Source organism: Pseudomonas sp. 1176_21, from assembly GCF_052850635.1.
In genome coordinates this window covers 1-56,085 of record NZ_VXCV01000007.1, presented here as the reverse complement: position 1 = coordinate 56,085, position 56,085 = coordinate 1, and the positions used below count along the sequence as shown (strand labels likewise).

The window sequence follows — 56,085 nt, the reverse complement described above, 5'->3', positions numbered from 1 at the left end:
TTCACCCCGGGCAAGAGGACCGCTTCATGCCGATCAAGACGGCCGCACACGGACGTGAGCGTTGGCAATTCGACGAACCCAGCCCGGGCCGCGAGTGCCTGGTGGTCGAAACGTTCGACGGCTACAGCCAGGAAGGTCGCCTGCTGATCCCCGATATCGAGCACGCGCCGCCGCTGTTCATGCTCGGCGGCGCACGCAGCGACTTCACCCACCTCAACCCGCTGCTGTACCGCCTGCAGGCCCTGGGCATCGGCTCGCTGACCGGCAACCTGTCGGGGCACAGCCTGGCCAGCCTGCCGGGGGCCCGGTCGCCCTCGCTGCACACCAACCTGGCCGAGGCGCTGCGCTTCTTTCGCCACGTCGAGCATCGCTGCAACACCGTGATCGGCCACAGCCTGGGCGCAGCGCTGGCGCTGAAAGTGGCAGCGCACCATGCACGCCAGGTGAACAAGCTGGTGCTGCTGTGCCCGGCGGTCTATGCCGACAGCGCCTACGATGCACCGTTCGGCCCGGCCTTCACCCGCGCCATCAGCACCCCGCACGGGTTTCTCGACAGCGACAGCTACAAATTCCTGCGCAGCTATCGCGGCCAGGTGCTGCTGGTGCTGGGCCAGTACGATGGCCTGCTGGCCGCCCACCATGGGCGAACCCCGGGCACGTCGGCAGGCCATGTGGAAATCGACGGCATGCTGCGCTACAGCCCGATCCCGGCCGAAGTCATCCAGGCGCTGAGCGACACCCTACCCCCCGGGCATTTCGAACAGCTGACCCTGCCCGACTGCGACCACGGCATCGCCGCACACCTGCGCGCCCATCCGCCACAGGCCGGGGCCCTGGCGCAGCAGGTGGCGGCATTCATTCGCCGCTGAGCACGGCACCCTTCACTCGATCTCGAACAGGCCGTTGCGAATCGGCCCGACGTTGAGCCGTGCGCGCACATCGTCATCGATGCGCGGGTCATCCGGGCGGTACAGCCGGACCTGGCGGTAGGCATTGATGCGGTTGATTTCCGGGCCCAGGTATTCCCACACCACGCGGGTACACGCCGGAGTGCGCCGGTCACCGCTGGAGACGCCGGTCTTGAGGCCGTTGAGCCGGGTGATGCGGCTCTTGAAGCTGGGAATCAGGATGGTCTGGCTCATCTCGTTGACCGTCAGCGATTCGTAGTCGATCAGAAACACCCGGTCCTGCAACTGAAAGGCCGCGCCCAGGTAGCGGCAGCGCACCCAGTCTTCGGCCTGCACGTCGGTGCTGCTGGAGCGCTCCTGGCGCTCCTGGCGCTCGAACAGGAACGTGCCGCGTTCTTCGCGCAGGTGCACCAGCGACAGCAGGATGCTGCCCGGCACCGACATGCAGTTGGAATATTCGAAGTAGTAGCCGCAGTAGCGCGACAGATTGCCCTCGTGCTCGCGCAGCGGGCGCAGCAGTTCCAGCAACGGGTCGGCCTGGGCCGGGCTGGCAAGCGCCGAGCTGCGCGCACCGATCAGGCGCGCGAACTGTTCTGGCGGCAGGCCCAGTTCGTAGTCCTCGACGCCGAAGAAGTCGCCGATGCGCTTGAGGTTGTACGCCGTCGGCTGGCTCTGCCCGCTCAGGTACTTGTTGAACTGCGCCCGGTTGATCGACAGCTGCCGGCAAACCTCGGAAATAGAGCGGTAATGGCTGCACGCCAGCTTGAGGTTGGGGCCCAGGTGTTGACTCATTGATCAGGTACCGATTGGTGCGATAGGCGCCAGTTTAGCATCAGGTCGCATCAACTCAGAGCAACCCGCGAAATTGTAACGACGTTTGTCATGACCAACCATGCGCCCCCAGGCAAACGGCGCATGCCGTCAGCCACTGTCATTCAGAACAAGAACCGAGGTCACGCCATGCTCGAAGTGCTCAACGATTTCCTTTCGGGGAAGCTCCTTATCGTGCTTATCGTCGGACTGGGAAGCTATTTCACCCTGCGCTCGCGATTTGTGCAGTTTCGCCATTTCATCCATATGTTCGGCGTATTCAAGGAATCGTTGCGCGGCCAGGCGGGCCAGTTGAGTTCGTTCCAGGCACTGATGCTGAGCCTGGCCGGGCGCGTGGGTGCCGGCAACATCGCCGGCGTCGGTATCGCCGTGACCCTGGGCGGCCCGGGCGCGGTGTTCTGGATGTGGGTGACGGCGCTGGTGGGCATGTCCAGCAGTTTCTTCGAATGCACCCTGGCGCAGGTCTACAAGCGCGCCGACGGTGACGGCCTGTACCGCGGCGGCCCGGCCTACTACATCCTGCACGGCCTCAACCTGCGCACCATGGCAGTGGTGTTCTCGGTGTTGCTGCTGGTGACCTACGGCTTCGCCTTCAACGGCCTGCAGTCGTACACCGTGACCCACTCGCTGCAGAACGCCTTCGGCTTCGCCCCGGAGCACACCGGGATTGCCCTGGCCGTGCTGCTGGCCATCGTGTTCCTGGGCGGGATCAAGCGCATCGCCTCGGTGTCCGACCTGCTGGTGCCGGTCAAGACCCTGGCCTACATCGGCGTTACCCTGTACGTGATCGGCAGCCAGATCGAACACGTGCCGGCCATGCTCGAAACCATCTTCAAGAGCGCCTTCGGCCTGGACCCTGCCTTCGGCGGCCTGCTGGGCAGTGCCATCGTGATGGGCGTCAAGCGTGGCGTGTTCGCCAACGAAGCGGGCCTTGGCAGTGCGCCCAACGTGGCCGCCGTGGCGGCAGTGAAACACCCGGGCGCCCAGGGCGTGGTGCAGGCATTCAGCGTGTTCCTCGATACCTTCGTGATCTGCACCTGCACCGCGCTGCTGATTCTGCTGTCGGGCTTCTACACCCCGGGCTTCGAAGGTGACGGCATCGTGCTGACCCAGAACTCGCTGGCTGCCGTGGTCGGTGACTGGGGTCGCCTGTTCGTCAGCGTGGCGCTGTCGCTGTTCGTGTTCACCTGCATCCTCTACAACTACTACCTGGGCGAAAACAGCCTGCAGTTTCTGACCCGCAACCGTGCGGTGCTGATGGTCTACCGTGCCCTGGTGCTGGCGCTGATCGTGTGGGGCTCGGTGCAGAACCTGTCGACCGTGTTCGCCTTCGCCGACATCACCATGACGTGCCTGGCCTTCGTCAACCTGATCGCCCTGGCGCTGCTGTTCAAGATCGGCCTGCGCGTGATGCGCGACTACGACGACCAGCGCAAGGCAGGCATCAAGCAGCCGGTATTCGACTCGGCCAGGTTCCCCGACCTGGACCTGGACACCCAGGCCTGGCCTGCTGTCCAGCCCGCTGAAAGCGCACGCCCTGCCAGCGTGGGCGAAGCTCAAGCTCAAGCGCAACGCTGAGCAACCCTGTGCCGCCGCCCCGTTCGCGGGCGGCAGCCGATTCGCGATGCCCCTTTTCTCACCTGCCTGGAATGCTCACCATGCGCGCGGTCAAGAACCTTCTCGTCCTCTACACCGGCGGCACCATCGGCATGCTGCAAACGCCCCATGGCCTGGCGCCGGCCGGTGGCTTCGAGGCACGCATGCGCGCCTGGCTGGACACGCATCCGACGCCACCCCGGGTGCACTGGCGCCTGCAGGAGATGTCACCGCTGCTCGACAGCGCCAACATGCAGCAGGCCAACTGGCTGGCCATGCAGGCGGCCATCGTCACGGCGGTGACGCGTGATGGCCACGACGGCATCCTGCTGCTGCACGGCACCGACACCCTGGCCTACAGCGCAGCAGCGTTGTCGTTCCTGCTGCTGGGGCTGGATGTGCCGGTAGTGCTCACCGGCTCGATGCTGCCGGCCGGCGCACCGCACAGCGACGCCTGGGACAACCTGCACGGCGCCCTGGCCCTGTTCGAAAGCGGCCTGCAAAGCGGCGTGCAGCTGTATTTCGCAGGCCAGCTGCTGCACGGCGCACGGGCCAGCAAACTGCGCAGCGAGGCCTTCGATGCGTTTGCCGCGCCGGCGCGCCACCGCGAAGGCAGCCGCGCCAGCGCGTTGCCCGCGGTACTCGGCTATGCCCAACCGCGGGTGCCGGTGAAACTGGCGGTGCTGCCGGTGTACCCCGGCTTGCAGGCCGAGCAGGTGCAGGCACTGGTGGTGAGCGGCGTGCGCGGCCTGCTGCTTGAATGCTATGGCAGCGGCACCGGCCCATCGGAAGATGCAGCACTGATGCAGGCGTTGCAGAAGGCGCGCCAGGGTGGCGTGCTGATTGCCGCCATCAGCCAGTGCATCGAGGGCAGTGTGCTGTTCGATACCTACGCCGCCGGCAGCCGCCTGCGCGAGACCGGCCTGGTATCGGGCGGCGGCATGACCCGCGAGGCGGCGCTCGGCAAGCTGTTCGCCCTGCTGGGCGCGGGGCTGGACAACGACACCGCCGAGCACTGGTTCGCCCTGGACCTGTGCGGTGAACGGGTGGCCTGAGGCCCCGCGAAAAATGGCGGAAGGCAGCCGGAGTCGAACCTGCCCGGGAACGGCTGCCGTCCCCAACCGGGTTTGAAGCCCGGCCGCGCCACCGGGCGCGATTGCCTTCCTTGAATTCAGTTGTCGCCCGGTTGAGCCAGGGCATTGTCGCGGCGAATGCGACGCTGGTCGCCCAGGCGCCGGGTCAGGCCGATGCGATCGAAGTATTCCAGCACCTGGATGCTGCGCTTGCGCCCGATACCCAGCGCATCACGAAAAACCGTCACCTGCACCTCATCACCCGCCATGCGCAACAGCATAGCCGCCATTTGCCGCACTGTGGCCTCGGGATAGAACAGATCGCGCACCACCTGGTGCACCTGGCCCAGACGCGCCATCTTGCGCAGTAGTAGCCGTACCTCGGCTTCTTCGCTGCCGGTGGCGCGCGCAAGATCGCGCACCCAGGGCGGATCGAAACGCGCCGCCAGCAGCAACGGTTGCACCTGTTGCCACAGCGCCGTGTCGGCCTCGTTCAGGCGCGCCTGGTGCGTGGGCAGGTGCAGCCACGGGCCGCTGCTGGCAATCGCCTGCTCGCCCAGCAACTCGTCCACCAGGCTGATGAACGCCGGCCGCTCCAGTGCCAGGCTGGCGAAACGGCGCAGGCGGTCGCGGTCAGGGCCGAGCTGGTCGGGTTCGAGCTCGTGAAAGCGCGCCAGTTGCGCCAGTACCCGGGCCTTGAGCGCCTGCCATTGCGTCGTGTCGAACAGCAGCGGCCCCTGCCGCGTGGCCACCACCTGCACCTGCGCATCCAGCCGCCAGTGGCTGCGCAAGCGATTGAACTGGCGCTCCAGGCGCTGCGGGTCGAGCCCGCCCGTGCCTTGCGCAAGCAGCGCCGGCAAGGCCTGTTCCAGGCTGTCGGCCGCCGCCAGTGCCTGCAGCTGCGCCAGCCGCTGCGGGCTGCGGCGCTGGCGGGCCGGGGCGAATGGATCGAGTACGCGCCCGCCGCCAAGGGTGCGCTGGGCACTCTGGTCGCGCAGCACCACGGGGTCGCCATGCACCGCCTGCACCGGCGCGTTGACCAGCAACTGCGCGAACATGCGCGCCCCGGGCGCCAGCCGCTCGCCCTCCAGCAATGCCACGCGGGCGGTGACATCCTGGGTGCCCAGGTGCAGGTGCACCGGGCTGAAATGCTCGAGTGCACGGGCTTCCCCGGCCAGCAGGTGCAGTTCGACATCCAGCCGCTGAGTGGGCGCATGCAGCCACTCGGCCAGCAGCCAGTCACCGCGGTGGATATGCTCCAGCGCCAGCCGCTCGGCGCTGATGTTCAGGGCCACTCGCTGCCCGGCGAAGGCCTGGGTCGCGACCTGGTTCTGCGCGTGCAGGCCGCGCACCCGCACCGGTTTGCCCGCCTTGCCCAGCAACAGGCTATCGCCCACCTGAACCTGCCCGGACAACGCGGTGCCCGTGACCACGATACCGGCCCCGGCCACGCTGAAGGCCCGGTCGATGGCCAGGCGAAAAGCGCCACCCTGGCTACGCGGCTGCAGGGCGTGCTGCGCGGCGAGCAATGCCTGACGCAGTGCCTCGATACCCTGGCCGCTGACACTCGACACCGCGAACTGCGCCGCCCCGGCATACGGTCCCGGCGCAAGCAGCCCGCGCACCTGGGCCTGCACCGCCTGCACCCGCGCCGGCTCGACCCGGTCGCATTTGGTGATGGCCACCAGCGCCTGCGCGATGCCCAGCAGTTCGACGATGGCCAGGTGCTCGCGGGTCTGGGGCATCACCCCGTCGTCGGCCGCCACCACCAGCAGCACCAGGTCGATACCCTGGGCGCCGGCCAGCATGTTGTGGATAAACCGCTCGTGGCCCGGCACGTCGACAAAGCCGGTCAACGGCGCATCCGCCGCCAGCGCTGCATAACGGTAGCCAAGGTCGATGGTGATGCCGCGTTCGCGCTCTTCGCGCCGATGATCGCCAGCCTGGCCGGTGAGGGCTTCGAGCAGCGCGGTCTTGCCATGGTCGATGTGCCCGGCGGTGCCGACGATCACGTGGGCAGTACCGCCAGTTGCGCCAGCTGCGCCAGCCACGCGGGTTCGTCATCCAGCTGGCGCAGGTCGAGCCACAGCGCGTCGTCGTCCAGGCGCCCGAGCACCGGGATGGGCAACGCGCGCAAGGCCGCTTCCAGCGCCAGCAGGCTGCGCCCGCGCAGGCGCTTGGACACCTGTGGGCGCATGCACAGCGCAGCACTGGGCAGGCGTGCCACCGGCTGGCTGCCGCTGCCGATCATGCCCAGTGCAGGCAGCGCGGCAACGCTCCACGACGCGCCCAACGCCTGTGCCATGCGCGGCGCCAGGCGTTCGGCCTGGGCCAGGATCTCGGCTTGCGGCCGGGTCAGCAGGCGCAGGCTGGGCAGGCGCTCGGCCAGGCGGTCGGGGTCGCGGTACAGGCCCAGCACCGCTTCCAGCGCGGCGAGGGTCAGCTTGTCGACCCGCAGGGCACGCTTGAGCGGGTTCTTCTTGATGCGCGCGATCAGCGCCTTGCTGCCCACGATGATCCCGGCCTGCGGACCGCCGAGCAGCTTGTCGCCGCTGAAGGTGACGATATCGGCGCCATCGGCCAGGGCCTGGCGCACCGTGGGTTCGGCGGGCAGGCCCCAGCGTGTAAGGTCGAGCAGGCTGCCGCTGCCCAGGTCTTCGAGCAGCGGCAGGCCGTGCTGGTGGGCCAGTTGCGCCAGCTCGGCGGTGGGCACATGGCTGGTGAAGCCTTCAATGCTGTAGTTGCTGCAATGCACGCGCATCAGCAGGCCGCTGCGCGGGTTGATTGCCGCTTCGTAGTCGCGGGCGTGGGTGCGATTGGTGGTGCCCACCTCGTGCAGCCTGACCCCGGCGCGGGCCATGATGTCGGGGATGCGGAACGCACCACCGATCTCGATCAGTTCGCCGCGCGAAATGATGCCCTCCTTGCGCGCGCCCAGGCTGTTGAGTGCCAGCAGCACGGCGGCGGCATTGTTGTTGACCACGGTCACGGCCTCGGCGCCGGTGAGCTCGCGGATCAGGCCTTCGATCAGGTCGTCACGGTCGCCGCGCTTGCCGCTGTCCAGGTCGAACTCGAGGTTGAGGGGGTGGCGCGCGGCAAGCTGGACGGCCTCGATGGCGGCTTCGGGCAGCAGCGCGCGGCCCAGGTTGGTGTGCAGCACGGTGCCGGTGAGGTTGAACACCCGGCGGATATGGCTGCGGTGCCGGGCGGCGAGGCGTTCGTTGGTGCGGCCGGCGAGCACCTCGGGGGCCAGTTCGGCAGCGCCGAGCTGGCCGTGGCGGGTGGGCTCGCGCAGGTCATCGAGCAGTTGGCGCAAGGTGGCGAGCACGGCGTCGCGGCCGTAGCGGTCCACCAGGGGAACGCAGGCAGGGCTGCGCAGGAGGGTGTCGATGGAGGGTAGACGGTGGGTGCACTGAGTGACGTTGGAGGACATGCAAAAACGCTCCGGTCTATGTAGGAGCCGGCCTTGCCGGCGAATGGAACACCGCGCAGGGTCGGATCCCACAGTGTAGTGCGCCCTTCGCGCAAGGCCGGCCCTACAGGCCCGGGGCCAGCAACAGGTTCGGCGCCAGCCGCTGGTAGCCCTCCTGATCCAGGCGCATGTCCAGTGCCAGGCTGGCCAGGTCCGCCGACAGGGCCTCCGATTGCGCATCGCTTTCAAGGTAGACCAGCTTCAGGTAACTGTGGCATTCGAGGCAGCATTCGGCCCGCAACGGCGCCTGCCCGGCGACATGGCGGTCATCCTCCAGGCTGAAGTACTGCAAGCCCTTGCTTTGCTCGCAATACACGCACTTGACCCGCACCGCATGCCATTCACAGGCACACAACGCACACACCAGGTAGCGCAGGCCGTTGTACTTGCCGCGGTGGCGGATTACCCCGGCCATCGCCGGCGAACCACATGCCGGGCACTGCCCCAGGCTGTCGCCGGGCTTGAGTTCGACGCCGGGCATGGCCAGCAGCCAATGGCTCCACGCCGCCTGCAGCGCGGCCCCCAGAAACGGCACCAGCGCCGCCGGCACCGCGCTGTACTGCCCGCCCAGCAGTGCCAGCGCCCACACCATGCGCTGCCCTGCCCCGGCCTCGCGCAATTGCGTCTGGGCCTGATGCGCCAGCGGCGAAGACGCCTCGTAGCGTTGCAACAGGGCATCCAGCCAGCCCTGCCAGGCGCCCTCGCGCACCAGGCTGTCGGCGGCCAGTGGCGCCAGGCCGTGGGTCACGCACAGCTGCAGGCGCTGCGGGTCGGGCATGGCCGCTGCCGGCGGGTTGTCCAGCAACCCCTGCTGCACGCGGCACAACCCGGCCACGAAGCGCAGGTAGTCGCCCAGCGCATGCCCCTCGGCCAGCAGGTCGAGGCGTTCGGCACGCAGCGCAAACAGCTGGGGCGGTGGCGGGTGCAGAAACGGCGGCGAACTGGCCGACGCCTGGATCTGATCGGGTTCCATCACGGTACTCAAGGCTTGGCTCCTTTGTGCGTGTCGGGCCGCTCGTCCCGAGTGACCTCCCGGTACCATAGCGCATGGTGCTTGCGCGCCCACGCGCGGCTGACCCAGCCATGCAGCATGGCGCTGACCGAGCCCTTGATCCAGATGCCGGCATAGATGTGCACGATGATGCTCAGCACCAGCACGAAGCCGGCCAGGGCATGCAGCAGGGTGGCCAGGCGAATGGTGTCGATACCGAAGTACGCGCTGAAGTAGGCACGCCAGATCACCACGCCACTCACCAGCAGCACCAGCATGCACGCCAGCAGGGTCCAGAACAGCAGCTTCTGCCCGGCGTTGTACTTGCCCACCGGTGGTACGCCCTCCTCCTCGTTGCGGATCACCCGGTCGACCCGGCGCAGCCACTGCCGGTCGGTGGCGGTGATGAAGTTGGCCCGCCAGAAGCGCAGCACCAGCCCCAGGAACAGCACGAACATCAGCACGCCCATGAACGGGTGCAGGATGCGTGTCCACGGCCCGCCGCCGAACAGGTGGCTGAGCCAGAACAGCGCCGGGTGAAACAGCGCCAGCCCCGACAGTGCCGCCATGAAGAACAGGATCGCCACCAGCCAGTGGTTGGTGCGCTCGTTGGCGGTGTAACGCAGTATCGGCTTGTGCTTCATGGCCGTTGCTCCCCTGGTGCGGTGGGCTTGCCCGGGTCATACACATGCACCGACGGGTCGACCTGATGCACGCTGGTGTCAGGATGCTCGTCATCCTCTTCCTCGACCCGCTGCGGGCCGATGCGTACGTAGTGGAAGAACCCGGCCAGCACCGCCGCACCCATGGCCAGCAGCGCCAGCGGTTTGCTCACGCCCTTCCATAGCCCGACCAGCGGGCTGATCACCGGGTTGTCGGGCAGCCCCGCGTACACGCGCGGCGTGTCGGCGTGGTGCAGCACGTACATCACATGGGTGCCACCCACGCCGTCCGGGTCGTACAGACCGGCATGCTCGAAGCCCCGCGACTTGAGGTCGACGATGCGTTCGGCGGCGTGCTCCTGCATGTCGGTCTTGCTGCCGAACACGATGGCGCCGGTGGGACAGGTCTTCACGCAGGCCGGCTCCAGCCCCACGGCCACGCGGTCGGAACACAGGGTGCACTTGTAGGCCTTGTGGTCCTTCTGCGAGATGCGCGGGATGTTGAACGGGCAGCCGGTGATGCAGTAGCCGCAGCCGATGCAGTGGTCCTGGTTGAAGTCGACGATGCCGTTGGCGTGCTTGATGATCGCCCCCGGGCTGGGACAGGCCTTGAGGCAGCCGGGGTCGGCGCAGTGCATGCAGCCGTCCTTGCGGATCAGCCACTCCAGGTTGCCGTCGGCGGTCTCGTGCTCGGTGAAGCGCATCAGCGTCCAGCTTTCAGCACTGAGGTCCTGCGGGTTGTCATAGGTGCCGTGGTTGTGACCCACCTCGTCGCGCAGCTCGTTCCATTCCGAACACGCCACCTGGCAGGCCTTGCAGCCGATGCACTTGGTGGTGTCGATCAGCTTGGCGACCTGCTCCTGCTGGCGCACCGAGGGGGGCAGCGTGGTGGTGGCCGAACGGGCAATGATGTCTTGGCTGGCCATCAGATTTTCTCCACGTTGACCAGGAACGACTTCGATTCCGGGGTCTGTGTATTGCCATCGCCGAGGAACGGCACCAGGGTGTTGGTCAGGTAGCCATGCCGCGTCAGCCCGGTGAAGCCCCAGTGCAGCGGGATACCGACCTGGTGCACGGTCTGGTTGTTGACCTGCAGCGGACGAATCCGCTTGGTGACGACCGCCACCGCCTCGATATGCCCACGCTTGCAACTCACCCGCACCCGGTCGCCGGCCTGGATACCCTTCTGCTGCGCCAGCACTTCACCGATCTCGACGAACTGCTCGGGCTGGGCGATGGCGTTCAGGCGCGCATGCTTGCTCCAGAAGTGAAAGTGCTCGGTCAGCCGGTAGGTGGTGGCCGCGTAGGGGTAGTCCTTGGCCTGGCCGAGGGTGTCCCACACCGAGTCGAAGATGCGTCCGGCCGGGTTGCTGGTGGCCTTCTTGTTGGTGGGGTGCAGCGGGTTGATCCCGATCGGCGTCTCGAAGGGTTCGTAGTGCTCGGGGAACGGGCCTTCGGCCATCTTGTCGACGGCGAAGAACCGGGCCACCCCTTCGGGGTTCATGATGAACGGGTTCATGCCCGCCTCGGGGGGCACGTCGGCCTTGTAGTCCGGGGTGTCGGTGCCGGTCCAGGCCTTGCCGTTCCACCATACCAGGCGTTTTTTCGGGTCCCAGGGCTGGCCTTGCGGGGTGGCCGAGGCACGGTTGTAGAGGATTCGCCGGTTCATCGGCCAGGCCCAGGCCCAGCCCAGGTTCTGCTTCATGCCATACGGGTCGCTGTTGTCGCGCCGAGCCATCTGGTTGCCCTGCTCGGTCCAGCTGCCGCAGAAGATCCAGCAGCCGGACGCGGTACTGCCATCGTCCTTGAGCTGGGCGAACCCCGACAGTTGCTGGCCGCCCTTGAGCGCGGCGCCGGTTGCATCGACCTGATCGGTCACGGCCATGCCGTTGAGCTCCCTGGCCAGCTCCTCGGGGGAGGGTTCATCGGCGACCTTGTACGGCCAGCTGAGGTTGAGCAGCGGTTCGGCAAACGCGCCACCCTCGGCGCGGTAGCGTTCACGCAGGCGCAGGAACAGGTCGCTCATGATGCGCACGTCGGTACGGGTTTCGCCCGGGCCGTCTGCGCCCTTCCAGTGCCACTGCAGCCAGCGGCTGCTGTTGACCAGCGAACCGTCCTCCTCGGCGAAGCAGGTGGTGGGCAGGCGGATGACCTCGGTGGCGATGTCGGCCGTGCTGACTTCGTTGTACGGCCCTGCGTTGCGCCAGAACTCCGAGGTTTCGGTGGCCAGCGGGTCCATCACCACCAGCCACTTGAGCTTGCTGAGCGCGGCAGTGACGCGGTTCTTGTCGGGCAGCGCAGCAATCGGGTTGAAGCCCTGGCACATGTAGCCGTGCACCTCGCCCCTGCCCATCATGTCGAACATCTTGAGCACGTCGTAGCCTGGGATGTCGAGCTTGGGCAGCCAGTCGTAGCCCCAGTGGTTCTCGGCAGTGGCGTTGGCGCCATACCAGGCCTTCATCAGACTGACGTGGAACTTGCCGTAGTTCTGCCAGTACGACAGCTGCCCTGGGCGCAGCGGCTTGAGGGCGCGTTTGGCGATGTAGCCGTCGTAGTCCTGCTCGGCATCACCGGGCAGGGTCAGGTAGCCCGGCAAGGAGTTGGACAGCAGGCCCAGGTCGGTCAGGCCCTGGATGTTGGAGTGCCCGCGCAGGGCGTTGACCCCGCCACCCGGCATGCCGACGTTGCCCAGCAGCAGTTGCACCATCGCCGCGCTGCGGATGATCTGCGCGCCGATCGAATGCTGGGTCCAGCCCAGGGCATAGAGGATGGTCATGGTCTTGCCGGGTGTGGAGCAGGTGGCGATCTCTTCCCAGATCTTCTGCATGCTGGCCTGGGGCATGCCGCAGGTCATGCTGGCGAGCTCCGGGGTGTAGCGGCTGTAGTGCTGCTTCATCAGCTGGTAGACGCAGCGCGGGTCCTGCAGGGTCGGGTCGACCTTGGCGAAACCGTCTTCACCCAGTTCGTAGCCCCAACCGGACTTGTCGGCATAGGTACGCTTGGCCGCATCGTAGCCACTGAACAGCCCGTCCTCGAAGCCGAAGCCGGCTTTGACGATGAACGACACGTCGGTGTAGTTGCGCACGTACTCGTGCTGGATCTGGTCAGTGCTGAGCAGATAGTTGATCAGGCCGCCCATGAAGGCGATGTCGCTGCCGGTGCGAATCGGCGCGTAGTAATCGGCCACCGAGGCGGTACGGGTAAACCGTGGGTCGACCACGATCAGCCGCGCCTGGTTGTGCGCCTTGGCTTCGGTCACCCATTTGAAACCGCACGGGTGCGCTTCTGCTGCGTTGCCGCCCATCACCAGAATCAGGTTCGCGTTGGCGATATCGGTCCAGTGATTGGTCATGGCACCACGGCCGTACGTCGGGGCAAGACTTGCCACCGTCGGGCCGTGTCAGACACGCGCCTGGTTGTCGAACCCCAGCATGCCCAAACTGCGAATGACCTTGTGGGTCAGGTAGCCGGCTTCGCTGGAAGCCGCCGAGGCCGCGAGGAACCCGGTGCTGAGCCAGCGGTTGACGGTCTGGCCCTGGGCGTTCTTCTCGATGAAGTTGGCGTCGCGGTCGGCCTTGACCAGCTCGGCCACGCGGTCCATGGCCTCATCCCAGCTGACGCGCGTCCACTCGTTGCTGCCCGGCTTGCGTACCTGCGGGTACTGCAGGCGGCTGGGGCTGTGGATGAAGTCCAGCAGGCCTGCACCTTTGGGGCACAGGGTGCCGCGGTTGACCGGGTGATCGGCGTCGCCTTCGACGTGGATGATGCTCTGCGCCACGTTCTTGCCCGCATCGCCCTGGCTGTACAGGATCAGGCCGCAGCCGACCGAGCAGTAGGGGCAGGTGTTGCGGGTTTCCTTGGTGCGGGCCAGCTTGAAGTGGCGTATCTGTTCGGCGAAGGCCGGCGTGGGGGCCATGCCCAGCGCCGCCAGGCTCGAACCTCCAAGGCCGATGGCGGCGACCTTGAAAAATTGCCGACGGTTGAGATCCATCGTGCACTCCTGATCAGGTGGTGGACGCGCGGAGCATTGCCGGCGTCTCGTGAACAGTCACGGTGGCGGCCACTGGGTGGTCGTCAATATTCACTCTAGCCAAGATCGGGCCAAGCACCATTAAAACGGATTATCGATGCGTGCAACGGGTGCATAATCGCCAGCCTGACCACCATCGCCAAGGGACTGCATGATGCAATTGGACAAGAACGGGTTGCCGCTGCTGGAGCAGTTTGGCGAAGAAGGTTTTGTGGACTGCGTGTTTCAGGTGCAGCACCTGATGCAGGATGACGTGCACTACCACTTTGACCTGCGTGCCGCGTTCGCCGGGCACTCGGTGGGTGTGCGGGCGCGGCTGCGGCGCGACGTGCAGCCGGGGTTCGATGGCGAGATGAACGTGATACAGGCGCACTTCTACAGCGACGGGCTCGAGATCTCGTCGCTGGGCCTGGAGACCGAGCGGTTCATCGAGGCGCTGGCACAGCTGTATGAAATCGAGCTGGTCGATGGCCCCGGGGCGGTCGGCGAGCGCTTCAGCGTGATTGCGCTGCACCAGGCGGACACCGGGCTTGAAGCGGGTGCGGTGCGCCTGAAGGTGTTCGGCAACGACCGTTCGGATTCGGCGCCAGGCAGCTACTACGAAAGCTTCTTCAATGTCGACCTGCCGGCCGGTCATGTGTACTGGAACGAGAAGGACGTGGAGTATCGCGCACCGATGCTCAATGCACTGGCGGGGCTGGTGGGCCAAGGCGTGGCCGCGGCGTGAGTGCTCACGGGCCGCTTCACCTCCTGGCGGCCCGCTAGAGGTACCGCGAGGCCCGCACGTGCGCTGAACATCGCAAGCGTGTCAGGGCCACCGCCCACCGAGGTTTCCCCAGAACGCAAAACGCCCGATGCAGCGCATCGGGCGTTTGTCTTGAAGCGCGGCGTTGGCCAGGGCTCAGAACGGGATGTCGTCATCGAAGCTGTCGAAGTCGGCAGCCGGCTGCGGCGCAGGCTGTTGCGGCGCAGGGCGCTGCTGAGGGGCCTGCTGCGGACGCTGCTGAGGCGCCTGCTGACGTGGGGCCTGGTTGTAGTTGTTGCCACCCTGCTGCGAACCGTCCTGGTTCTGCGGACGACCACCCAGCAGCTGCATGGTGCCCTGCATGTCGACGATGATCTCGGTGGTGTAACGCTTGATGCCGTCCTTTTCCCACTCGCGGGTCTGCAGCTTGCCCTCGATGTACACCTGCGAACCCTTGCGCAGGTACTCGCCGGCAATCTCGGCAACCTTGCCGAACATCGACACACGGTGCCACTCGGTACGCTCGACCTTCTGGCCGGTCTGCTTGTCGGTCCACTGCTCGCTGGTGGCCAGGCTGAGGTTGGTCACCGCGTTGCCGTTGGGCAGGTGGCGAACTTCAGGGTCCTGGCCGCAAGTGCCGACCAAAATGACTTTGTTAACCCCACGGGCCATAACGTTCTCCTAGGCTTGGCACGCCGCGGGCGCCGGGTTTACCAGCAGCTCCAGGGCCGTACGATCCAAAATTTGTGTATCCAGTTTGATATAGATGGCGGCTTCCTCTGCCACCACCACTGCGTCGGTCACACCCGGCACGGCCTTGAGGCGCTCGGTCAAGCCCGCTTCGCGCATCGCTTCTGGCGACAACGGCAAGCGCAGGCTCGTCACGTAAGGTGGTTCGCGCATAGTAACAGCTATGGCCAACCAAAGGGCACAGAGGCCTGCGCACCCCAGGAAAACCACGCTCAAGCCGCCATGCTGGAACAACCAGCCACCCATGATCCCGCCCAGCGCCGCCCCCAGGAACTGGCTGGTGGAATACACCCCCATCGCCGTGCCCTTGCCACCGGCCGGCGACACCTTGCTGATCAGCGAAGGCAACGAGGCTTCGAGCAGGTTGAAGGCGGTGAAGAAGATCACCGTGCCGATCACCAGTGACTGCAGGCTGTTGCCCAGCTCCCAGAAAAACAGCTCTGTGAGCATGAGCACACTGACCGCGCCGAGCAGGACACGTTTCATCTTGCGCTTTTTTTCACCGTAGATGATGAACGGAATCATTGCGAAGAATGAAACCAGCAAGGCGGTGAGGTAGACCCACCAGTGCTCCTCTTTCGGCAACCCGCCACGCTCCACGAACGCCAGCGGCAAGGCGACGAAGCTGGCCATGAGGATGGCGTGCAGCACGAAGATGCCGACGTCCAGGCGCAGCAGGTCGGGGTGACGCAGGGTCGGCCCCAGGGCCTGCTTGGCCACGCCCGACTCGCGGTGCGCCAGCGGGCCGTTGGAGGCCGGCACCACGAAGGCGATCAGGCCGATGCCCACCACCGCCATCGCCGCGGTGGCCAGGAACAACCCCGACAGGCCGAAGGCCCGCGTTACCAGTGGCCCCACGACCATCGCCACGGCGAACGACAGGCCGATGCTCATGCCGATCATGGCCATGGCCTTGGTGCGGTGCTGTTCGCGGGTGAGGTCCGAGAGCAACGCCATGACCGCGGCGGAGATGGCGCCCGCACCCTGCAGGATGCGCCCGGCGATCACGCCCCAGATCGAGTCGGCCTGCGCTGCCAGCACGCTGCCCAGGGCAAAGATCACCAGCCCCAGGTAGATCACCGGCCGACGGCCGATGCGGTCGGAAATGACCCCGAACGGAATCTGCAATACGGCCTGGGTCAGGCCATAGGCACCGATGGCCAGGCCGATGAGCGCCGGCGTGGCGCCCGCCAGGTCCATGCCATAGGTGGCCAGTACCGGCAGCACCATGAACATGCCCAGCATACGGAAGGCGAACACCAGGGCCAGGCCGCCTGCGGCGCGGGTCTCGCTGCCGCTCATGCGTTCGCTGTGGGGATCGTGCATGGATAAACCTCGTGTGAACCGGCGGCGATTCTACCAGTCGGATCGGTTAACGGCATATACGCGACGCTTTGCCGCGTGGTGGCAGCGCGCCGTATACTCCTCCGTTTATGCCCGCCAAGCGAGGCCGCAGTGGACAAGATCCTGATACGTGGGGCACGTACCCACAACCTTAAGAACATCGACCTGACCCTGCCCCGGGACAAACTGATCGTCATCACCGGTCTGTCCGGGTCCGGCAAGTCATCGCTGGCGTTCGACACCCTGTATGCCGAAGGCCAGCGTCGCTACGTGGAATCGCTGTCGGCGTATGCCCGCCAGTTCCTGTCGATGATGGAAAAGCCAGACGTCGACACCATCGAGGGGCTGTCGCCGGCCATCTCGATCGAGCAGAAGTCGACCTCGCACAACCCGCGCTCGACCGTGGGCACCATCACCGAGATCTACGATTACCTGCGCCTGCTGTATGCCCGTGTGGGCACCCCACGCTGCCCCGACCACGACATCCCGCTCGAAGCCCAGACTGTCAGCCAGATGGTCGACCTGGTGCTGGCCCAGCCCGAGGGCAGCAAGCTGATGCTGCTGGCTCCGGTGATTCGCGAGCGCAAGGGCGAGCACCTGGCGGTGTTCGAAGAGCTGCGTGCCCAGGGCTTCGTGCGCGCACGGGTCAACGGCAAGCTGTACGAGCTGGACGAGTTGCCCAAGCTCGACAAGCAGAAGAAGCACAGCATCGATGTGGTGGTCGACCGCTTCAAGGTGCGCGACGACCTGCAGCAGCGCCTGGCCGAATCGTTCGAGACGGCCCTTAAGCTGGCCGATGGCATCGCCCTGGTGGCGCCGATGGACGACGAGCCGGGTGAAGAGATGATCTTCTCGGCGCGCTTCGCCTGCCCGATCTGCGGCCACGCGATCAGCGAGCTGGAGCCCAAGCTGTTCTCCTTCAACAACCCGGCCGGCGCTTGCCCGACCTGCGACGGCCTGGGCGTGAAGCAGTTCTTCGACATCAAGCGCCTGGTCAACGGCGAGCTGACCCTGGCCGAGGGCGCGATTCGCGGCTGGGACCGGCGCAATGTGTATTACTTCCAGATGCTCGGCTCGCTGGCCGCGCATTACGGGTTCAGCCTGGAGGTGCCGTTCAACGAGCTGCCGGCCGACCAGCAGAAGGTGATCCTGAACGGCAGTGGCAAGCACAACGTCGACTTCAAGTACCTCAACGACCGGGGCGATATCGTCAAGCGCTCGCACCCCTTCGAGGGCATCGTGCCGAACCTGGAGCGGCGCTACCGCGAGACCGAATCGGCCACCGTGCGTGAAGAGCTGGCCAAGTTCCTCAGCACCCAGCCCTGCCCCGACTGCCGCGGCACCCGCCTGCGCCGCGAGGCGCGCCATGTGTGGGTGGGCGAGAAGACCCTGCCGGCGGTTACCAACCTTCCGATCGGCGATGCCAGCGACTACTTCGGCGGCCTCAAGCTGACCGGGCGCCGTGGCGAGATCGCCGACAAGATCCTCAAGGAAATCTGCGAACGCCTGCAGTTTCTGGTGAACGTGGGCCTGGACTACCTGACGCTGGATCGCAGCGCCGATACCCTGTCGGGCGGCGAGGCCCAGCGTATCCGCCTGGCCAGCCAGATCGGCGCCGGCCTGGTGGGGGTGATGTACATTCTCGACGAGCCATCCATCGGCCTGCACCAGCGCGACAACGATCGCCTGCTGGGCACCCTCAACCACCTGCGCGACATCGGCAACACGGTGATCGTGGTGGAGCACGACGAGGACGCCATCCGCATGGCCGACTACGTGGTGGATATCGGCCCGGGCGCGGGCGTGCATGGCGGCCAGATCGTGGCCGAGGGCACCCCGGCCGAGGTGATGGCGCACCCGGACTCGCTGACCGGCAAGTACCTGTCGGGCCGCGTGAAGATCGCCGTGCCGGCCAAGCGCACCCCGCGCAACAAGAAGCTGTCGCTCAAGCTCAAGGGCGCACGCGGCAACAACCTGCAGAACGTCGACCTGGAGATCCCGATCGGCCTGCTGACCTGCGTGACCGGCGTGTCCGGTTCGGGCAAGTCGACGCTGATCAACAACACCCTGTTCCCGCTGGCGGCTACCGCGCTCAACGGTGCCAGCACGCTGGAAGCTGCGGCCCACGACAGCTGCGATGGCCTGCAGCACCTGGACAAGGTGGTGGATATCGACCAGAGCCCGATCGGGCGTACACCGCGCTCCAACCCGGCGACCTACACCGGGCTGTTCACGCCGATCCGCGAGCTGTTCAGCGGCGTGCCGGAGTCGCGCTCGCGCGGCTACGGGCCGGGGCGTTTCTCGTTCAACGTCAAGGGCGGGCGCTGCGAGGCGTGCCAGGGCGATGGCCTGATCAAGGTCGAGATGCACTTCCTGCCCGACATCTACGTGCCGTGCGACGTGTGCAAGAGCAAGCGCTACAACCGCGAAACGCTGGAGATCAAGTACAAGGGCAAGAACATCCACGAGGTGCTGGAAATGACCATCGAGGAAGCCCGCGAGTTCTTCGATGCGGTGCCGGCACTGGCGCGCAAACTGCAGACGCTGATGGACGTGGGCCTGTCGTACATCAAGCTGGGCCAGTCGGCGACCACGCTGTCCGGTGGTGAGGCGCAGCGGGTCAAGCTGTCACGCGAGCTGTCCAAGCGCGATACCGGCAAGACGCTGTACATCCTCGATGAGCCGACCACTGGCCTGCACTTTGCCGATATCCAGCAACTGCTGGACGTGCTGCATCGCCTGCGTGACCACGGCAACACCGTGGTGGTGATCGAGCACAACCTGGACGTGATCAAGACTGCCGACTGGCTGGTGGACCTTGGGCCGGAAGGCGGCTCCAAGGGCGGACAGATCATCGCCTGCGGCACGCCGGAGGAGCTGGCCCAGATGAAGCAGTCGCACACGGGGTATTACCTCAAGCCGCTGCTGGCGCGCGACCGGGCCTGAACTGCAGGAGCCGGCCAGGCCGGCTCCTGCACAGCGGCATGCGGGCACAAAAAAAGGCCATCGGGTACGCCCCGATGGCCTTGTTCGTTGCGCGGTGGATTACATCTGCGATTGCAGGTAGTTCTCCAGGCCCAGCGACTTGATCAGACCCTGCTGCTTCTCCAGCCAGTAGGTGTGATCTTCTTCGGTGTCGGCCAACTGCACGCGCAGGATGTCACGGCTGACGTAGTCCTTGTGCAGCTCGCACAGCTCGATGCCTTTGCACAGCGCAGCGCGCACCTTGTACTCAAGGCGCAGGTCGGCAGCGATCATCTCGGGCACGGTGGTGCCGATGTCCAGGTCGTCCGGGCGCATGCGCGGGGTGCCTTCGAGCATGAGAATGCGGCGCATCAGGGCGTCGGCGTGTTGTGCCTCTTCTTCCATCTCGTGGTTGATACGCTCGTAGAGCTTGCTGAAGCCCCAGTCTTCGTACATGCGCGAGTGGATGAAGTATTGGTCACGTGCCGCCAGTTCGCCCGTCAGCAACGTGTTGAGATAATCGATTACGTCCGGGTGACCTTGCATTGCCCTGACTCTCCCTGTGTGAAAGCCATAGTTTGAACCAGGATGACTGTAAGGTCACTGCAAATTGCGCTAAAACCGCTAAAAAAGTGGGTAAACAGTAGTCAATTGCATTGAAAAACCGCCCAGATGAGGGCGGTTCTTCTTATCACTTCGACTTAGGCCAGATTGAGACCCAATGCCTTTGCGATTCCCCCTCCGTAGGCCGGATCGGCCTTGAAGAAGTGCTGCAGCTGACGCTCCACCACATCGCGCGAGACGCTGGCCATGGTGCCGGCGATGTTGGCGATCAGCAGGGCCTTCTGCTCATCGTTCATCAGGCGGAACAGCGCACCGGCATGGCTGTAGTAGTCGGTGTCTTCACGATGATCGTAACGGTCTGCTGCACCACCGAGGGCCAGTGCAGGCTCAGCGTACTGCGGGGCCTGCTTGGGTGCGTCGGCGTAGCTGTTGGGCTCGTAGTTGGGCGCCGCGCCGCCGTTGCTGCCAAAGGCCATCGAACCATCGCGCTGGTAGCTGTTCACCGGGCTGCGTGGGGCGTTTACCGGCAGTTGCTGGTGGTTGGTACCCACACGGTAACGGTGAGCGTCTGCGTAGGCGAATACGCGGCCCTGCAGCATGCGGTCTGGCGACAGCCCCACACCGGGGATCATGTTGCTGGGGCCGAACGCGGCCTGCTCGACTTCGGTAAAGTAGTTGAGCGGGTTGCGGTTGAGCTCCAGTTCGCCCACCTCGATCAGCGGATAGTCCTTCTGCGACCAGGTCTTGGTCACGTCGAACGGGTTCTCGGCACGGCTGGCGGCCTCGGCTTCGCTCATTACCTGGATGCACACGCTCCATTTCGGGAAGTCACCGCGCTCGATTGCTTCGAACAGGTCGCGCTGGGCGTAATCCGGGTCGGTACCGGCCAGGCGGGCCGCCTCGGCAGGCGCCAGGTTCTTGATGCCCTGCTTGGTCTTGAAGTGCCACTTGACCCAGGTACGCTGGCCCTGTGCGTTGATCAGGCTGTAGGTGTGGCTGCCAAAACCGTGCATGTGACGGTAGCCGTCCGGGATGCCGCGGTCGGAGAACAGGATGGTGACCTGGTGCAGCGATTCGGGCGAATGCGACCAGAAGTCCCACATCATCTGCGGGCTTTTCAGGTTGCTTTGAGGCAGGCGCTTCTGGGTGTGGATGAAGTCCGGGAACTTCAATGGATCACGGATGAAGAACACCGGCGTGTTGTTGCCCACGATGTCCCAGTTGCCTTCCTCGGTGTAGAACTTGAGTGCAAAACCCCGAGGGTCACGCTCGGTATCGGCCGAACCCCGCTCGCCACCCACTGTGGAGAAACGCAGGAAGGTCTCGGTCTGCTTGCCGACGCTGCTGAACAGCTTGGCGCAGGTGTACTGGGTGATATCGCGGCTGACGGTAAACGTGCCATAGGCACCCGACCCCTTGGCGTGTACACGGCGCTCAGGGATGTTCTCGCGGTTGAAGTGCGCAAGCTTTTCAATCAGGTGGAAGTCTTCCAGCAACAACGGACCCCGCGGGCCTGCCGAACGCGAGTTCTGGTTGTCGGCGACCGGCGCGCCACTGGCGGTGGTCAGCGTTTTGTTCTGGCTCATGCACTCTCTCCTTAATCAGACTTTTGCGGCCGGCTAATCGGCGTAGGCAGAAGTATCGACCAGGAACATGACACCATCAAATTCATTACATGACTGAGATCAATAGATTATTTCAATTCACGCAGAAACAAAAAACCGGGCACTGGGCCCGGTTCCTTGTTACAGACTGTTCGCCTTACTCAGCAGCTTCAACCGAGCCACCAACAGGACGATCAACCAGCTCGACGTACGCCATAGGTGCGTTATCGCCAGCGCGGAAACCGCACTTGAGGATACGCAGGTAGCCGCCCTGACGGGTGGCATAGCGCTTGCCCAGATCGTTGAACAGCTTACCGACGATTTCTTTCGAACGGGTACGGTCGAAAGCCAGACGACGGTTAGCAACGCTGTCTTCCTTGGCCAGGGTGATCAGCGGCTCGGCAACGCGGCGCAGTTCCTTGGCTTTTGGCAGAGTAGTTTTGATCAGCTCGTGCTCGAACAGCGACACCGCCATGTTCTGGAACATGGCCTTACGGTGAGAGCTGGTACGGCTCAGGTGACGTCCACTTTTACGATGACGCATGGGTTCATTCCTTACCAAACACTACGTTCGGTGATTACGACGATCAGGCAGTCGCCTTGTCGTCCTTCTTAAGACTTGCAGGCGGCCAGTTGTCGAGGCGCATGCCGAGGGACAGACCACGGGAGGCCAGAACGTCCTTGATTTCGGTCAAGGATTTCTTGCCCAGGTTCGGAGTCTTCAACAGTTCTACTTCGGTACGCTGAATCAGGTCGCCGATGTAGTAAATGTTCTCCGCCTTAAGGCAGTTGGCCGAACGCACGGTCAATTCCAGATCGTCAACCGGACGAAGCAGGATCGGATCGATCTCGTCTTCCTGTTCGACTACCACTGGTTCGCTGTCACCCTTGAGGTCGACGAATGCAGCCAACTGCTGTTGCAGGATGGTTGCAGCACGACGGATTGCCTCTTCAGGATCCAGAGTACCGTTGGTTTCCAGATCAATAACCAGCTTGTCCAGGTTAGTACGCTGCTCGACACGGGCGTTTTCCACCACGTATGCGATACGGCGAACCGGGCTGAACGAAGAGTCGAGCTGCAAGCGACCAATGCTGCGGCTTTCGTCTTCATCGCTCTGACGCGAATCGGCCGGTTCATAACCACGACCACGAGCTACGGTGAGCTTCATGTTCAAGGCGCCATTGGACGCCAGGTTAGCGATTACGTGATCGGGGTTAACGATCTCGACATCATGATCCAGCTGAATATCGGCAGCGGTAACCACCCCCGAACCCTTCTTCGACAAGGTCAGCGTAACTTCGTCACGACCGTGCAGTTTGATAGCCAGGCCTTTCAGGTTCAACAGGATTTCAATGACGTCTTCCTGAACACCTTCGATGGCGGAGTACTCGTGGAGTACACCGTCGATCTCGGCCTCGACTACTGCACAGCCAGGCATGGAGGACAACAGGATGCGGCGCAGCGCGTTGCCCAGGGTATGGCCAAAACCACGCTCGAGAGGCTCGAGAGTGATTTTAGCGCGGGTTGGACTGACGACCTGCACATCGATGTGGCGGGGCGTCAGGAACTCATTTACCGAAATCTGCATGGATGCACCTATTTTCTAGCCCTTACTTGGAGTAGAGCTCGACAATCAGGCTTTCGTTGATGTCGGCAGACAGATCACTGCGAGCAGGAACGTTCTTGAAAACGCCCGACTTCTTCGCGGTGTCTACATCTACCCACTCAACGCGGCCACGCTGGGCGCACAGTTCAAGGGCTTGAACAATGCGCAGCTGGTTCAGCGACTTCTCGCGAACCGCGACCACGTCACCCGGACGAACTTGGTAGGACGGAACGTTTACAGTCTTGCCGTTAACGCTGATCGCTTTGTGCGAAACCAGCTGACGGGATTCGGCACGAGTAGCGCCAAAGCCCATACGATAAACGACGTTATCCAGACGGCATTCGAGCAGTTGCAGCAGGTTCTCACCAGTAGCGCCCTTCGAGGAGGCCGCTTGCTTGTAGTAACCGCTGAACTGACGCTCGAGCACGCCGTAGATACGACGGACTTTTTGCTTTTCACGCAGCTGGGTGCCGTAGTCGGACTGACGACCGCGGCGCTGACCGTGAATACCTGGGGCTGCTTCGATGTTGCACTTCGATTCCAGAGCGCGAACGCCGCTCTTCAGGAACAGATCGGTGCCTTCACGACGAGACAGTTTGCATTTTGGACCAATGTAACGTGCCATTTATCTGTCTCCTGATTACACGCGGCGCTTCTTCGGCGGACGGCACCCGTTATGCGGGATTGGCGTCACGTCGGTGATGCTGGCGATCTTGTAGCCACAGCCGTTCAGAGCACGAACAGCGGACTCACGACCTGGACCTGGACCCTTGACGTTGACGTCGAGGTTCTTCAGACCATATTCCAGCGCAGCTTGACCAGCACGCTCAGCAGCTACTTGAGCAGCGAACGGGGTGGACTTGCGGGAACCGCGGAAACCCGAACCGCCGGAGGTAGCCCAGGACAGGGCGTTACCTTGACGATCGGTAATGGTCACGATGGTGTTGTTAAAGGACGCATGGATGTGGGCGATGCCATCAACCACTGTCTTTTTAACTTTTTTACGAGGACGAGCAGCAGGTTTTGCCATGTCTATATTCCTGTCGATTCGCTGGTGCGATTACTTGCGGATCGGCTTACGCGGACCTTTACGGGTACGCGCGTTGGTCTTGGTACGCTGACCGCGTACTGGCAGACCCCGACGATGACGCAGGCCGCGATAGCAACCCAGGTCCATCAACCGCTTGATTTTCATGTTGATGTCGCGACGCAGGTCACCTTCAGTGGTGAACTTCGCAACTTCGCTACGCAGCTGTTCAATCTGCTCGTCGCTCAGATCTTTGATCTTCACGGCTGGGTTGACCCCAGTGTCTGCACAGATTTTCTGTGCAGTTGTGCGACCGACACCATAGATGTAGGTCAGCGAGATAACAGTGTGCTTGTTATCTGGAATGTTAACGCCTGCAATACGGGCCATTCAGTGGGACTCCAATTGACAGCTACCTACGCCCCGGAAGCCAAGAAATAGGGCGCGAGATAATATCGCTGTAGAAACAAATAATCAACCCAGCAGCGCACTAGCTGCTGGGTTTGAAGCACAGATCACACTCAGCCTTGGCGCTGCTTGTGACGTGGTTCCGCGCTGCAAATCACTCGCACAACACCTTCGCGGCGAATAATTTTGCAGTTACGGCACAGCTTTTTCACCGATGCACGAACTTTCATCACCAACTCCTCGAACCTTAAGGGTCTCTCAGCGCAGCATTCCGCTGCCACCGTAGCCTTTCAGGTTGGCTTTCTTCATCAGGGATTCGTACTGGTGCGAAACGAGGTGCGATTGTACTTGGGACATGAAGTCCATCACAACCACTACCACAATCAGCAACGAGGTCCCGCCAAGGTAGAACGGAACGTTTGCCGCTACCACCAGGAACTGGGGCAACAGACACACGGCCGTCATATAAAGAGCACCGAACATGGTCAAGCGGGTCAGAACGCCATCAATGTAGCGCGCCGACTGCTCGCCTGGACGGATGCCCGGAATAAAGGCACCGGACTTCTTCAGGTTTTCCGCTACGTCTTTCGGATTGAACATCAACGCCGTATAGAAGAAGCAGAAGAAAATAATCCCTGCACTAAACAGCAGAATATTCAACGGCTGACCAGGAGCGATCGACTGCGAGATGTCCTGCAGCCAGCCCATACCTTCAGACTGACCAAACCAGGCACCCAGCGAAGCCGGGAACAGCAAAATGCTGCTTGCGAAGATGGCTGGGATGACCCCGGCCATGTTCACCTTCAGCGGCAAGTGGCTAGTCTGCGCAGCGAAGACCTTGCGGCCCTGCTGACGCTTGGCGTAGTGAACGGCGATTCGACGCTGACCACGCTCAATGAACACCACAAAACCGATAATCGCTACTGCCAGCAAACCGATAGCGACCAGAGCGAAAATGTTGATATCGCCCGTACGTGCAGACTCGAAAGACTGCCCGATTGCTCTCGGAAGACCGGCGACGATACCTGCGAAAATCAACATCGAGATACCGTTGCCTACACCGCGCTCCGTGATTTGCTCACCCAGCCACATCATGAACATCGCACCTGCCACAAACGTGGAGACAGCGACGAAATGGAAGCCAAAGTCAGCAGAAAACGCTACACCCTGACCGGCCAGGCCGATGGACATGCCAACAGCCTGGACCAGCGCCAGGATAACGGTGCCGTAGCGGGTGTACTGGCTGATCTTGCGACGGCCAGCTTCACCTTCCTTCTTCAACTGCTCCAGCTGCGGGCTGACGGCGGTCATCAGCTGCATGATGATCGATGCCGAAATGTACGGCATGATCCCCAGTGCAAAGATGCTCATCCGTTCCAGCGCGCCGCCGGAAAACATGTTGAACAAGCTAAGAATGGTCCCCTCATTCTGTCGAAACAGTTCCGCCAGCCGGTCCGGGTTGATGCCTGGAACTGGGATGTGTGCGCCTATCCGATAGACGATGATCGCCAGAAACAGAAAACGCAGACGAGCCCAAAGTTCAGACATCCCGCCTTTACCGAGCGAAGAGAGAGCACCTTGCTTAGCCATTTATTCCTCGAACTTGCCGCCAGCTGCTTCGATAGCCGCACGCGCACCTTTGGTGGCTGCGATACCCTTGATGGTGACCGCGCGAGTAACTTCGCCGGACAGCATGATTTTCACACGCTGTACGTTTTGGTTAATCACGTTGGCATCCTTCAAGGATTGCACGGTGACAACGTCGCCTTCCACTTTGGCCAGCTCGGACAGACGCACTTCTGCGCGGTCCATGGCTTTCAGGGAAACGAAGCCGAATTTCGGCAGACGACGGTGCAGCGGCTGTTGACCGCCTTCAAAGCCTGGAGCGATGGTGCCACCGGAGCGGGAGGTCTGACCTTTGTGGCCGCGGCCACCGGTCTTGCCCAAACCACTACCGATACCACGACCCGGACGATGCTTCTCGCGACGGGAACCCGGCGCTGGACTCAGATCATTGAGTTTCATCGATTAACCCTCGACGCGCAGCATGTAGTAAGCCTTGTTGATCATCCCGCGATTCTCGGGAGTATCCAGGACTTCTACAGTGTGACCGATGCGGCGCAGACCCAGACCCTTAACACACAGTTTGTGGTTAGGGAGACGGCCGGCGGTGCTTTTGATCAGCGTTACTTTGACGGTAGCCATGATCAGCGGATCTCCTCGACGCTCTTGCCGCGCTTGGCAGCAATGGATTCAGGAGATTGCATAGCCTTCAGACCCTTGAAAGTGGCATGAACCACGTTCACTGGGTTGGTCGAGCCGTAGCACTTGGCCAGGACGTTCTGAACGCCAGCAACTTCCAGGACAGCACGCATCGCGCCACCGGCGATGATACCGGTACCGTCGGAAGCAGGCTGCATGTACACCTTCGAAGCGCCGTGGGCGGACTTGGTGGCGTACTGCAGAGTGGTGCCGTTCAGGTCTACCTGAATCATGTTGCGACGGGCAGCTTCCATGGCTTTCTGGATCGCAGCAGGTACTTCGCGCGATTTGCCACGGCCGAAACCAACGCGACCCTTGCCATCACCTACCACGGTCAACGCGGTGAAGGTGAAGATACGGCCGCCTTTTACGGTTTTGGCTACGCGGTTAACTTGAACCAGCTTCTCGATGTAGCCTTCGTCGCGCTTTTGATCGTTATTTGACATAACTTAGAACTCCAGTCCGCCTTCACGAGCACCATCTGCCAGCGCTTTAACGCGGCCGTGGTACTTGAAGCCAGAACGGTCAAAGGCAACTTGAGATACACCGGCGGCTTTCGCGCGCTCAGCTACCAGCTTGCCAACCTTAGTGGCCGCGTCGATGTTGCCAGTGGCGCCATCACGCAGGTCTTTGTCCAAAGTCGAGGCGCTGGCCAGGACTTTGCTGCCGTCGGCCGAAATGACCTGGGCATAGATGTGCTGCGAGGAGCGGAACACGCAGAGACGCACGACTTCGAGTTCGTGCATTTTCAGGCGTGCTTTGCGAGCGCGACGCAGTCGAGTAACTTTTTTGTCGGTCATTTGCTATGCCCTACTTCTTCTTGGCTTCTTTACGACGGACGACTTCGTCCGCGTAACGCACACCCTTGCCTTTGTACGGCTCTGGTGGACGGAAGTCGCGGATTTCAGCGGCCACCTGACCTACCAGCTGCTTGTCGATACCCTTGATCAGGATGTCGGTCTGGCTAGGGGTCTCAGCGGTGATGCCCTCAGGCAGTTCATAATCCACTGGGTGCGAGAAGCCGAGCGCCAGGTTCAGCACGGTGCCCTTGGCTTGCGCCTTGTAACCAACACCGACCAGCTGGAGCTTGCGCTCGAAGCCTTGGCTTACGCCCTGGACCATGTTGTTCACGAGTGCACGGGTAGTGCCGGCCATTGCGCGAGTTTGTTGGTCGCCGTTGCGAGCAGCGAAACGCAGCTCACCAGCTTCTTCAACAACTTCAACGGACGAGTGAACGTTCAGTTCGAGAGTGCCCTTGGCACCCTTCACCGAAAGCTGTTGGCCGACGAATTTGACTTCGACACCGGCTGGCAGCTTAACGGGGTTCTTAGCGACGCGAGACATGCTTATCCCCCCTTAGAACACTGTGCAGAGTACTTCGCCGCCGACACCGGCAGCGCGCGCAGCACGATCAGTCATCACACCTTTGTTGGTGGAGACGATAGACACGCCCAGACCGCCACGTACTTTCGGCAGCTCTTCGACGGACTTGTACTGACGCAGGCCTGGACGACTTACGCGCTTGACTTCCTCGATGACCGGACGGCCTTCGAAGTATTTCAGCTCGATGGACAGCGAAGGTTTGACTTCACTGCTGACCTGATAACCCGCGATGTAACCTTCGTCTTTCAGAACTTTGGCTACAGCCACCTTCAGGGTCGAGGACGGCATGCTTACGACGGACTTTTCAGCCATCTGGGCATTACGGATTCGAGTTAGCATGTCCGCTAACGGGTCCTGCATACTCATGGGCTAGACGCTCCTGATACAAGAAAAATTAGCCTTTCGGCTACTACAGTCACCTGATCGCAACGGGCAAAAAACCCGGGCTCAGGTGAGCCGGTCATTCTAGACACATCCCAGAAACGAAACAAGCCCCATAAGGGGCTTGTTTCGTTGCAAGATCACCGGCGGTCGGAAGATCACTCCCCCGCCGCCAGGGCCCTGCCGGTACGTCTTACCAGCTGGCTTTGACCAGACCTGGAACGTCACCGCGCATTGCTGCTTCACGCAGCTTGTTACGGCCGAGGCCGAACTTGCGGTAAACGCCGTGCGGACGACCGGTGATGCGGCAGCGGTTACGCATGCGCGAGGCGCTTGCGTCACGTGGCTGCTTCTGCAGAGCGATCGAGGCTGCCCAACGTTCTTCTGGAGTTGCATTCAGATTAACGATGGTAGCTTTGAGCTCAGCACGCTTCTTGGCGTATTTAGCAACCGTGAGCTGACGCTTCAGCTCGCGGTTTTTCATGCTCTTCTTGGCCATTTTCCTACTCCAATCAGTTGCGGAACGGGAATTTGAAAGCGCGCAGCAGAGCGCGACCTTCGTCATCCGTACGAGCAGTGGTGGTCAGGGTAATGTCCAGACCGCGCAGAGCATCGATCTTGTCGTAGTCGATTTCCGGGAAGATGATCTGCTCTTTCACGCCCATGCTGTAGTTGCCACGACCGTCGAAGGACTTGGCATTCAGGCCGCGGAAGTCGCGAACCCGAGGCAGGGAGATCGCCAGCAGGCGGTCCAGGAATTCGTACATACGATCACGGCGCAGAGTGACTTTGACGCCGATCGGCCAGCCCTCACGGACTTTGAAGCCCGCGATGGATTTCCGAGCGAAAGTCACAACGGCTTTTTGACCGGTGATCTTCTCGAGGTCAGCTACAGCGTGCTCGATGACTTTCTTGTCGCCGACAGCTTCGCCCAGACCCATGTTCAGGGTGATCTTGGTAACGCGCGGAACTTCCATCACGTTCGCCAGCTTAAGTTCTTCCTTAAGCTTGGGAGCAATTTCCTTCCGGTAAATCTCTTTCAGTCGTGCCATGGTCTTCTACCTAGCAGTGTTCAAGCATCAACCGCTTTTTGGGTCGACTTGAAGACACGAATTTTTTTGCCTTCTTCTACTTTGAAACCAACGCGGTCAGCCTTGTTGGTTTCGCCGTTGAAGATGGCGACGTTGGAAGCGTGCAGTGGCGCTTCTTTCTCGACGATACCGCCTTGTACGCCCGACATAGGGTTAGGCTTGGTATGACGCTTCACCAGGTTGATCCCACCAACGACCAGACGGTCGTCAGCGAGAACCTTGAGCACCTTACCGCGCTTACCTTTGTCTTTGCCGGCGATCACGATGATCTCGTCGTCACGACGAATCTTTTGCATGTCGGATCTCCTTACAGCACTTCTGGGGCGAGCGAGACGATCTTCATGAACTTCTCAGTACGAAGTTCACGGGTCACTGGCCCAAAGATACGGGTGCCGATCGGCTCTTGCTTGTTGTTCAGCAGAACAGCAGCATTGCCATCAAAGCGGATGATGGAGCCGTCAGCACGACGGACACCGTGGCGAGTGCGGACTACAACAGCAGTCATCACCTGGCCTTTCTTTACTTTACCGCGAGGAATTGCTTCCTTGACGGTTACCTTGATGATGTCACCGATACCGGCGTAGCGACGGTGCGAACCGCCGAGCACCTTGATGCACATGACGCGACGAGCGCCGCTGTTATCGGCCACATCGAGCATGGATTGAGTCTGAATCATAAAATTTCTCCGACCCCTAGCCCTTAGACTTCAACAGCGCGTTCGAGAACTTCAACCAGTGCCCAGGACTTGGTCTTGGCCAGCGGACGAGTCTCGCGGATGGAGACCTTGTCGCCGATGTGGCACTGGTTGGTTTCGTCGTGCGCGTGCAGCTTAGTCGAACGCTTAACGTATTTACCGTAGATCGGGTGCTTTACGCGACGCTCGATCAGTACGGTGATGGTTTTGTCCATCTTGTCGCTGACGACACGGCCAGTCAGCGTACGGACGGTTTTTTCAGCTTCAGCCATGATCACTTACCTGCCTGCTGGTTGAGCACAGTTTTCACGCGAGCGATGTCACGCTTAACTTGCGAGAGCAGGTGCGACTGCCCCAACTGGCCAGTTGCCTTCTGCATACGCAGATTGAACTGGTCGCGCAGCAAGCCGAGCAGTTGCTCGTTCAGCTGCTGTGCTGATTTTTCACGAAGTTCATTCGCTTTCATCACATCACCGTCCGCTTAACAAAGGAGGTGGCGAGAGGCAGCTTTGCAGCCGCCAAGGCGAATGCCTCACGCGCCAGCTCTTCAGAAACACCCTCGATCTCGTACAGGACCTTGCCTGGCTGGATCTGGGCAACCCAGTACTCCACGGAACCCTTACCTTTACCCATCCGCACTTCGAGAGGCTTCTTGGAGATCGGCTTGTCCGGGAATACACGGATCCAGATCTTGCCGCCACGTTTTACGTGACGGGTCAGGGCACGACGTGCCGATTCGATCTGGCGAGCGGTGAGACGACCGCGAGCAACAGCTTTCAGAGCAAACTCGCCGAAGCTGACTTTGCTACCGCGCAGTGCCAGACCACGGTTGTGGCCAGTCATCTGCTTGCGGAATTTTGTACGCTTTGGTTGCAACATTTGGCGTACCCCTTACTTAGCAGCTTTTTTACGAGGCGCTGGTGCTTGTGGTTTCAGTTCTTCTTGGCGACCACCAATAACTTCGCCTTTGAAAATCCAAACCTTCACACCGATCACACCGTAAGTGGTGTGAGCTTCGTAAGTGGCATAGTCGATGTCGGCACGCAGGGTGTGCAGTGGCACACGACCTTCGCGATACCATTCAGTACGTGCGATTTCAGCACCGCCGAGACGACCGCTCACCTGGATCTTGATGCCCTTGGCACCAATACGCATGGCGTTCTGTACGGCGCGCTTCATGGCGCGACGGAACATCACACGACGCTCCAGCTGCTGAGCTACGCTCTGAGCTACCAGCATACCGTCGAGTTCCGGCTTGCGGATCTCTTCGATATTGATGTGCACAGGCACACCCATTTGCTTGGTCAGGTCCTGACGCAGTTTCTCAACATCTTCACCTTTCTTCCCGATAACGATACCTGGACGAGCGGTGTGGATGGTGATGCGTGCAGTTTGAGCCGGACGATGGATATCGATACGGCTAACGGACGCGCTTTTTAGTTTGTCTTGGAGGTACTCACGCACATTCAGATCTGCGAGCAAATAGTCCGCATAAGTCCGACCGTCTGCGTACCAGACGGAGGTGTGCTCCTTGACGATTCCCAGGCGAATGCCAGTGGGATGTACTTTCTGACCCATCTGATCGACTCCGTTACTTGTCCGCAACCTTGACAGTGATATGGCAAGACCGCTTGACGATGCGATCAGCGCGGCCTTTGGCACGCGGCATGATGCGCTTCAGCGAACGCCCTTCGTTGACGAAAACGGTGGAGACCTTCAGGTCATCAACGTCTGCGCCTTCGTTATGCTCGGCGTTGGCTACGGCCGACTCGAGGACTTTCTTCATGATTTCAGCGGCTTTTTTGCTGCTGAAGGCCAACAGGTTGAGCGCTTCGCCCACCTTCTTCCCGCGGATCTGGTCGGCGACCAAGCGGGCTTTCTGGGCGGAGATGCGAGCGCCCGACAACTTAGCGGCTACTTCCATTTCCTTACCCCTTAACGCTTGGCTTTCTTGTCAGCCACGTGCCCGCGGTAGGTGCGGGTACCGGCGAACTCGCCCAGTTTATGGCCGACCATGTCTTCGTTCACGAGAACTGGGACGTGTTGGCGACCGTTGTGTACCGCGATGGTCAGACCGACCATTTGTGGCAGGATCATCGAACGGCGCGACCAGGTCTTAACTGGTTTGCGATCGTTCTTTTCCGCCGCCACTTCGATCTTCTTCAGTAGGTGAAGATCGATAAAAGGACCTTTTTTCAGAGAACGTGGCACTGTCGTATCCCTCTATTTACTTGCGACGACGGACGATCATTTTGTCGGTACGCTTATTACCACGAGTCTTCGCGCCCTTAGTCGGGAAGCCCCATGGCGATACCGGATGACGACCACCGGAGGTACGACCTTCACCACCACCATGTGGGTGGTCAACCGGGTTCATGGCAACACCACGAACGGTTGGGCGAACGCCACGCCAGCGTTTGGCACCAGCTTTACCCAGCGAACGCAGGCTGTGCTCGGAGTTCGAGACTTCGCCCAGGGTCGCACGGCACTCAGCCAGGACTTTACGCATTTCACCAGAGCGCAGACGCAGGGTCACATAGACACCTTCGCGAGCGATCAGCTGAGCCGAAGCACCAGCGGAACGAGCGATCTGTGCACCTTTGCCCGGCTTCAGTTCGATGCCGTGAATGGTGCTACCCACTGGAATGTTGCGCAGTTGCAGGGAGTTGCCTGGCTTGATTGGAGCCAGAGCACCTGCGATCAGCTGGTCGCCAGCACTCACGCCTTTAGGGGCGATGATGTAGCGGCGCTCGCCGTCTGCGTAGCAGAGCAGTGCGATGTGAGCAGTACGGTTCGGGTCGTATTCGATACGCTCGACAGTGGCGACGATGCCGTCCTTGTCGTTGCGACGGAAGTCGACCATACGGTAATGCTGCTTATGACCACCACCTACGTGACGCGTAGTGATGCGGCCATTGTTGTTACGACCACCAGACTTCGATTTCTTCTCGAGCAGCGGTGCGTGAGGAGCGCCTTTATGCAGCTCCTTGTTGACCACCTTGACCACGAAACGGCGGCCAGGGGAAGTCGGTTTGCATTTAACGATTGCCATGATGCACCCCTTCCTTACTCAGCACTGCTGCTGAAATCGAGATCTTGGCCGGGTTGAAGGGAGATGATCGCCTTCTTCCAGTCATTACGCTTGCCCAGACCGCGAGCGGTACGCTTGGTCTTACCCAGAACGTTCAGGGTAGTCACGCTTTCCACTTTCACGCTGAACAGGCTTTCGACGGCCTTCTTGATTTCCAGCTTGGTTGCGTCGGTAGCAACCTTGAAAACGAACTGGCCTTTCTTGTCAGCCAGAACCGTGGCCTTCTCGGAAACGTGCGGGCCAAGTAGAACTTTAAATACGCGTTCCTGGTTCATCCCAGCAGCTCCTCGAATTTCTTCACGGCCGACACGGTGATCAACACCTTGTCGTATGCGATCAGACTGACCGGATCGGAACCCTGTACGTCACGTACGTCGACGTGCGGCAGGTTGCGAGCAGCCAGGTACAGATTCTGATCAACAGCATCAGAAACGATCAGTACGTCGCTCAGACCCATGCCGTTCAGTTTGTTCAGCAGGTCTTTGGTTTTCGGTGCTTCAACAGCGAAGTCCTGAACCACGACCAGACGGTCGGTACGCACCAGCTCGGCGAGGATGGAACGCATTGCTGCGCGGTACATCTTCTTGTTGAGCTTCTGCGAGTGGTCTTGAGGACGAGCTGCGAAAGTGGTACCGCCGCCACGCCAGATTGGGCTACGGATAGTACCGGCACGAGCGCGGCCAGTGCCTTTCTGACGCCATGGGCGCTTGCCGCCACCAGCAACGTCGGAACGGGTTTTCTGCTGCTTGGTGCCCTGACGGCCGCCGGCCATGTAGGCCACGACTGCTTGGTGTACCAGCGTCTCGTTGAATTCGCCGCCGAAAGTCAGTTCGGAAACTTCGATCGCTTGAGCGTCATTTACATTTAGTTGCATGTCAGCTTCCCCTTAACCGCGAGCCTTGGCAGCCGGACGCACAACCAGATTGCCGCCAGTAGCGCCAGGAACGGCACCCTTGACCAGCAACAGATTGCGTTCAGCGTCGACGCGCACTACTTCGAGGGACTGAACGGTCACGCGCTCGGCGCCCATGTGACCGGACATTTTTTTGCCCTTGAATACACGACCAGGAGTCTGGCACTGGCCGATAGAGCCCGGGACGCGGTGGGAAACGGAGTTACCGTGGGTATTGTCTTGACCGCGGAAATTCCAACGCTTGATGGTACCGGCAAAGCCTTTACCTTTCGACTGACCGGTAACGTCTACCATTTGGCCAGCAGCGAAGATTTCTGCATTGATCAAGTCGCCAGCCTGGTACTCGCCTTCTTCAAGACGGAATTCCCAGACACCGCGACCAGCGGCAACGTTCGCTTTAGCGAAGTGACCTGCTTGAGCAGCAGTCACACGCGAAGCGCGACGCTCGCCAACAGTGACTTGCACTGCGCGATAGCCATCAGTTTCTTCGGTTTTGAACTGGGTGACGCGATTCGGCTCGATCTCAATGACCGTGACCGGAATGGAGACACCTTCTTCGGTGAAAATACGGGTCATACCGCATTTACGACCGACTACACCAATAGTCATGTTGTAAACCTCATGAGTGTACGGGGCTTTCACCCGCTATGGCCGCCCATTTCAGAGCGTTACACGACTAAGACCCGAGTCTTAGCCGAGGCTGATCTGCACTTCCACGCCTGCCGCAAGATCGAGCTTCATAAGAGCATCAACGGTTTTATCCGTTGGCTGGACGATGTCCAGTACGCGCTTATGAGTACGGATCTCGTACTGGTCACGCGCGTCTTTGTTGACGTGCGGGGAGACCAGAACGGTGAACCGCTCTTTACGGGTAGGCAGTGGAATTGGACCACGCACTTGAGCACCAGTACGTTTCGCGGTTTCCACGATTTCCTGGGTGGATTGGTCGATCAGGCGATGGTCAAAAGCCTTCAACCTGATACGGATTTGCTGATTTTGCATTGGATTTCAGACTCCAGGCTGCTATTCCCACCGGGCGCACTACGCCCGTTAAAAGGAGGCGTGATTCTATAGACACCCCCACTGAGTGTCAACCCAATAAAAAAGCCCCCGCAAAAGCGGGGGCCTTTCTAAACGATCAACGATTACTCGATGATTTTGGCTACGACGCCGGCGCCGACGGTACGACCGCCTTCACGGATAGCGAAGCGCAGACCATCTTCCATCGCGATGGTCTTGATCAGAGTGACAGTCATCTGGATGTTGTCACCTGGCATTACCATTTCAACGCCTTCTGGCAGCTCGCAGTTACCAGTCACGTCAGTAGTACGGAAGTAGAACTGTGGACGGTAGCCTTTGAAGAACGGAGTGTGACGGCCGCCTTCTTCCTTGCTCAGAACATAGACTTCTGCGGTGAACTTGGTGTGCGGCTTGACCGAACCTGGCTTGACCAGAACCTGGCCACGCTCAACGTCGTCACGCTTGGTGCCGCGCAGCAGCACGCCGCAGTTCTCGCCAGCACGACCTTCGTCCAGCAGCTTGCGGAACATCTCAACACCGGTGCAGGTGGTGGTGGTGGTGTCACGCAGACCAACGATTTCCAGGGCGTCTTGAACGCGGACGATGCCACGCTCGATACGACCGGTAACAACGGTACCACGACCCGAGATCGAGAATACGTCTTCGATTGGCATCAGGAACGGCTTGTCGATAGCGCGCTCAGGCTCTGGGATGTAGGTATCCAGAGTCTCAACCAGCTTCTTGACAGCGGTGGTGCCCATTTCGTTGTCGTCTTTGCCTTCCAGCGCCATACGAGCCGAACCGATGATGATCGGGGTATCGTCGCCTGGGAAGTCGTAGGTGGACAGCAGGTCGCGAACTTCCATCTCGACCAGTTCCAGCAGCTCAGCGTCGTCTACCAGGTCAGCCTTGTTCAGGAAGACCACGATGTACGGAACGCCAACCTGACGGGACAGCAGGATGTGCTCACGGGTTTGTGGCATCGGACCATCGGCGGCCGAGCAAACCAGGATCGCGCCGTCCATCTGGGCAGCACCGGTGATCATGTTCTTCACGTAGTCAGCGTGACCTGGGCAGTCGACGTGAGCGTAGTGACGAATGGTCGAGTTGTACTCAACGTGAGCGGTGTTGATGGTGATACCGCGAGCTTTCTCTTCTGGAGCGCTGTCGATCTTGTCGAATTCAACGACTGCGGAACCGAAAACTTCGGAGCAGACGCGAGTCAGAGCTGCGGTCAGAGTGGTTTTACCGTGGTCAACGTGACCGATGGTGCCAACGTTGACGTGCGGAAGGGAACGATCAAATTTTTCTTTAGCCACGACAATTAACTCCTAGCCTAAAGGACTGAATCAGCCTTGTTTTTTAACGAGCGCTTCGACGATGTTCGACGGAGCCTCAGCGTATTTGGAGAATTCCATGGAGTAGCTCGCGCGACCCTGGGACATGGAACGAACGTCGGTCGCATAACCGAACATCTCTCCGAGCGGAACTTCAGCACGGACAACCTTGCCGGACACCGAATCTTCCATACCCTGGATCAGACCACGACGACGGTTCAGGTCACCCATCACGTCACCCATGTAGTCCTCAGGGGTCACAACTTCTACCTTCATGATCGGCTCAAGCACCTTACCGCCGCCTTTGGCTGCGAGTTGCTTGGTCGCCATGGAGGCCGCCACCTTGAACGCCATCTCGTTAGAGTCGACGTCGTGGTAGGAACCATCAAACACGGTTGCCTTCAGGCCGATCAGCGGATAGCCGGCAACAATGCCGTTCTTCATCTGCTCTTCGATACCCTTCTGGATCGCCGGGATGTATTCCTTCGGAACCACACCACCCACAACCTCGTTGGTGAAAACCAGGCCTTCGGTGATGTTGCCGTGTGCGTCCACGTCTGGCTGCGAGAAGCGGATCCAGCAGTGACCGAACTGACCGCGACCACCGGACTGACGAACGAACTTGCCTTCGATTTCGACGTTGTCTTTGGTGATCTGCTCGCGATAGGAAACCTGCGGCTTACCGATGTTGGCTTCGACGTTGAATTCGCGCTTCATGCGGTCAACGAGGATGTCCAGGTGAAGCTCGCCCATACCCGAGATGATGGTCTGGCCGGTTTCTTCGTCGGTCTTGACGCGGAACGACGGGTCTTCCTGAGCCAGCTTGCCCAGTGCGATACCCATCTTTTCCTGGTCCTGCTTGGTTTTCGGCTCGACAGCTACCGAAATCACAGGCTCAGGGAAGTCCATACGCTCGAGGATGATCGGCTTGTCGGCGTTGCACAGGGTGTCACCAGTGGTGACGTCCTTCATGCCGATCAGAGCAGCGATGTCGCCGGCCAGTACTTCCTTGATTTCTTCACGCTGGTTGGCGTGCATCTGCACCATACGACCAACGCGCTCTTTCTTGCCCTTGACCGAGTTGATCACGGAGTCGCCGGACTGCAGCATACCCGAGTAAACACGGACAAAAGTCAGAGTACCAACGAACGGGTCGGTGGCAATCTTGAACGCCAGAGCCGAGAACGGCTCGTTGTCGTCGGCATGACGCTCGTCGTAGTCGGCGTCGACCAGCTCTTCCTTTGGCTTCTCGATCAGGTCAGGGTGGATACCCTTGATCGCAGGAATCTCGGTAGGAGCAGGCAGGAAGTCGATAACGGCGTCGAGAACCAGGGGAACGCCCTTGTTCTTGAACGACGAACCACAGACAGCCGGAACGATCTCGCTGGCCAGGGTACGCGCGCGCAGACCGGCCTTGATTTCTTCGACGGTCAGCTCTTCGCCTTCCAGGTACTTGTTCATCAGCTCTTCGCTGGACTCGGCAGCCGCTTCAACCATGTTGGAGCGCCACTCTTGAGCCAGCTCCAGCATATCGGCAGGAATTTCTTCCTCGCGATAGGTGGTGCCTTTGTCGTCTTCGTTCCAGTAGATAGCCTTCATCTTGATCAGATCGACCTGACCCTGGAAGTTCTCTTCCGAACCGATGGCCAGCTGAACAGGAACCGGGGTGTGACCCAGACGGTTCTTGATCTGACCTACGACGCGCAGGAAGTTGGCACCGGCACGGTCCATCTTGTTCACGTATACAACACGTGGAACGCCGTACTTGTTGGCTTGACGCCATACGGTTTCGGACTGTGGCTCAACGCCGGAGGTACCGCAGAACACAACGACAGCGCCGTCGAGTACACGCAGCGAACGCTCAACTTCAATGGTGAAGTCAACGTGGCCGGGGGTATCGATGACGTTTACGCGGTAGTTGTCATACTGACCCTTGGAGCCTTTCCAGAAGGTAGTGACAGCAGCGGAGGTAATGGTGATACCCCGCTCCTGCTCCTGCACCATCCAGTCGGTGGTCGCGGCGCCATCATGCACCTCGCCCAGTTTGTGGCTCAGGCCTGTGTAGAACAGGATCCGCTCGGTAGTAGTGGTCTTGCCCGCGTCAACGTGCGCGCAAATACCAATGTTACGGTAGCGGTTGATTGGTGTAGTACGAGCCATAGAGCCCTCGCAAAAATAGTGATGCCTGAATTAGAAGCGGTAGTGCGAGAACGCTTTGTTGGCTTCGGCCATACGGTGTACGTCTTCACGCTTCTTGACTGCAGCACCTTTGCCTTCAGCAGCATCCAGCAATTCGCCGGCCAGGCGCAGGGCCATAGACTTCTCGCCGCGCTTGCGCGCGTAGTCTACCAACCAGCGCATTGCCAGGGCGTTACGACGGGACGGACGAACTTCGACCGGAACCTGGTAAGTAGCACCGCCAACACGGCGCGACTTCACTTCGACCAGCGGAGCGATGGCGTCGAGAGCTTTCTCGAAGATTTCCAGGGGATCGCTGTTCTTGCGTTCTTTGACCTTGTCCAGCGCACCGTAAACGATACGCTCGGCAACGGCCTTCTTGCCGCTTTCCATCACGTGGTTCATGAACTTGGCGAGAATCTGCGATCCGTATTTTGGATCGTCCAGAATCTCACGCTTGGCTGCTACACGACGTCTTGGCATTGATAAGCCCTCAAACGGTCTTCAGGTTAGCTCGGGACAGGGAACCCAGAGGTTGCGTGCCCGACCTTACTCTTATCGACTCAATAAAATTGATAACTGCAAATTGCTGCAAACGGCCGATTACTTCGGACGCTTGGTACCGTACTTCGAACGACCTTGGTTACGACCTTTGACGCCGGAGGTATCCAGGGAGCCGCGAACGGTGTGGTAACGAACACCTGGCAAGTCTTTTACACGACCGCCGCGGATCAGTACCACGCTGTGCTCTTGCAGGTTGTGGCCTTCACCACCGATGTACGAGGAAACCTCGAAACCGTTGGTCAGACGCACACGGCATACTTTACGCAGTGCCGAGTTAGGTTTTTTCGGCGTGGTGGTGTACACACGGGTGCACACGCCACGACGTTGCGGGCAGTTCTGCAGCGCAGGAACGTCGGATTTCTCGACGATACGCTTACGCGGCTGACGTACCAGCTGGTTGATAGTTGCCATCTACTAGCTCCACTGTTGTCTTGCGACGCTATTGTCTTGCAAGAAAAGCAAAATGGCAGGACGAAGTCCCACCAAATTTAGGGGTACAAGAGTCTAAAGAGGATCTTGCCCCTCGTCAAGGCAAGGCCCCGACATCCCCCACCCTCCCCTTCGCAACAGATTATGTCGCGAAGATCGGGTGAGGGCCGCCAGGGCCCTACGCTTTAGTTGCCGCTGGAGTTCAGCGCTTCGGTCAGTGCAGCTTCCACTTCACTGGCGCTAACACGCAACGGCTTGTCGGCATCACGGCGACGCTTGCGCTCGCTGTGGTAGGCCAGACCGGTACCGGCCGGGATCAGACGACCCACGACCACGTTTTCTTTCAGGCCGCGCAGGTAGTCGCGCTTGCCGGTTACCGCCGCTTCGGTCAGTACGCGGGTGGTTTCCTGGAAGGAAGCCGCCGAGATGAACGATTCGGTGGACAGCGAGGCCTTGGTGATACCCAGCAGTACACGAGTGAACTTGGAGACAAACTTGTCTTCCGCGCCAAGGCGCTCGTTCTCTACCAGTACCTGGGTCAGTTCCATCTGGTCGCCCTTGATGAAGCTGGAGTCACCCGACTCGGCAATCTCGACCTTACGCAGCATCTGACGCAGGATGGTCTCGATGTGCTTGTCGTTGATCTTCACGCCTTGCAGACGGTAAACGTCCTGGATCTCGTTGACGATGTACTTGGCCAGCGCGCTAACACCCAGCAGACGCAGGATGTCGTGCGGATCGCTAGGACCGTCCGAGATGACTTCGCCGCGGTTCACTTGTTCGCCTTCGAAGACGTTCAGGTGACGCCACTTCGGAATCAGCTCTTCGTACGGATCGCTGCCATCGTTCGGGGTGATGACCAGACGGCGCTTGCCCTTGGTCTCTTTACCGAAGGCGATGGTACCGCTGACTTCAGCCAGAATCGAGGCTTCTTTCGGACGGCGCGCTTCGAACAGGTCGGCAACGCGCGGCAGACCACCGGTGATGTCACGGGTCTTGGACGTTTCTTGCGGGATACGCGCGATAACGTCACCAACACCGATCTGTGCACCGTCAGCCACACCGACCAGGGCGTTGGCTGGCAGGAAGTACTGAGCCGGTACGTCGGTACCTGGCAACAGCAGATCCTTGCCGCTGGCGTCGACCATCTTGATTGCAGGACGGATTTCCTTGCCTGCAGCCGGACGGTCTTTGACGTCCAGAACCTCGATGTTGGTCAGGCCGGTCAATTCGTCAGTCTGACGCTTGATCGTGATGCCTTCTTCCATGCCCACGAAGGTCACGGTACCTTTCATTTCGGTAACGATCGGGTGGGTGTGCGGGTCCCACTTGGCGACGATGGCGCCAGCGTCGACCTTGTCGCCTTCCTTCACCGAAATCACGGCGCCGTAAGGCAGCTTGTAACGCTCGCGCTCACGACCGAACTCGTCGGCAATCGCCAACTCGCCGGAACGCGATACGGCAACCAGGTTGCCGTCGGCACGCTCAACCTGCTTGAGGTTGTGCAGACGAACCATACCGCCGTTCTTCACCTGGACGCTGTCGGCAGCCGAGGTACGGCTTGCAGCACCACCGATGTGGAACGTACGCATGGTCAGCTGGGTACCCGGCTCACCGATCGACTGTGCAGCGATAACGCCGACAGCTTCACCGATGTTCACCTGGTGACCGCGAGCCAGGTCGCGACCGTAGCACTTGGCGCAGATGCCGTAGCGGGTTTCGCAGCTGATCGGCGAACGCACGATCACTTCGTCGATGCTGTTCAGCTCGATGAACTCGACCCACTTCTCGTCGACCAGGGTACCGGCCGGAACGATGACGTCGTCGGTGCCAGGCTTGAACACGTCACGGGCGATTACACGACCCAGTACGCGCTCACCCAGCGGCTCTACAACGTCGCCGCCTTCGATGTGCGGGGTCATGACCAGACCCTGCTCGGTGCCACAGTCGATCTCGGTAACCACCAGATCCTGCGCCACGTCTACCAGACGACGGGTCAGGTAACCGGAGTTCGCGGTTTTCAACGCGGTATCCGCAAGACCCTTACGCGCACCGTGAGTCGAGATGAAGTACTGCAGTACGCTCAGACCTTCGCGGAAGTTCGCGGTGATCGGTGTCTCGATGATCGAGCCGTCCGGCTTGGCCATCAGACCACGCATACCGGCCAACTGACGAATCTGAGCTGCCGAGCCCCGGGCACCGGAGTCAGCCATCATGTACATCGAGTTGAAGGACTCCTGCTCGACTTCGTTGCCTTCGCGGTCGATGACTTTCTCTTTCGAGAGGTTGGCCATCATCGCCTTGGACACTTCGTCGTTCGCCTTGGACCACAGGTCGATGACCTTGTTGTACTTCTCGCCCTGGGTTACCAGGCCGGAGGCGTACTGGCTCTCGATCTCTTTCACTTCGTCGGTGGCAGCACCGATGATGCGGGCTTTTTCATCCGGGATAACGAAGTCGTTAACACCGATGGAAACGCCGGAGATGGTCGAGTAGGCAAAACCGGTGTACATCAGCTGGTCAGCGAAGATGACGGTCTCTTTCAGACCAACCACGCGGTAGCACTGGTTGATCAGCTTGGAGATCGCCTTTTTCTTCATCGGCTGGTTGACCACGTCGTACGACAGACCTGGCGGTACAACCTGGAACAGCAGTGCACGGCCGACAGTGGTGTCGACGATGCGGGTGTTCTTGACGCTGCCGCCATCACGATCGTTCACGGTTTCGTTGATACGAACCTTGATCTTGGCGTGCAGGGCCGCTTCGCCGGCGCGGAATACGCGGTCGACTTCCTGCAGGTCGGCGAATACGCGGCCTTCGCCCTTGGCATTGATGGCTTCGCGGGTCATGTAGTACAGACCCAGTACAACGTCCTGCGAAGGAACGATGATCGGCTCACCGTTGGCTGGCGACAGGATGTTGTTGGTCGACATCATCAGCGCGCGCGCTTCGAGCTGGGCTTCCAGCGTCAGTGGCACGTGCACGGCCATCTGGTCACCGTCGAAGTCGGCGTTGTACGCAGCACAGACCAGCGGGTGCAGCTGGATGGCCTTGCCTTCGATCAGTACCGGCTCGAACGCCTGGATACCCAGACGGTGAAGGGTCGGTGCACGGTTGAGCAGTACGGGGTGTTCGCGAATCACTTCGGCAAGAACGTCCCACACCTCTGGCAACTCGCGCTCGACCATCTTCTTGGCAGCCTTGATGGTGGTCGCCAGACCACGCATTTCCAGCTTGCCGAAAATGAACGGCTTGAACAGCTCGAGGGCCATTTTCTTCGGCAGACCGCACTGGTGCAGACGCAGGGTCGGACCTACGGTAATTACCGAACGACCCGAGTAGTCAACGCGCTTACCGAGCAGGTTCTGACGGAAACGACCTTGCTTACCCTTGATCATGTCGGCCAGGGATTTCAGAGGACGCTTGTTCGAGCCAGTGATGGCGCGGCCGCGACGGCCGTTGTCGAGCAGTGCGTCGACCGCTTCCTGCAGCATGCGCTTTTCGTTGCGCACGATGATGTCAGGCGCAGACAGGTCGAGCAGGCGCTTCAGACGGTTGTTACGGTTGATCACCCGACGGTACAGGTCGTTCAGGTCGGAGGTCGCGAAACGACCGCCATCCAGCGGAACCAGTGGACGCAGGTCTGGCGGCAGAACCGGCAGAACGGTCAGAACCATCCACTCAGGCAGGTTGCCCGAGCCCTGGAAGGCCTCCATCAGCTTCAGTCGCTTGGACAGCTTCTTGATCTTGGTTTCCGAGTTGGTCTGCGGAATCTCTTCGCGCAGGCGGCCAATCTCGTGTTCCAGGTCGATAGCGTGCAGCAGTTCGCGGACGGCCTCGGCACCCATGCGGGCGTCGAAGTCATCGCCGAACTCTTCCAGCGCTTCGAAGTACTGCTCGTCGTTCAGCAGCTGGCCTTTTTCCAGGGTGGTCATGCCCGGGTCGATAACGACATAGCTCTCGAAATAGAGAACGCGTTCGATATCACGCAGGGTCATGTCCATCAGCAGGCCGATACGCGACGGCAGCGACTTCAGGAACCAGATGTGGGCAACAGGCGAGGCCAGCTCGATGTGCGCCATGCGCTCACGACGAACTTTTGCCAGCGCGACTTCAACACCGCACTTCTCGCAGATCACGCCACGGTGCTTCAGGCGCTTGTACTTGCCGCACAGGCACTCGTAGTCCTTGACTGGGCCAAAGATCTTGGCGCAGAACAGGCCGTCACGCTCAGGCTTGAACGTACGGTAGTTGATGGTTTCCGGCTTTTTTACTTCACCGAACGACCACGAACGGATCATCTCAGGCGAGGCCAATCCGATACGGATGGCGTCGAACTCTTCGACTTGACCCTGGTTTTTCAGCAAATTCAGTAGGTCTTTCAAGGCCTTTCCTCCTGGCGGAGCAGGGAGCGGGCTTTTCAGCCGCGCTCCCGATTCGCGTCACGTGTTATTCGGTTTCCAGATCGATATCGATACCGAGCGAACGAATCTCTTTGATCAACACGTTGAAGGACTCGGGCATGCCCGGCTCCATACGGTGATCGCCGTCCACGATGTTCTTGTACATCTTGGTCCGACCGTTCACATCGTCCGACTTCACTGTGAGCATTTCTTGCAGGGTGTATGCCGCGCCGTATGCTTCCAGCGCCCACACTTCCATCTCCCCGAAACGCTGACCACCGAACTGCGCCTTACCACCCAGCGGCTGCTGGGTAACCAGGCTGTAAGAACCAGTGGAACGCGCGTGCATCTTGTCGTCCACCAAGTGGTTCAGCTTGAGCATGTACATGTAACCAACGGTCACTGGACGCTCGAACTTGTTGCCGGTACGACCGTCGAACAGCTGCATCTGACCGCTTTCCGGCATGTCTGCCAGTTTCAGCATGGCCTTGATTTCGCTTTCCTTGGCACCGTCGAAGACTGGAGTGGCCATTGGCACACCGCCTTTGAGGTTCTTCGCCAGGTCGAGGATTTCCTGGTCGGAGAAGTCTTCCAGGCTTTCCTGACGACCACCGATCTCGTTGTAGATCTCGGTGAGGAACTTGCGCAGCTCGATGACCTTGCGCTGCTCTTCGAGCATGCGGTTGATCTTCTCGCCCAGGCCCTTGGCCGCCAGGCCCAGGTGGGTTTCGAGGATCTGACCGACGTTCATACGCGAAGGTACACCCAACGGGTTGAGTACCACGTCCACCGGCGTACCGTTGGCGTCGTGCGGCATGTCTTCGACCGGCATGATCACGGAGACCACACCTTTGTTACCGTGACGACCGGCCATCTTGTCGCCCGGCTGGATGCGACGACGGATTGCCAGGTAGACCTTGACGATCTTCAGTACGCCCGGTGCCAGGTCATCGCCCTGCTGCAGCTTGCGCTTCTTGTCTTCGAACTTGTCGTCCAGCAGACGGCGACGATCAACGATGTAGGCCTGGGCCTTCTCGAGTTGCTCGTTCAGCGCGTCTTCGGCCATGCGCAGTTTGAACCACTGGCCGTGCTCCAGACCGTCCAGCACTTCGTTGGAGATGACCGAACCTTTCTTCAGGCCAGCACCACCTTCGACGACCTGACCGTTCAGGGCGCTGCGCAGACGTTCGAAGGTTGCGCCTTCAACGATGCGGAACTCTTCGTTCAGGTCCTTGCGGATCTCGTCCAGCTGCATCTTCTCGATGGACAGCGCACGGCTGTCGCGCTCGACGCCATCGCGAGTGAAGACCTGTACGTCGATGACAGTACCCTTGGTGCCGGTCGGCACACGCAGGGAGGTGTCTTTGACGTCGCTGGCCTTCTCGCCGAAGATCGCACGCAGCAGTTTTTCTTCTGGCGTCAGCTGGGTCTCGCCTTTTGGCGTGACCTTGCCGACCAGAATGTCGCCAGCGCCGACTTCAGCACCCACGTAGACGATACCGGCTTCGTCCAGCTTGTTCAGCGCAGCCTCACCCACGTTCGGGATGTCCGCGGTGATTTCCTCTGGGCCAAGCTTGGTGTCACGGGCCACACAGGTCAGTTCCTGGATGTGGATCGTGGTGAAGCGATCTTCCTGAACCACACGCTCGGACAGGCAGATGGAGTCTTCGAAGTTGAAGCCGTTCCACGCCATGAACGCGATGCGCATGTTCTGACCCAGAGCCAGCTCACCCATGTCGGTGGACGGGCCGTCGGCCATGATGTCGCTACGCTGAACCACATCACCCTTGCTCACCAGCGGACGCTGGTTGATGCAGGTGTTCTGGTTCGAGCGGGTGTACTTGGTCAGGTTGTAGATGTCGACACCAGCTTCGCCGGTTTCAACTTCGTCATCTGCAACACGCACCACGATACGGCTGGCGTCGACGGAATCGATCACACCACCACGACGAGCCACGACGCAAACGCCGGAGTCACGCGCAACGTTGCGCTCCATGCCGGTACCTACCAGCGGCTTGTCGGCGCGCAGAGTCGGTACAGCCTGACGCTGCATGTTCGAACCCATCAACGCACGGTTGGCGTCGTCGTGCTCGAGGAACGGAATCAGCGACGCGGCAACAGAAACTACCTGCTTTGGCGAGACGTCCATCAGGGTGACGTCTTCCGGCGCCTTGACGGTGAATTCGTTCAGGTGACGGACCGCTACCAGCTCGTCGATCAGCTGCTTCTTCGCGTCCATCGTGGCCGAAGCCTGTGCGATGACGTGATCAGCTTCTTCGATCGCCGACAGGAACACGATGTCGTCGGTAACCACACCCTCTTTCACCACGCGGTACGGGCTCTCGAGGAAGCCGTACTGGTTGGTGCGGGCATAGGCCGCCAGGGAGTTGATCAGACCGATGTTCGGACCTTCAGGGGTCTCGATCGGGCACACACGGCCGTAGTGGGTCGGGTGTACGTCACGGACTTCGAAGCCTGCGCGCTCACGGGTCAGACCACCAGGGCCGAGTGCCGAGACACGACGCTTGTGGGTGATCTCGGACAGCGGGTTGTTCTGGTCCATGAACTGGGACAGCTGGCTCGAACCGAAGAACTCCTTCACCGCCGCCGCTACCGGCTTGGCGTTGATCAGGTCTTGCGGCATCAGGCCTTCGCTTTCAGCCATGGACAGACGCTCTTTGACCGCGCGCTCTACACGCACCAGGCCAACGCGGAACTGGTTCTCGGCCATTTCGCCGACACAGCGCACGCGACGGTTACCCAGGTGGTCGATGTCGTCGACGATGCCTTTGCCGTTACGGATGTCGACCAGGGTCTTGAGGACCTCGACGATATCTTCCTTGCTCAGCACGCCCGAACCTTCGATCTCGGTACGACCGATACGACGGTTGAACTTCATGCGACCAACAGCCGACAGGTCGTAACGCTCGGCGCTGAAGAACAGGTTGTTGAACAGGGTCTCTGCGGCATCCTTGGTTGGCGGCTCGCCAGGACGCATCATGCGATAGATCTCGACCAGCGCTTCCAGTTGGTTGCTGGTGGAGTCGATCTTCAGGGTATCCGAGATGAACGGACCGCAGTCGATGTCGTTGGTGTACAGGGTCTCGATGCGAACGACCTGAGCCTTGGCGATCTTCACCAGTGCTTCGGTGGTCAGCTCGGTGTTGCATTCGGCCAGGATTTCACCGGTAGCCGGGTGCACGATCGCCTTGGCGGTGGTGCGGCCCAGAACGTATTCCAGCGGCACGTCCAGGGATTTGACACCAGCCTTTTCCAGCTGGTTGATGTGGCGAGCGGTAATACGACGACCCTGCTCGACAATCACCTTGCCGCTGTCGTCATGGATGTCCATGACCGCGATTTCACCACGCAGGCGTTGTGGCACCAGTTCCAGGCTGAGCTTTTCGCCCGCCACGTGGAATACGTTGGTGGTGTAGAACGCGTTCAGCACTTCTTCGGTGGTGTAGCCCAGCGCGCGCAGCAGTACGGAAGCCGGCAGCTTGCGACGACGGTCGATACGGACGAATACACAGTCTTTCGGATCGAATTCGAAGTCCAGCCACGAGCCGCGGTAAGGAATGATCCGCGCCGAGTACAGCAGCTTGCCCGAGCTGTGCGTCTTGCCACGGTCGTGGTCGAAGAACACGCCTGGCGAGCGGTGCAGCTGGGAAACGATAACACGCTCGGTACCGTTGATTACGAAGGTACCGTTTTCAGTCATCAGGGGGATTTCACCCATGTAGACTTCTTGCTCTTTGATGTCCTTGATCGCTTTGTTCGACGATTCTTTGTCGAAAATGATCAGGCGGACTTTCACGCGCAGCGGTACCGCGTAGGTTACCCCGCGCAGTACGCATTCTTTGACATCAAAGGCCGGTTCGCCCAGACGATAGCCAACGTACTCCAGGGCAGCATTGCCGGAGTAGCTGATGATCGGGAAAACCGATTTGAAGGCCGCATGCAGGCCCACGTCGCGGAACTGATCTTTAGTCGCTCCCGCCTGCAAGAATTCACGATACGAATCCAGCTGGATGGCCAGGAGGTAAGGCACATCCATGACGTCCGGCAACTTGCTAAAGTCCTTGCGGATACGTTTTTTCTCAGTGTATGAGTAAGCCATCAGCGTTCCCCAGCTTGGTCACCTGCTTGTTTGGCTTCTCCCGACGGGAGCAGCCAGAAAATCGTGCAAACCCCATGGTTTGCGCCACCGTCATCGGTGGTTACCGCTCGTCATCGGCGCCGACCTGATCGGCTGCCAATAACGGAAAAAGGCCGGTGGCAAAAGCCACCAGCCATCAGCCTTTCGCTTGTCGCTCGGGCTGGAGACGCACAGTCGAAATTACTTCAGTTCGACGGTAGCGCCTGCTGCTTCCAGGTCAGCCTTGGCTTTGTCAGCGGCTTCTTTCGAAACGCCTTCAGCAACGACTTGAGGAGCGGTATCAACCTTTTCCTTGGCTTCTTTCAGGCCCAGGCCGGTCAGTTCACGAACAGCCTTGATCACGTTTACTTTCTTGTCGCCAGCGGCAACCAGAACAACGTTGAACTCGGTTTGTTCTTCAACAACGGCAGCGGCAGCAGCTGGGCCAGCAGCGGCAACAGCAGCGGTAACGCCGAAGGTTTCTTCCATTGCTTTGATCAGCTCAACAACTTCCAGAACGGTTTTCTGGCCGATTGCTTCGATGATTTGCTCGTTAGTCAGAGACATGACTTAAATCCTGTATTGGGGTGACAGCCTACGCAGCCATCAAATTAAACGTATGATTTCGAAAGGGCTTGCGGTGCCTTAGGCAGCAGCAGCTTCTTTCTGGTCGCGAACGGCCGCCAGAGTACGAGCCAGCTTGCTGGTCGCGCCTTGGATCACGCTCATCAGCTTCGCAATGGCCTCGTCGCGGGTCGGCAGGGAAGCCAACACGTCGATCTGGTTTGCGGCAAGGAACTTGCCGTCGAACGCAGCTGCCTTGATCTCGAACTTGCTCTGACCCTTGGCGAACTCAGCGAACAGACGAGCAGCAGCGCCCGGGTGTTCGTTGGAGAACGCGATCAGGGTAGGGCCGGTGAACACGTCGTTGAGGACACTGAATTCAGTGTCGGCAACAGCGCGCTTGAGCAGGGTGTTACGTACAACACGTACGTAAACGCCAGCTTCACGAGCCTCTTTACGGAGTCCGGTCATTGCGCCTACAGTCACACCACGGGCATCAGCCACGACAGCGGACAGAGCGACTTTGGCAGCCTCGTTGACTTCAGCGACGATGGCCTTCTTGTCTTCGAGTTTAATTGCCACGGGTAAAACTCCTGCTTGTTACCGTTTCATCCAGCCGAAGCCGAATGTCGTTTTGGTGTCTGACTCGGTAAGGAATCAGGGGCACCATCTGCGTAGGCTTGAGGTTTAAGGCTTGCGCCGCCTACGGTCTTGGATAGCCCCCGCCAGGCAGGGACCCCAATTTTTGCTGACGGGCGCAATTGCTCGCGCCCATCGCGGTCTTACGCGTTCAGGGAACCTTGATCGATTACCAGACCTGGGCCCATGGTGGTGCTCAGGGTAACGCGCTTGACGTAGATACCTTTCGAGGAAGCTGGCTTGATACGCTTCAGATCAGCGATCAGGGCTTCAACGTTTTCCTTCAGCTTGACGGCTTCAAAGCCGATCTTGCCAACGGAAGTGTGGATGATGCCGTTTTTGTCGGTACGGTAGCGAACCTGACCAGCCTTGGCGTTTTTGACCGCGGTGGCTACGTCTGGAGTTACGGTGCCAACTTTAGGGTTAGGCATCAGGCCGCGAGGACCCAGAACCTGACCCAGCTGACCTACAACACGCATTGCGTCCGGGGAGGCAATAACGACGTCATAGTTCAGGTCGCCGCCTTTCATTTCGGCAGCCAGATCGTCCATGCCTACACGGTCAGCGCCGGCAGCCAGAGCGGCCTCGGCAGCTGGACCCTGGGTGAACACGGCAACACGTACGGTCTTGCCAGTGCCGTGTGGCAGCACGGTAGCGCTACGAACGACCTGGTCGGATTTACGTGGGTCAACGCCCAGGTTAACGGCTACGTCGAAGGACTCGCTGAACTTCACGGTAGACAGTTCGGCCAGCAGCACTGCTGCTTCTTCGAAGTTGTAGACTTTGCCCGCTTCGATTTTCGAAGCGATAGCCTTTTGGCGCTTGGTCAGCTTAGCCATTACACACCCTCCACGTTGAGGCCCATGCTGCGAGCGGAACCGGCGATGGTACGCACGGCCGCTTCCATGTCAGCAGCGGTCAGATCAGCATTTTTGGTTTTTGCGATCTCTTCCAGCTGAGCACGGGTCACAGTACCGACTTTGACGGTGTTCGGACGCGCAGAACCGCTGGTCAGGCCAGCTGCTTTCTTCAGCAGAACCGAAGCAGGGGTGCTTTTGGTTTCGAAAGTGAAGCTACGGTCACTGTATACAGTGATGATCACAGGAGTCGGCAGGCCGGCTTCTTGACCCTGGGTACGGGCGTTGAAGGCCTTGCAGAATTCCATGATGTTCACACCGTGTTGACCCAGTGCTGGGCCGACGGGTGGACTTGGGTTGGCCTGGCCGGCCTTTACTTGCAGCTTGATGTAAGCCTGAATCTTCTTAGCCATGAGCTACTCCAATATCGGGTACAAGCGCCAGAAGGCTCCCCGGATTACTTGCGTTTTATCCCAGTGACGACAAAACCCCGCAGCACATAGGGCTGCGGGGTATGGGATGCGTCGTTCTGCTAGACCTTTTCGACCTGGCTGAACTCAAGCTCCACCGGAGTAGAGCGACCGAAGATGAGCACCGCTACCTGGAGCCGGCTCTTCTCGTAGTTAACCTCTTCGACCGTGCCGTTGAAATCAGCAAACGGACCGTCTACAACACGAACCACTTCACCTGGCTCGAACAGCGTTTTCGGCTTCGGCTTGTCGCTGCCATCGGCAACGCGACGCAGAATGGCCTCGGCTTCTTTATCGGTGATGGGTGCAGGCTTGTCTGCGGTACCACCAATGAAGCCCATGACACGAGGGGTGTCCTTGACCAAGTGCCAAGTCCCTTCGTTCATGTCCATCTGAACCAGCACGTAGCCCGGGAAGAACTTACGCTCGCTTTTGCGCTTCTGGCCATTGCGCATTTCAACCACTTCTTCAGTGGGGACCAGAATCTCGCCGAAGCCATCTTCCATGCCAGCCAGCTTTACGCGCTCGATGAGCGAGCGCATCACATGCTTCTCGTAACCCGAGTAAGCATGCACAACATACCAACGCTTAGCCACAGGACACCCTTAGCCAACAATCAAGGAAATCAACCAGCCGAGCAGGGAATCGAGCCCCCACAACAGCAGCGCCATGACCAGGACAACAGCCACCACAATAAGGGTGGTCTGCATGGTCTCTTGGCGGGTTGGCCATACGACTTTACGAATCTCGGTGCGAGCTTCCTTTGCCAGCGCAAAGAACGACCTGCCCTTTGCAGTCTGCAAGGCAACAAAGCCAGCAACAGCAGCAAGAGCGAGGAGTGCAATAACGCGATACAGAATCGGCGAAGCGGAGTAATATTGATTTCCGACCACGCCTACCACCACCAAAGCGACAACAGCCAGCCACTTGAGCAGATCAAAACGAGAGTCTTGGGCTTCAGACTTGGGAGTCATCTAGGAGGATCCTGTGAAAAGAAAGCCAGACACACAAGGTGAATCTGGCAGGTCAGGAGGGAATCGAACCCCCAACCTACGGTTTTGGAGACCGTCGCTCTGCCAATTGAGCTACTGACCTAAAAGCTTATCAGGCCGACCATTATGCCGGCCTGATCGAGAGAAATCAACTACTTATTCAATAACCTTTGCTACTACACCCGCACCGACGGTACGACCGCCCTCACGGATAGCGAAGCGCAGACCGTCTTCCATCGCGATGGTCTTGATCAGAGTGACAGTCATCTGGATGTTGTCACCTGGCATTACCATTTCAACGCCTTCTGGCAGCTCGCAGTTACCAGTCACGTCAGTAGTACGGAAGTAGAACTGTGGACGGTAGCCTTTGAAGAACGGAGTGTGACGGCCGCCTTCTTCCTTGCTCAGAACATAGACTTCTGCGGTGAACTTGGTGTGCGGCTTGACCGAACCTGGCTTGACCAGAACCTGGCCACGCTCAACGTCATCACGCTTGGTGCCGCGCAGCAGCACGCCGCAGTTCTCGCCAGCACGACCTTCGTCCAGCAGCTTGCGGAACATCTCAACACCGGTGCAGGTGGTGGTGGTGGTGTCACGCAGACCAACGATTTCCAGGGCGTCTTGAACGCGGACGATGCCACGCTCGATACGACCGGTAACAACGGTACCACGACCCGAGATCGAGAATACGTCTTCGATTGGCATCAGGAATGGCTTGTCGATAGCGCGCTCAGGCTCTGGAATGTAGCTATCCAGGGTTTCGACCAGACGCTTGACAGCGGTGGTGCCCATTTCGTTATCGTCTTTGCCTTCCAGCGCCATACGAGCCGAACCAATGATGATCGGGGTATCGTCGCCTGGGAAATCATAGGTGGACAGCAGGTCGCGAACTTCCATCTCGACCAGCTCCAGCAGCTCAGCGTCGTCTACCAGGTCAGCCTTGTTCAGGAAGACCACGATGTACGGAACGCCAACCTGACGGGACAGCAGGATGTGCTCACGGGTTTGCGGCATCGGACCATCAGCGGCCGAGCAAACCAGGATAGCGCCATCCATCTGAGCAGCACCGGTAATCATGTTTTTTACATAGTCGGCGTGACCCGGGCAGTCAACGTGCGCATAGTGACGAATGTTCGAGTCATATTCGACGTGCGCAGTATTGATGGTGATGCCACGTGCTTTTTCTTCCGGGGCGCTGTCGATCTTGTCGAAGTCAACCTTGGCAGAACCGAAAACCTCGGAGCAAACGCGAGTCAGCGCGGCGGTCAACGTCGTCTTACCATGGTCAACGTGACCAATGGTGCCGACGTTCACGTGCGGCTTGTTACGTTCGAACTTTTCCTTAGCCATCGAGACTGTCCCCCGGTAGAAGTAATAAGCAGATCAAACCGACCATTAAAACAAAGGCAGATATTTTCATATCTGCCTTGTCATATGGAGCTCTTGAGCGGATTTGAACCGCTGACCTCACCCTTACCAAGGGTGTGCTCTACCAACTGAGCTACAAGAGCGTAACACTGTGCAACAACAGCAAACCTGGAGCGGGTAGCGGGAATCGAACCCGCATCATCAGCTTGGAAGGCTGAGGTTCTACCACTAAACTATACCCGCGGAGCTTGCAGCTCTCGCTAAACTGGTGGAGGGAGAAGGATTCGAACCTTCGAAGTCGTAGACGTCAGATTTACAGTCTGATCCCTTTGGCCGCTCGGGAACCCCTCCAATGTGGCCGGCATTTTCTACTCTTGCCGTCCTGCTGTCAAGCTTTTTCTCATTAAAATCTTGAGGTTAGCTACTTTGACAACTGCTTCACTGCGTTACCACCTAGTGGTCATCGCTGTGGAGCGGGCGCCATTCTATGCAAACTATTCGATAGTTGCAACGCCTTCGCACAACATTATTTTATCTTTTAAGTCTTTGAAATCATGGGAAAGTCCGGCGAGCACCGTTGCGTCCAGCAAGCGACGGCTTTCAGGCGCTATCTGCAGCCACCACCCCTGACTGTCTGGCAGCCTCCCCACTACCTTGCGCGCCCGGATATCCAGGCTGATCAGACGCTGACGAAGGCTATCCAGTAGCTCGGGGCTAGCCAATGCCCCAAGGTAGAGACACTCATCGTCCTTCTGCGATGGCGCCTCGCGAGACTCGCTGAGCAGACGAATACCCTGCTGACTTCCCTTGTAGAGCGACAGCGATGTCACCTCTTTCGCCCTCAACGGTGCCTCCTGCTGGTGCCAGACGTAGTAGACGACATTGAGGACCAGCAATAACAGAAACAACCAGCGCATACACACCTCACTCCAGCGGACAGGCCATCGCCAGGCCTACGAACACCAGGTCGGGAACGATTCGGGCTTGCGGTACCACCTGGTGCAACAGGCCTGCGTCGCCACCGGTAATGAACAGGGTAAAATCCTCACCCCACAATGAGCGCGCCTGCTCGAGCTGAGTCAACACAAATCCATGCAGCATGAGCGTACAGCCGCGCTCTACCGCCTCGACGGTAGAGCGCCCAGGCTGCAGACTCGACAATGCACGCTCGGCGGACTCGTCGTCATAGCGGATACGCCGGGTATGGGTACGCAATTGATTGCGCATCAATGGCATCCCAGGGCAGATGAAACCTCCCAGGTGTTCCCCCTGCGCCGATACGAAATCCGATGTGACAGCAGTCCCCAGATCGATGACCACGCATGCCCTTCTGGCCAGATGGTACCCGCCAAGCAAAGCCAGCCACCGATCGAGCCCAAGACGCTCGTAATCGTCATAGCCATTAGTAACCCCGGCCAATGCAGTTGCCGAGCGCGCGCGCACTATCGACAGCCCGAACGCCTTCACCAGGGCATCACCAAGATGATCGGTCTCTTCTTCTGTACGTACACTGACCAGGCGGCAACGGGCCGGGGTATCGCCCGCAAGCGCCTCAACAGCCTCGATCAGCGCCTGGTTGGTATCGACGATGCCGCCACCAACAACCGATGCGTCGGTGCGGATAACCCGCCACTTGATAAAACTGTTACCGCAATCGAGCTCAAGAATCATCGCGCAACCTCAAACTGAGCTCACCACCACTAAAGCTCTTCTCAACACCTTCGACCTGAAGACGCAGCGCGCCCTGACGATCGATACCGAGCACAACGCCGTCGACCCTGGTGACGCCGGCTATCAACGATACTGCACACCCCTGCCACAGGTGCCCTTGCTCCCACTCCGCCTGCAAGTCGGTAAAACCCGACTGACGATGTCGCTCCAGGTGAACCTGCAGATTCTCATTGAGCAGCGCAACCAGCTGGTTGCGATCAACCTGCTGCCCTGTCTCGAGCCGGACGGATGTCCATGCCTGATCGACCTCGCTGTTGGTCTGCATATTCACGTTCACACCAATACCCAGCACCACATGACAGACATCAGCGGGATCCCCCACAAGCTCAAGAAGAATACCTGCGATCTTGCGACCGTTGGCCAGCACATCATTTGGCCACTTCAAGCCCGCAGCATTCACTCCGACGGACTGAAGGGTACGCATGACCGCCAAACCCACCACAAGGCTCAGGCCTTCCAGTTGCCGCATGCCACCGTCGATACGCAGCACCAGGCTGTAATAGAGATTCTGCGCAAAGGGGCTTGACCAGTTTCTGCCACGGCGACCGCGCCCTGCGCTCTGATGCTCAGCCAGAACCAGAAAGGGTGCCTGGCGACCGGCACTGATCGCGCGCAACGCTTCGGCATTTGTCGAGTCAATCTCTTCATGGATGTGCATTGGCCAGAGCCGGCCGGTGCCGGCACCCTCGATGGCGCTGACGTCCAACAGCGACAAGGGCGCAGCCAATCTGTAGCCCCGCCCTCGCACCTTGTACACCGGCAGACTCAATTCAGCCTCGAGATGCTGCAATTGCTTCCACACGGCGCTGCGGCTGATGCCCAGGGCAGCACCCAAGGCCTCGCCGGAATGGAATCGACCATCCTTGAGGAGTTTCAACAACTTCAGCATGCCAATCTCGACTCACAATGAGGCACGCATGATAGCTATGCGCTGAAGGATTGCATACCTGTTGTAGGACGCGTCCTTACGGAGAAATAGCTGCGTGATCGCAGCTTTTTTCGAC

General features: G+C 60.2%; 60 protein-coding genes and 5 tRNA genes. 5 read left to right on the top strand and 60 right to left on the bottom strand.

Annotated elements, in window-relative coordinates:
* Window positions 1-26: 26 nt before the first annotated feature.
* Window positions 27-869: an alpha/beta hydrolase gene (locus FW760_RS17315; protein WP_043861907.1), complete on the top strand. Its 843-nt coding sequence runs from the start codon at window positions 27-29 to the stop codon at window positions 867-869.
* 12 nt (window positions 870-881) lie between these two features.
* Here FW760_RS17315 and FW760_RS17310 read toward each other — a convergent pair whose 3' ends face one another.
* On the bottom strand, window positions 882-1,700 hold the full coding sequence (locus FW760_RS17310; RefSeq protein WP_043861908.1) for a helix-turn-helix domain-containing protein: 819 nt from the start codon (window positions 1,698-1,700) through the stop codon (window positions 882-884).
* 168 nt (window positions 1,701-1,868) lie between these two features.
* Here FW760_RS17310 and FW760_RS17305 point away from each other — a divergent pair, with 168 nt between their 5' ends.
* Both FW760_RS17305 and FW760_RS17300 read left to right on the top strand, forming a co-directional pair.
* Complete coding sequence (locus tag FW760_RS17305; RefSeq protein WP_058541924.1) at window positions 1,869-3,317, top strand: alanine/glycine:cation symporter family protein; 1,449 nt, start codon at window positions 1,869-1,871, stop codon at window positions 3,315-3,317.
* Between the two features lie 80 nt (window positions 3,318-3,397).
* On the top strand, window positions 3,398-4,390 hold the full coding sequence (locus tag FW760_RS17300) for an asparaginase (RefSeq protein WP_446443898.1): 993 nt from the start codon (window positions 3,398-3,400) through the stop codon (window positions 4,388-4,390).
* Between the two features lie 14 nt (window positions 4,391-4,404).
* Here the strand turns inward: FW760_RS17300 and FW760_RS17295 are convergent.
* The 7 genes from FW760_RS17295 to fdnG form a co-directional block, all read right to left on the bottom strand.
* Window positions 4,405-4,500 (bottom strand) — tRNA-Sec (locus FW760_RS17295).
* 6 nt (window positions 4,501-4,506) lie between these two features.
* Complete coding sequence (selB, locus tag FW760_RS17290; RefSeq protein ID WP_446443926.1) at window positions 4,507-6,420, bottom strand: selenocysteine-specific translation elongation factor; 1,914 nt, start codon at window positions 6,418-6,420, stop codon at window positions 4,507-4,509.
* Window positions 6,417-7,841 (bottom strand): L-seryl-tRNA(Sec) selenium transferase, encoded by a 1,425-nt coding sequence (gene selA, locus FW760_RS17285; RefSeq protein ID WP_282362092.1) that lies wholly within the window; start codon window positions 7,839-7,841, stop codon window positions 6,417-6,419. Before selA ends, selB begins: the two co-directional genes overlap by 4 nt.
* A gap of 103 nt (window positions 7,842-7,944) precedes the next feature.
* Window positions 7,945-8,865: a formate dehydrogenase accessory protein FdhE gene (gene fdhE, locus FW760_RS17280; protein WP_088514372.1), complete on the bottom strand. Its 921-nt coding sequence runs from the start codon at window positions 8,863-8,865 to the stop codon at window positions 7,945-7,947.
* Window positions 8,862-9,515: a formate dehydrogenase subunit gamma gene (locus FW760_RS17275; protein WP_088514373.1), complete on the bottom strand. Its 654-nt coding sequence runs from the start codon at window positions 9,513-9,515 to the stop codon at window positions 8,862-8,864. Before FW760_RS17275 ends, fdhE begins: the two co-directional genes overlap by 4 nt.
* On the bottom strand, window positions 9,512-10,459 hold the full coding sequence (gene fdxH / locus FW760_RS17270; protein WP_043861915.1) for a formate dehydrogenase subunit beta: 948 nt from the start codon (window positions 10,457-10,459) through the stop codon (window positions 9,512-9,514). The genes FW760_RS17275 and fdxH overlap by 4 nt, the downstream gene beginning before the upstream one ends.
* Entirely contained in the window at window positions 10,459-13,524 is a 3,066-nt protein-coding gene (gene fdnG / locus FW760_RS17265) for a formate dehydrogenase-N subunit alpha (protein WP_147303844.1), read from the bottom strand. Before fdnG ends, fdxH begins: the two co-directional genes overlap by 1 nt.
* Before the next feature lie 193 nt (window positions 13,525-13,717).
* On the opposite strand from fdnG, the gene FW760_RS17260 reads away from it, so the two are divergent.
* Window positions 13,718-14,290 carry a hypothetical protein gene (locus FW760_RS17260; RefSeq protein WP_052504272.1) on the top strand — a complete coding sequence of 191 codons (573 nt, stop codon included), beginning with the start codon at window positions 13,718-13,720 and terminating at the stop codon, window positions 14,288-14,290.
* Window positions 14,291-14,464: 174 nt separating this feature from the next.
* Here the strand turns inward: FW760_RS17260 and FW760_RS17255 are convergent, their stop codons facing one another.
* The gene (locus FW760_RS17255; RefSeq protein WP_043861918.1) at window positions 14,465-14,980 is read right to left on the bottom strand and encodes a single-stranded DNA-binding protein; all 516 of its coding nucleotides are present in this window, start codon (window positions 14,978-14,980) and stop codon (window positions 14,465-14,467) included.
* Window positions 14,981-14,989: 9 nt separating this feature from the next.
* On the bottom strand, window positions 14,990-16,384 hold the full coding sequence (locus tag FW760_RS17250) for an MFS transporter (RefSeq protein WP_054916437.1): 1,395 nt from the start codon (window positions 16,382-16,384) through the stop codon (window positions 14,990-14,992).
* Window positions 16,385-16,513: 129 nt separating this feature from the next.
* On the opposite strand from FW760_RS17250, the gene uvrA reads away from it, so the two are divergent.
* Window positions 16,514-19,348, top strand: coding sequence for an excinuclease ABC subunit UvrA (uvrA, locus tag FW760_RS17245; protein ID WP_116052328.1), 2,835 nt, complete (start codon window positions 16,514-16,516; stop codon window positions 19,346-19,348).
* 99 nt (window positions 19,349-19,447) lie between these two features.
* Here the strand turns inward: uvrA and bfr are convergent, their stop codons facing one another.
* The 50 genes from bfr to birA form a co-directional block, all read right to left on the bottom strand.
* A complete protein-coding gene (gene bfr, locus FW760_RS17240; RefSeq protein WP_043861921.1) occupies window positions 19,448-19,912 on the bottom strand; it encodes a bacterioferritin in 465 nt (154 codons plus the stop codon).
* A 155-nt stretch (window positions 19,913-20,067) separates the two neighbouring features.
* Window positions 20,068-21,516 (bottom strand): catalase, encoded by a 1,449-nt coding sequence (locus FW760_RS17235; RefSeq protein WP_116052329.1) that lies wholly within the window; start codon window positions 21,514-21,516, stop codon window positions 20,068-20,070.
* Between the two features lie 175 nt (window positions 21,517-21,691).
* Complete coding sequence (gene rplQ / locus FW760_RS17230) at window positions 21,692-22,078, bottom strand: 50S ribosomal protein L17 (protein ID WP_002555463.1); 387 nt, start codon at window positions 22,076-22,078, stop codon at window positions 21,692-21,694.
* Between the two features lie 43 nt (window positions 22,079-22,121).
* Window positions 22,122-23,123, bottom strand: a complete 1,002-nt coding sequence (locus tag FW760_RS17225) for a DNA-directed RNA polymerase subunit alpha (protein ID WP_003186012.1) — start codon at window positions 23,121-23,123, stop codon at window positions 22,122-22,124.
* A gap of 22 nt (window positions 23,124-23,145) precedes the next feature.
* A complete protein-coding gene (gene rpsD, locus FW760_RS17220; protein ID WP_043861923.1) occupies window positions 23,146-23,766 on the bottom strand; it encodes a 30S ribosomal protein S4 in 621 nt (206 codons plus the stop codon).
* Window positions 23,767-23,781: 15 nt separating this feature from the next.
* Window positions 23,782-24,171 (bottom strand): 30S ribosomal protein S11, encoded by a 390-nt coding sequence (rpsK, locus tag FW760_RS17215; RefSeq protein WP_002555466.1) that lies wholly within the window; start codon window positions 24,169-24,171, stop codon window positions 23,782-23,784.
* Window positions 24,172-24,201: 30 nt separating this feature from the next.
* The gene (gene rpsM / locus FW760_RS17210; RefSeq protein ID WP_043861924.1) at window positions 24,202-24,558 is read right to left on the bottom strand and encodes a 30S ribosomal protein S13; all 357 of its coding nucleotides are present in this window, start codon (window positions 24,556-24,558) and stop codon (window positions 24,202-24,204) included.
* Between the two features lie 131 nt (window positions 24,559-24,689).
* Complete coding sequence (rpmJ, locus tag FW760_RS17205) at window positions 24,690-24,806, bottom strand: 50S ribosomal protein L36 (protein WP_002555468.1); 117 nt, start codon at window positions 24,804-24,806, stop codon at window positions 24,690-24,692.
* 28 nt (window positions 24,807-24,834) lie between these two features.
* Complete coding sequence (secY, locus tag FW760_RS17200) at window positions 24,835-26,166, bottom strand: preprotein translocase subunit SecY (protein ID WP_043861925.1); 1,332 nt, start codon at window positions 26,164-26,166, stop codon at window positions 24,835-24,837.
* A complete protein-coding gene (rplO, locus tag FW760_RS17195) occupies window positions 26,167-26,601 on the bottom strand; it encodes a 50S ribosomal protein L15 (protein WP_010220318.1) in 435 nt (144 codons plus the stop codon). It abuts the gene before it with no gap.
* Window positions 26,602-26,604: 3 nt separating this feature from the next.
* Window positions 26,605-26,781 carry a 50S ribosomal protein L30 gene (rpmD, locus tag FW760_RS17190; protein WP_010220317.1) on the bottom strand — a complete coding sequence of 59 codons (177 nt, stop codon included), beginning with the start codon at window positions 26,779-26,781 and terminating at the stop codon, window positions 26,605-26,607.
* A gap of 2 nt (window positions 26,782-26,783) precedes the next feature.
* Window positions 26,784-27,284, bottom strand: a complete 501-nt coding sequence (gene rpsE, locus FW760_RS17185; RefSeq protein ID WP_043861926.1) for a 30S ribosomal protein S5 — start codon at window positions 27,282-27,284, stop codon at window positions 26,784-26,786.
* A 3-nt stretch (window positions 27,285-27,287) separates the two neighbouring features.
* On the bottom strand, window positions 27,288-27,638 hold the full coding sequence (gene rplR / locus FW760_RS17180; RefSeq protein WP_043861927.1) for a 50S ribosomal protein L18: 351 nt from the start codon (window positions 27,636-27,638) through the stop codon (window positions 27,288-27,290).
* 10 nt (window positions 27,639-27,648) lie between these two features.
* Window positions 27,649-28,182, bottom strand: coding sequence for a 50S ribosomal protein L6 (gene rplF, locus FW760_RS17175; protein ID WP_043861928.1), 534 nt, complete (start codon window positions 28,180-28,182; stop codon window positions 27,649-27,651).
* Window positions 28,183-28,194: 12 nt separating this feature from the next.
* Window positions 28,195-28,587, bottom strand: coding sequence for a 30S ribosomal protein S8 (gene rpsH / locus FW760_RS17170; protein ID WP_010220313.1), 393 nt, complete (start codon window positions 28,585-28,587; stop codon window positions 28,195-28,197).
* A 208-nt stretch (window positions 28,588-28,795) separates the two neighbouring features.
* Complete coding sequence (rpsN, locus tag FW760_RS17165; RefSeq protein WP_043861929.1) at window positions 28,796-29,101, bottom strand: 30S ribosomal protein S14; 306 nt, start codon at window positions 29,099-29,101, stop codon at window positions 28,796-28,798.
* Between the two features lie 13 nt (window positions 29,102-29,114).
* Complete coding sequence (gene rplE / locus FW760_RS17160; RefSeq protein ID WP_043861930.1) at window positions 29,115-29,654, bottom strand: 50S ribosomal protein L5; 540 nt, start codon at window positions 29,652-29,654, stop codon at window positions 29,115-29,117.
* Between the two features lie 20 nt (window positions 29,655-29,674).
* Window positions 29,675-29,989: a 50S ribosomal protein L24 gene (gene rplX / locus FW760_RS17155; RefSeq protein ID WP_008374158.1), complete on the bottom strand. Its 315-nt coding sequence runs from the start codon at window positions 29,987-29,989 to the stop codon at window positions 29,675-29,677.
* Between the two features lie 11 nt (window positions 29,990-30,000).
* Window positions 30,001-30,369, bottom strand: coding sequence for a 50S ribosomal protein L14 (gene rplN, locus FW760_RS17150; RefSeq protein WP_002555479.1), 369 nt, complete (start codon window positions 30,367-30,369; stop codon window positions 30,001-30,003).
* A gap of 23 nt (window positions 30,370-30,392) precedes the next feature.
* Window positions 30,393-30,659 carry a 30S ribosomal protein S17 gene (gene rpsQ / locus FW760_RS17145; RefSeq protein ID WP_008374160.1) on the bottom strand — a complete coding sequence of 89 codons (267 nt, stop codon included), beginning with the start codon at window positions 30,657-30,659 and terminating at the stop codon, window positions 30,393-30,395.
* Window positions 30,660-30,661: 2 nt separating this feature from the next.
* The gene (rpmC, locus tag FW760_RS17140; protein WP_002555481.1) at window positions 30,662-30,853 is read right to left on the bottom strand and encodes a 50S ribosomal protein L29; all 192 of its coding nucleotides are present in this window, start codon (window positions 30,851-30,853) and stop codon (window positions 30,662-30,664) included.
* Window positions 30,853-31,266, bottom strand: a complete 414-nt coding sequence (gene rplP / locus FW760_RS17135; protein ID WP_003255479.1) for a 50S ribosomal protein L16 — start codon at window positions 31,264-31,266, stop codon at window positions 30,853-30,855. The genes rpmC and rplP overlap by 1 nt, the downstream gene beginning before the upstream one ends.
* Window positions 31,267-31,278: 12 nt before the next feature.
* Window positions 31,279-31,965 (bottom strand): 30S ribosomal protein S3, encoded by a 687-nt coding sequence (gene rpsC / locus FW760_RS17130; RefSeq protein ID WP_010220308.1) that lies wholly within the window; start codon window positions 31,963-31,965, stop codon window positions 31,279-31,281.
* Window positions 31,966-31,978: 13 nt separating this feature from the next.
* On the bottom strand, window positions 31,979-32,311 hold the full coding sequence (gene rplV / locus FW760_RS17125) for a 50S ribosomal protein L22 (protein WP_003103908.1): 333 nt from the start codon (window positions 32,309-32,311) through the stop codon (window positions 31,979-31,981).
* Window positions 32,312-32,322: 11 nt separating this feature from the next.
* Window positions 32,323-32,598, bottom strand: a complete 276-nt coding sequence (rpsS, locus tag FW760_RS17120; RefSeq protein ID WP_002555486.1) for a 30S ribosomal protein S19 — start codon at window positions 32,596-32,598, stop codon at window positions 32,323-32,325.
* A 16-nt stretch (window positions 32,599-32,614) separates the two neighbouring features.
* Complete coding sequence (gene rplB / locus FW760_RS17115) at window positions 32,615-33,439, bottom strand: 50S ribosomal protein L2 (protein WP_078481646.1); 825 nt, start codon at window positions 33,437-33,439, stop codon at window positions 32,615-32,617.
* Between the two features lie 14 nt (window positions 33,440-33,453).
* Window positions 33,454-33,753 carry a 50S ribosomal protein L23 gene (gene rplW, locus FW760_RS17110; protein WP_009397515.1) on the bottom strand — a complete coding sequence of 100 codons (300 nt, stop codon included), beginning with the start codon at window positions 33,751-33,753 and terminating at the stop codon, window positions 33,454-33,456.
* Window positions 33,750-34,352 carry a 50S ribosomal protein L4 gene (rplD, locus tag FW760_RS17105; RefSeq protein ID WP_010220305.1) on the bottom strand — a complete coding sequence of 201 codons (603 nt, stop codon included), beginning with the start codon at window positions 34,350-34,352 and terminating at the stop codon, window positions 33,750-33,752. Before rplD ends, rplW begins: the two co-directional genes overlap by 4 nt.
* Window positions 34,353-34,364: 12 nt before the next feature.
* A complete protein-coding gene (gene rplC, locus FW760_RS17100; protein ID WP_043861931.1) occupies window positions 34,365-35,000 on the bottom strand; it encodes a 50S ribosomal protein L3 in 636 nt (211 codons plus the stop codon).
* A gap of 81 nt (window positions 35,001-35,081) precedes the next feature.
* Window positions 35,082-35,393, bottom strand: coding sequence for a 30S ribosomal protein S10 (gene rpsJ / locus FW760_RS17095; protein WP_003186070.1), 312 nt, complete (start codon window positions 35,391-35,393; stop codon window positions 35,082-35,084).
* 143 nt (window positions 35,394-35,536) lie between these two features.
* Complete coding sequence (gene tuf / locus FW760_RS17090; protein ID WP_043861932.1) at window positions 35,537-36,730, bottom strand: elongation factor Tu; 1,194 nt, start codon at window positions 36,728-36,730, stop codon at window positions 35,537-35,539.
* 30 nt (window positions 36,731-36,760) lie between these two features.
* Window positions 36,761-38,908 (bottom strand): elongation factor G, encoded by a 2,148-nt coding sequence (gene fusA / locus FW760_RS17085; RefSeq protein ID WP_043861933.1) that lies wholly within the window; start codon window positions 38,906-38,908, stop codon window positions 36,761-36,763.
* A gap of 30 nt (window positions 38,909-38,938) precedes the next feature.
* On the bottom strand, window positions 38,939-39,409 hold the full coding sequence (gene rpsG, locus FW760_RS17080) for a 30S ribosomal protein S7 (RefSeq protein WP_008089143.1): 471 nt from the start codon (window positions 39,407-39,409) through the stop codon (window positions 38,939-38,941).
* A gap of 120 nt (window positions 39,410-39,529) precedes the next feature.
* Complete coding sequence (gene rpsL, locus FW760_RS17075; protein ID WP_003186084.1) at window positions 39,530-39,901, bottom strand: 30S ribosomal protein S12; 372 nt, start codon at window positions 39,899-39,901, stop codon at window positions 39,530-39,532.
* Window positions 39,902-40,104: 203 nt separating this feature from the next.
* Window positions 40,105-44,304, bottom strand: coding sequence for a DNA-directed RNA polymerase subunit beta' (gene rpoC / locus FW760_RS17070; RefSeq protein WP_054916698.1), 4,200 nt, complete (start codon window positions 44,302-44,304; stop codon window positions 40,105-40,107).
* 64 nt (window positions 44,305-44,368) lie between these two features.
* Window positions 44,369-48,442, bottom strand: a complete 4,074-nt coding sequence (gene rpoB / locus FW760_RS17065) for a DNA-directed RNA polymerase subunit beta (protein WP_043861935.1) — start codon at window positions 48,440-48,442, stop codon at window positions 44,369-44,371.
* Between the two features lie 219 nt (window positions 48,443-48,661).
* Window positions 48,662-49,027, bottom strand: coding sequence for a 50S ribosomal protein L7/L12 (gene rplL / locus FW760_RS17060; RefSeq protein ID WP_043861936.1), 366 nt, complete (start codon window positions 49,025-49,027; stop codon window positions 48,662-48,664).
* 78 nt (window positions 49,028-49,105) lie between these two features.
* Window positions 49,106-49,606: a 50S ribosomal protein L10 gene (gene rplJ, locus FW760_RS17055; RefSeq protein WP_043861937.1), complete on the bottom strand. Its 501-nt coding sequence runs from the start codon at window positions 49,604-49,606 to the stop codon at window positions 49,106-49,108.
* 200 nt (window positions 49,607-49,806) lie between these two features.
* Window positions 49,807-50,502, bottom strand: coding sequence for a 50S ribosomal protein L1 (gene rplA / locus FW760_RS17050; RefSeq protein WP_043861938.1), 696 nt, complete (start codon window positions 50,500-50,502; stop codon window positions 49,807-49,809).
* Window positions 50,502-50,933, bottom strand: coding sequence for a 50S ribosomal protein L11 (gene rplK / locus FW760_RS17045; protein ID WP_028944937.1), 432 nt, complete (start codon window positions 50,931-50,933; stop codon window positions 50,502-50,504). The genes rplA and rplK overlap by 1 nt, the downstream gene beginning before the upstream one ends.
* A gap of 119 nt (window positions 50,934-51,052) precedes the next feature.
* Entirely contained in the window at window positions 51,053-51,586 is a 534-nt protein-coding gene (gene nusG / locus FW760_RS17040) for a transcription termination/antitermination protein NusG (protein WP_043861939.1), read from the bottom strand.
* A 9-nt stretch (window positions 51,587-51,595) separates the two neighbouring features.
* Window positions 51,596-51,964, bottom strand: a complete 369-nt coding sequence (secE, locus tag FW760_RS17035) for a preprotein translocase subunit SecE (protein WP_043861940.1) — start codon at window positions 51,962-51,964, stop codon at window positions 51,596-51,598.
* A gap of 45 nt (window positions 51,965-52,009) precedes the next feature.
* Window positions 52,010-52,085: transfer RNA gene (locus FW760_RS17030), tRNA-Trp, on the bottom strand.
* Between the two features lie 53 nt (window positions 52,086-52,138).
* Window positions 52,139-53,332: an elongation factor Tu gene (gene tuf / locus FW760_RS17025; RefSeq protein ID WP_100634181.1), complete on the bottom strand. Its 1,194-nt coding sequence runs from the start codon at window positions 53,330-53,332 to the stop codon at window positions 52,139-52,141.
* Between the two features lie 85 nt (window positions 53,333-53,417).
* Window positions 53,418-53,493 (bottom strand) — tRNA-Thr (locus FW760_RS17020).
* A gap of 26 nt (window positions 53,494-53,519) precedes the next feature.
* A tRNA-Gly gene (locus tag FW760_RS17015) sits at window positions 53,520-53,593 on the bottom strand.
* Window positions 53,594-53,616: 23 nt separating this feature from the next.
* A tRNA-Tyr gene (locus tag FW760_RS17010) sits at window positions 53,617-53,701 on the bottom strand.
* Window positions 53,702-53,844: 143 nt separating this feature from the next.
* Window positions 53,845-54,267, bottom strand: a complete 423-nt coding sequence (locus FW760_RS17005; RefSeq protein WP_116052330.1) for a hypothetical protein — start codon at window positions 54,265-54,267, stop codon at window positions 53,845-53,847.
* Between the two features lie 7 nt (window positions 54,268-54,274).
* Window positions 54,275-55,021, bottom strand: coding sequence for a pantothenate kinase (locus FW760_RS17000; protein ID WP_043861943.1), 747 nt, complete (start codon window positions 55,019-55,021; stop codon window positions 54,275-54,277).
* The gene (gene birA / locus FW760_RS16995; RefSeq protein WP_116052331.1) at window positions 55,011-55,970 is read right to left on the bottom strand and encodes a bifunctional biotin--[acetyl-CoA-carboxylase] ligase/biotin operon repressor BirA; all 960 of its coding nucleotides are present in this window, start codon (window positions 55,968-55,970) and stop codon (window positions 55,011-55,013) included. Before birA ends, FW760_RS17000 begins: the two co-directional genes overlap by 11 nt.
* Between the last annotated feature and the right edge of the window lie 115 nt (window positions 55,971-56,085).

Bases quoted from the DNA above. Each gene is read 5' to 3' on its own strand.
- FW760_RS17315 (WP_043861907.1), top strand. From the start codon at position 27: ATGCCGATCAAGACGGCCGCACACGGACGTGAGCGTTGGCAATTCGAC.
- FW760_RS17310 (WP_043861908.1), bottom strand. From the start codon at position 1,700: ATGAGTCAACACCTGGGCCCCAACCTCAAGCTGGCGTGCAGCCATTAC.
- FW760_RS17305 (WP_058541924.1), top strand. From the start codon at position 1,869: ATGCTCGAAGTGCTCAACGATTTCCTTTCGGGGAAGCTCCTTATCGTG.
- FW760_RS17300 (WP_446443898.1), top strand. From the start codon at position 3,398: ATGCGCGCGGTCAAGAACCTTCTCGTCCTCTACACCGGCGGCACCATC.
- selA (WP_282362092.1), bottom strand. From the start codon at position 7,841: ATGTCCTCCAACGTCACTCAGTGCACCCACCGTCTACCCTCCATCGAC.
- FW760_RS17275 (WP_088514373.1), bottom strand. From the start codon at position 9,515: ATGAAGCACAAGCCGATACTGCGTTACACCGCCAACGAGCGCACCAAC.
- fdxH (WP_043861915.1), bottom strand. From the start codon at position 10,459: ATGGCCAGCCAAGACATCATTGCCCGTTCGGCCACCACCACGCTGCCC.
- FW760_RS17260 (WP_052504272.1), top strand. From the start codon at position 13,718: ATGCAATTGGACAAGAACGGGTTGCCGCTGCTGGAGCAGTTTGGCGAA.
- FW760_RS17255 (WP_043861918.1), bottom strand. From the start codon at position 14,980: ATGGCCCGTGGGGTTAACAAAGTCATTTTGGTCGGCACTTGCGGCCAG.
- FW760_RS17250 (WP_054916437.1), bottom strand. From the start codon at position 16,384: ATGCACGATCCCCACAGCGAACGCATGAGCGGCAGCGAGACCCGCGCC.
- bfr (WP_043861921.1), bottom strand. From the start codon at position 19,912: ATGCAAGGTCACCCGGACGTAATCGATTATCTCAACACGTTGCTGACG.
- FW760_RS17235 (WP_116052329.1), bottom strand. From the start codon at position 21,516: ATGAGCCAGAACAAAACGCTGACCACCGCCAGTGGCGCGCCGGTCGCC.
- rplQ (WP_002555463.1), bottom strand. From the start codon at position 22,078: ATGCGTCATCGTAAAAGTGGACGTCACCTGAGCCGTACCAGCTCTCAC.
- FW760_RS17225 (WP_003186012.1), bottom strand. From the start codon at position 23,123: ATGCAGATTTCGGTAAATGAGTTCCTGACGCCCCGCCACATCGATGTG.
- rpsD (WP_043861923.1), bottom strand. From the start codon at position 23,766: ATGGCACGTTACATTGGTCCAAAATGCAAACTGTCTCGTCGTGAAGGC.
- rpsK (WP_002555466.1), bottom strand. From the start codon at position 24,171: ATGGCAAAACCTGCTGCTCGTCCTCGTAAAAAAGTTAAAAAGACAGTG.
- rpsM (WP_043861924.1), bottom strand. From the start codon at position 24,558: ATGGCCCGTATTGCAGGCGTTAACATTCCAGATAACAAGCACACTGTT.
- rpmJ (WP_002555468.1), bottom strand. From the start codon at position 24,806: ATGAAAGTTCGTGCATCGGTGAAAAAGCTGTGCCGTAACTGCAAAATT.
- secY (WP_043861925.1), bottom strand. From the start codon at position 26,166: ATGGCTAAGCAAGGTGCTCTCTCTTCGCTCGGTAAAGGCGGGATGTCT.
- rplO (WP_010220318.1), bottom strand. From the start codon at position 26,601: ATGAAACTCAATGATCTGAGTCCAGCGCCGGGTTCCCGTCGCGAGAAG.
- rpmD (WP_010220317.1), bottom strand. From the start codon at position 26,781: ATGGCTACCGTCAAAGTAACGCTGATCAAAAGCACCGCCGGCCGTCTC.
- rpsE (WP_043861926.1), bottom strand. From the start codon at position 27,284: ATGTCAAATAACGATCAAAAGCGCGACGAAGGCTACATCGAGAAGCTG.
- rplR (WP_043861927.1), bottom strand. From the start codon at position 27,638: ATGACCGACAAAAAAGTTACTCGACTGCGTCGCGCTCGCAAAGCACGC.
- rplF (WP_043861928.1), bottom strand. From the start codon at position 28,182: ATGTCTCGCGTCGCTAAGAACCCCGTTAAGCTGCCAGCCGGTGTCGAA.
- rpsH (WP_010220313.1), bottom strand. From the start codon at position 28,587: ATGAGTATGCAGGACCCGTTAGCGGACATGCTAACTCGAATCCGTAAT.
- rpsN (WP_043861929.1), bottom strand. From the start codon at position 29,101: ATGGCCAAGAAGAGCATGAAAAACCGCGAGCTGAAGCGTCAGCTCACG.
- rplE (WP_043861930.1), bottom strand. From the start codon at position 29,654: ATGGCACGACTGAAAGAGATTTACCGGAAGGAAATTGCTCCCAAGCTT.
- rplX (WP_008374158.1), bottom strand. From the start codon at position 29,989: ATGCAAAAGATTCGTCGTGACGACGAGATCATCGTGATCGCCGGCAAA.
- rplN (WP_002555479.1), bottom strand. From the start codon at position 30,369: ATGATTCAGACTCAATCCATGCTCGATGTGGCCGATAACAGCGGCGCT.
- rpsQ (WP_008374160.1), bottom strand. From the start codon at position 30,659: ATGGCTGAAGCTGAAAAAACCGTCCGTACGCTGACTGGCCGTGTCGTC.
- rpmC (WP_002555481.1), bottom strand. From the start codon at position 30,853: ATGAAAGCGAATGAACTTCGTGAAAAATCAGCACAGCAGCTGAACGAG.
- rplP (WP_003255479.1), bottom strand. From the start codon at position 31,266: ATGTTGCAACCAAAGCGTACAAAATTCCGCAAGCAGATGACTGGCCAC.
- rpsC (WP_010220308.1), bottom strand. From the start codon at position 31,965: ATGGGTCAGAAAGTACATCCCACTGGCATTCGCCTGGGAATCGTCAAG.
- rplV (WP_003103908.1), bottom strand. From the start codon at position 32,311: ATGGAAGTAGCCGCTAAGTTGTCGGGCGCTCGCATCTCCGCCCAGAAA.
- rplB (WP_078481646.1), bottom strand. From the start codon at position 33,439: ATGGCAATCGTTAAATGCAAACCGACTTCCCCTGGCCGCCGTTTCGTG.
- rplW (WP_009397515.1), bottom strand. From the start codon at position 33,753: ATGAACCAGGAACGCGTATTTAAAGTTCTACTTGGCCCGCACGTTTCC.
- rplD (WP_010220305.1), bottom strand. From the start codon at position 34,352: ATGCAACTAAATGTAAATGACGCTCAAGCGATCGAAGTTTCCGAACTG.
- rplC (WP_043861931.1), bottom strand. From the start codon at position 35,000: ATGACTATTGGTGTAGTCGGTCGTAAATGCGGTATGACCCGTATTTTC.
- rpsJ (WP_003186070.1), bottom strand. From the start codon at position 35,393: ATGCAAAATCAGCAAATCCGTATCAGGTTGAAGGCTTTTGACCATCGC.
- fusA (WP_043861933.1), bottom strand. From the start codon at position 38,908: ATGGCTCGTACTACACCAATCAACCGCTACCGTAACATTGGTATTTGC.
- rpsG (WP_008089143.1), bottom strand. From the start codon at position 39,409: ATGCCAAGACGTCGTGTAGCAGCCAAGCGTGAGATTCTGGACGATCCA.
- rpsL (WP_003186084.1), bottom strand. From the start codon at position 39,901: ATGGCAACTATCAACCAGCTGGTACGTCAGCCGCGTAAGCGTATCGTC.
- rpoB (WP_043861935.1), bottom strand. From the start codon at position 48,442: ATGGCTTACTCATACACTGAGAAAAAACGTATCCGCAAGGACTTTAGC.
- rplL (WP_043861936.1), bottom strand. From the start codon at position 49,027: ATGTCTCTGACTAACGAGCAAATCATCGAAGCAATCGGCCAGAAAACC.
- rplA (WP_043861938.1), bottom strand. From the start codon at position 50,502: ATGGCTAAGCTGACCAAGCGCCAAAAGGCTATCGCTTCGAAAATCGAA.
- rplK (WP_028944937.1), bottom strand. From the start codon at position 50,933: ATGGCTAAGAAGATTCAGGCTTACATCAAGCTGCAAGTAAAGGCCGGC.
- secE (WP_043861940.1), bottom strand. From the start codon at position 51,964: ATGACTCCCAAGTCTGAAGCCCAAGACTCTCGTTTTGATCTGCTCAAG.
- tuf (WP_100634181.1), bottom strand. From the start codon at position 53,332: ATGGCTAAGGAAAAGTTCGAACGTAACAAGCCGCACGTGAACGTCGGC.
- FW760_RS17005 (WP_116052330.1), bottom strand. From the start codon at position 54,267: ATGCGCTGGTTGTTTCTGTTATTGCTGGTCCTCAATGTCGTCTACTAC.
- FW760_RS17000 (WP_043861943.1), bottom strand. From the start codon at position 55,021: ATGATTCTTGAGCTCGATTGCGGTAACAGTTTTATCAAGTGGCGGGTT.
- birA (WP_116052331.1), bottom strand. From the start codon at position 55,970: ATGCTGAAGTTGTTGAAACTCCTCAAGGATGGTCGATTCCATTCCGGC.